At 31.3% G+C, this 55626-nt stretch carries 71 protein-coding genes, 2 tRNA genes and 1 pseudogene (1 of these 74 only partly in view); 16 read left to right on the forward strand and 58 right to left on the reverse strand.

Going from position 1 to position 55626, the window contains the following annotated elements:
- Positions 1 to 1210 (forward strand): hypothetical protein (locus L8X30_RS04305; protein ID WP_263679207.1); only part of this gene is annotated, 1210 nt, incomplete at its 5' end.
- A 2-nt stretch (positions 1211 to 1212) separates the two neighbouring features.
- A complete protein-coding gene (locus L8X30_RS04310; RefSeq protein WP_263679208.1) occupies positions 1213 to 1470 on the forward strand; it encodes a hypothetical protein in 258 nt (85 codons plus the stop codon).
- A 21-nt stretch (positions 1471 to 1491) separates the two neighbouring features.
- Here L8X30_RS04310 and L8X30_RS04315 read toward each other — a convergent pair.
- A tRNA-Met gene (locus tag L8X30_RS04315) sits at positions 1492 to 1568 on the reverse strand.
- A gap of 116 nt (positions 1569 to 1684) precedes the next feature.
- On the opposite strand from L8X30_RS04315, the gene L8X30_RS04320 reads away from it, so the two are divergent.
- Entirely contained in the window at positions 1685 to 2335 is a 651-nt protein-coding gene (locus L8X30_RS04320; protein ID WP_263679209.1) for a putative metalloprotease CJM1_0395 family protein, read from the forward strand.
- On the opposite strand, the gene L8X30_RS04325 is transcribed toward L8X30_RS04320, so the two are convergent.
- Positions 2336 to 2423, reverse strand: a tRNA-Ser gene (locus L8X30_RS04325).
- 171 nt (positions 2424 to 2594) lie between these two features.
- On the opposite strand from L8X30_RS04325, the gene L8X30_RS04330 reads away from it, so the two are divergent.
- On the forward strand, positions 2595 to 3464 hold the full coding sequence (locus L8X30_RS04330; RefSeq protein ID WP_263679210.1) for a hypothetical protein: 870 nt from the start codon (positions 2595 to 2597) through the stop codon (positions 3462 to 3464).
- Here the strand turns inward: L8X30_RS04330 and L8X30_RS04335 are convergent.
- Positions 3448 to 4305, reverse strand: coding sequence for a radical SAM/SPASM domain-containing protein (locus L8X30_RS04335; RefSeq protein WP_263679211.1), 858 nt, complete (start codon positions 4303 to 4305; stop codon positions 3448 to 3450). The genes L8X30_RS04330 and L8X30_RS04335 overlap by 17 nt on opposite strands.
- Positions 4295 to 5338, reverse strand: coding sequence for an A/G-specific adenine glycosylase (gene mutY, locus L8X30_RS04340; protein WP_263679337.1), 1044 nt, complete (start codon positions 5336 to 5338; stop codon positions 4295 to 4297). The genes L8X30_RS04335 and mutY overlap by 11 nt, the downstream gene beginning before the upstream one ends.
- 75 nt (positions 5339 to 5413) lie before the next feature.
- Between mutY and L8X30_RS04345 the strand changes: the two genes are divergently transcribed.
- The 6 genes from L8X30_RS04345 to L8X30_RS04370 all read left to right on the forward strand — a co-directional run bounded on the left by L8X30_RS04345 (position 5414) and on the right by L8X30_RS04370 (position 9634).
- A complete protein-coding gene (locus tag L8X30_RS04345; RefSeq protein ID WP_263679212.1) occupies positions 5414 to 6166 on the forward strand; it encodes an SIMPL domain-containing protein in 753 nt (250 codons plus the stop codon).
- Positions 6167 to 6228: 62 nt separating this feature from the next.
- Positions 6229 to 6645 (forward strand): DUF1104 domain-containing protein, encoded by a 417-nt coding sequence (locus L8X30_RS04350; RefSeq protein ID WP_263679213.1) that lies wholly within the window; start codon positions 6229 to 6231, stop codon positions 6643 to 6645.
- A gap of 1 nt (position 6646) precedes the next feature.
- Positions 6647 to 7333 (forward strand): response regulator transcription factor, encoded by a 687-nt coding sequence (locus L8X30_RS04355; protein ID WP_263679214.1) that lies wholly within the window; start codon positions 6647 to 6649, stop codon positions 7331 to 7333.
- Entirely contained in the window at positions 7323 to 8636 is a 1314-nt protein-coding gene (locus L8X30_RS04360; protein ID WP_263679215.1) for a sensor histidine kinase, read from the forward strand. The genes L8X30_RS04355 and L8X30_RS04360 overlap by 11 nt, the downstream gene beginning before the upstream one ends.
- 2 nt (positions 8637 to 8638) lie before the next feature.
- Positions 8639 to 9328, forward strand: coding sequence for a uracil-DNA glycosylase (gene ung, locus L8X30_RS04365; protein ID WP_263679216.1), 690 nt, complete (start codon positions 8639 to 8641; stop codon positions 9326 to 9328).
- A gap of 48 nt (positions 9329 to 9376) precedes the next feature.
- Positions 9377 to 9634: a zf-TFIIB domain-containing protein gene (locus L8X30_RS04370; RefSeq protein ID WP_263679217.1), complete on the forward strand. Its 258-nt coding sequence runs from the start codon at positions 9377 to 9379 to the stop codon at positions 9632 to 9634.
- Between the two features lie 20 nt (positions 9635 to 9654).
- Here the strand turns inward: L8X30_RS04370 and L8X30_RS04375 are convergent, their stop codons facing one another.
- Together L8X30_RS04375 and L8X30_RS04380 are read right to left on the reverse strand one after the other, a co-directional pair.
- Positions 9655 to 10491, reverse strand: a complete 837-nt coding sequence (locus L8X30_RS04375; RefSeq protein WP_263679218.1) for an ATP-binding protein — start codon at positions 10489 to 10491, stop codon at positions 9655 to 9657.
- Between the two features lie 65 nt (positions 10492 to 10556).
- Positions 10557 to 11435 (reverse strand): helix-turn-helix domain-containing protein, encoded by an 879-nt coding sequence (locus L8X30_RS04380; protein ID WP_263679219.1) that lies wholly within the window; start codon positions 11433 to 11435, stop codon positions 10557 to 10559.
- A 115-nt stretch (positions 11436 to 11550) separates the two neighbouring features.
- On the opposite strand from L8X30_RS04380, the gene L8X30_RS04385 reads away from it, so the two are divergent.
- The gene (locus tag L8X30_RS04385) at positions 11551 to 12090 is read left to right on the forward strand and encodes a superoxide dismutase family protein (protein ID WP_263679220.1); all 540 of its coding nucleotides are present in this window, start codon (positions 11551 to 11553) and stop codon (positions 12088 to 12090) included.
- A gap of 31 nt (positions 12091 to 12121) precedes the next feature.
- On the opposite strand, the gene L8X30_RS04390 is transcribed toward L8X30_RS04385, so the two are convergent.
- The 12 genes from L8X30_RS04390 to L8X30_RS04445 are packed head-to-tail and all read right to left on the reverse strand — an operon-like array spanning position 12122 to position 22126.
- Complete coding sequence (locus L8X30_RS04390; protein WP_263679221.1) at positions 12122 to 12643, reverse strand: flagellar FLiS export co-chaperone; 522 nt, start codon at positions 12641 to 12643, stop codon at positions 12122 to 12124.
- 42 nt (positions 12644 to 12685) lie between these two features.
- Entirely contained in the window at positions 12686 to 13279 is a 594-nt protein-coding gene (locus L8X30_RS04395; protein ID WP_263679222.1) for a hypothetical protein, read from the reverse strand.
- A 1-nt stretch (position 13280) separates the two neighbouring features.
- Positions 13281 to 14108, reverse strand: a complete 828-nt coding sequence (locus tag L8X30_RS04400; RefSeq protein ID WP_263679223.1) for an MlaD family protein — start codon at positions 14106 to 14108, stop codon at positions 13281 to 13283.
- Positions 14108 to 14830, reverse strand: coding sequence for an ABC transporter ATP-binding protein (locus L8X30_RS04405; RefSeq protein ID WP_263679224.1), 723 nt, complete (start codon positions 14828 to 14830; stop codon positions 14108 to 14110). The genes L8X30_RS04400 and L8X30_RS04405 overlap by 1 nt, the downstream gene beginning before the upstream one ends.
- Complete coding sequence (locus L8X30_RS04410) at positions 14827 to 15927, reverse strand: MlaE family lipid ABC transporter permease subunit (RefSeq protein ID WP_412175503.1); 1101 nt, start codon at positions 15925 to 15927, stop codon at positions 14827 to 14829. The genes L8X30_RS04405 and L8X30_RS04410 overlap by 4 nt, the downstream gene beginning before the upstream one ends.
- A 1-nt stretch (position 15928) precedes the next feature.
- Entirely contained in the window at positions 15929 to 17833 is a 1905-nt protein-coding gene (gene tkt / locus L8X30_RS04415; protein ID WP_263679226.1) for a transketolase, read from the reverse strand.
- A gap of 3 nt (positions 17834 to 17836) precedes the next feature.
- Positions 17837 to 18682 carry a polyprenyl synthetase family protein gene (locus tag L8X30_RS04420; RefSeq protein WP_263679339.1) on the reverse strand — a complete coding sequence of 282 codons (846 nt, stop codon included), beginning with the start codon at positions 18680 to 18682 and terminating at the stop codon, positions 17837 to 17839.
- On the reverse strand, positions 18682 to 19761 hold the full coding sequence (locus tag L8X30_RS04425) for a PDZ domain-containing protein (protein WP_263679227.1): 1080 nt from the start codon (positions 19759 to 19761) through the stop codon (positions 18682 to 18684). The genes L8X30_RS04420 and L8X30_RS04425 overlap by 1 nt, the downstream gene beginning before the upstream one ends.
- Positions 19758 to 20063: a YbaB/EbfC family nucleoid-associated protein gene (locus L8X30_RS04430; RefSeq protein ID WP_039667857.1), complete on the reverse strand. Its 306-nt coding sequence runs from the start codon at positions 20061 to 20063 to the stop codon at positions 19758 to 19760. Before L8X30_RS04430 ends, L8X30_RS04425 begins: the two co-directional genes overlap by 4 nt.
- On the reverse strand, positions 20064 to 21347 hold the full coding sequence (locus tag L8X30_RS04435; RefSeq protein WP_263679228.1) for a UDP-N-acetylmuramoyl-L-alanyl-D-glutamate--2,6-diaminopimelate ligase: 1284 nt from the start codon (positions 21345 to 21347) through the stop codon (positions 20064 to 20066).
- Positions 21331 to 21870 (reverse strand): histidine kinase, encoded by a 540-nt coding sequence (locus L8X30_RS04440; RefSeq protein WP_263679229.1) that lies wholly within the window; start codon positions 21868 to 21870, stop codon positions 21331 to 21333. Before L8X30_RS04440 ends, L8X30_RS04435 begins: the two co-directional genes overlap by 17 nt.
- Complete coding sequence (locus L8X30_RS04445) at positions 21857 to 22126, reverse strand: NifU family protein (RefSeq protein WP_263679340.1); 270 nt, start codon at positions 22124 to 22126, stop codon at positions 21857 to 21859. Before L8X30_RS04445 ends, L8X30_RS04440 begins: the two co-directional genes overlap by 14 nt.
- A gap of 123 nt (positions 22127 to 22249) precedes the next feature.
- Here L8X30_RS04445 and L8X30_RS04450 point away from each other — a divergent pair, with 123 nt between their 5' ends.
- Positions 22250 to 23491 (forward strand): multidrug effflux MFS transporter, encoded by a 1242-nt coding sequence (locus L8X30_RS04450; RefSeq protein WP_263679230.1) that lies wholly within the window; start codon positions 22250 to 22252, stop codon positions 23489 to 23491.
- 344 nt (positions 23492 to 23835) lie between these two features.
- Here the strand turns inward: L8X30_RS04450 and flgE are convergent, their stop codons facing one another.
- From flgE to infA, 15 genes are all read right to left on the reverse strand, one after another.
- Complete coding sequence (gene flgE / locus L8X30_RS04455) at positions 23836 to 26217, reverse strand: flagellar hook protein FlgE (RefSeq protein ID WP_263679231.1); 2382 nt, start codon at positions 26215 to 26217, stop codon at positions 23836 to 23838.
- A 224-nt stretch (positions 26218 to 26441) separates the two neighbouring features.
- Positions 26442 to 27068 carry a bifunctional phosphoribosyl-AMP cyclohydrolase/phosphoribosyl-ATP diphosphatase HisIE gene (gene hisIE, locus L8X30_RS04460; RefSeq protein ID WP_263679232.1) on the reverse strand — a complete coding sequence of 209 codons (627 nt, stop codon included), beginning with the start codon at positions 27066 to 27068 and terminating at the stop codon, positions 26442 to 26444.
- Positions 27069 to 27078: 10 nt separating this feature from the next.
- Positions 27079 to 27846, reverse strand: a complete 768-nt coding sequence (hisF, locus tag L8X30_RS04465; RefSeq protein ID WP_039625107.1) for an imidazole glycerol phosphate synthase subunit HisF — start codon at positions 27844 to 27846, stop codon at positions 27079 to 27081.
- On the reverse strand, positions 27828 to 28562 hold the full coding sequence (hisA, locus tag L8X30_RS04470; protein WP_263679233.1) for a 1-(5-phosphoribosyl)-5-[(5-phosphoribosylamino)methylideneamino]imidazole-4-carboxamide isomerase: 735 nt from the start codon (positions 28560 to 28562) through the stop codon (positions 27828 to 27830). Before hisA ends, hisF begins: the two co-directional genes overlap by 19 nt.
- 6 nt (positions 28563 to 28568) lie before the next feature.
- Positions 28569 to 29150 (reverse strand): imidazole glycerol phosphate synthase subunit HisH, encoded by a 582-nt coding sequence (gene hisH, locus L8X30_RS04475; RefSeq protein ID WP_263679234.1) that lies wholly within the window; start codon positions 29148 to 29150, stop codon positions 28569 to 28571.
- A complete protein-coding gene (hisB, locus tag L8X30_RS04480; RefSeq protein WP_263679235.1) occupies positions 29147 to 30214 on the reverse strand; it encodes a bifunctional histidinol-phosphatase/imidazoleglycerol-phosphate dehydratase HisB in 1068 nt (355 codons plus the stop codon). The genes hisH and hisB overlap by 4 nt, the downstream gene beginning before the upstream one ends.
- Entirely contained in the window at positions 30211 to 31491 is a 1281-nt protein-coding gene (hisD, locus tag L8X30_RS04485; RefSeq protein WP_263679237.1) for a histidinol dehydrogenase, read from the reverse strand. Before hisD ends, hisB begins: the two co-directional genes overlap by 4 nt.
- A gap of 9 nt (positions 31492 to 31500) precedes the next feature.
- On the reverse strand, positions 31501 to 32400 hold the full coding sequence (gene hisG / locus L8X30_RS04490; protein ID WP_263679238.1) for an ATP phosphoribosyltransferase: 900 nt from the start codon (positions 32398 to 32400) through the stop codon (positions 31501 to 31503).
- A gap of 117 nt (positions 32401 to 32517) precedes the next feature.
- Entirely contained in the window at positions 32518 to 32871 is a 354-nt protein-coding gene (gene rplQ / locus L8X30_RS04495; RefSeq protein WP_012660847.1) for a 50S ribosomal protein L17, read from the reverse strand.
- 3 nt (positions 32872 to 32874) lie between these two features.
- Positions 32875 to 33888, reverse strand: coding sequence for a DNA-directed RNA polymerase subunit alpha (locus L8X30_RS04500; RefSeq protein WP_263663730.1), 1014 nt, complete (start codon positions 33886 to 33888; stop codon positions 32875 to 32877).
- A gap of 14 nt (positions 33889 to 33902) precedes the next feature.
- A complete protein-coding gene (rpsD, locus tag L8X30_RS04505; RefSeq protein ID WP_039617184.1) occupies positions 33903 to 34529 on the reverse strand; it encodes a 30S ribosomal protein S4 in 627 nt (208 codons plus the stop codon).
- Positions 34530 to 34559: 30 nt separating this feature from the next.
- Complete coding sequence (gene rpsK, locus L8X30_RS04510; RefSeq protein ID WP_012660844.1) at positions 34560 to 34952, reverse strand: 30S ribosomal protein S11; 393 nt, start codon at positions 34950 to 34952, stop codon at positions 34560 to 34562.
- A gap of 9 nt (positions 34953 to 34961) precedes the next feature.
- Complete coding sequence (rpsM, locus tag L8X30_RS04515; protein ID WP_012660843.1) at positions 34962 to 35327, reverse strand: 30S ribosomal protein S13; 366 nt, start codon at positions 35325 to 35327, stop codon at positions 34962 to 34964.
- A 3-nt stretch (positions 35328 to 35330) separates the two neighbouring features.
- On the reverse strand, positions 35331 to 35444 hold the full coding sequence (gene rpmJ / locus L8X30_RS04520) for a 50S ribosomal protein L36 (RefSeq protein ID WP_002781429.1): 114 nt from the start codon (positions 35442 to 35444) through the stop codon (positions 35331 to 35333).
- 174 nt (positions 35445 to 35618) lie between these two features.
- On the reverse strand, positions 35619 to 35837 hold the full coding sequence (gene infA / locus L8X30_RS04525; protein ID WP_012660842.1) for a translation initiation factor IF-1: 219 nt from the start codon (positions 35835 to 35837) through the stop codon (positions 35619 to 35621).
- A 136-nt stretch (positions 35838 to 35973) separates the two neighbouring features.
- On the opposite strand from infA, the gene L8X30_RS04530 reads away from it, so the two are divergent.
- The 4 genes and pseudogenes from L8X30_RS04530 to L8X30_RS07955 all read left to right on the forward strand — a co-directional run bounded on the left by L8X30_RS04530 (position 35974) and on the right by L8X30_RS07955 (position 40026).
- Positions 35974 to 37263 carry an MFS transporter gene (locus L8X30_RS04530; protein WP_263679239.1) on the forward strand — a complete coding sequence of 430 codons (1290 nt, stop codon included), beginning with the start codon at positions 35974 to 35976 and terminating at the stop codon, positions 37261 to 37263.
- A gap of 53 nt (positions 37264 to 37316) precedes the next feature.
- Positions 37317 to 38240, forward strand: coding sequence for a cytochrome-c peroxidase (locus tag L8X30_RS04535; protein ID WP_412175504.1), 924 nt, complete (start codon positions 37317 to 37319; stop codon positions 38238 to 38240).
- Positions 38224 to 38895: pseudogene (locus L8X30_RS07950) on the forward strand (DAHL domain-containing protein); the annotation flags it as partial. The gene L8X30_RS04535 and the pseudogene L8X30_RS07950, both read left to right, overlap by 17 nt.
- A gap of 504 nt (positions 38896 to 39399) precedes the next feature.
- The gene (locus L8X30_RS07955; protein WP_412175505.1) at positions 39400 to 40026 is read left to right on the forward strand and encodes a methyl-accepting chemotaxis protein; all 627 of its coding nucleotides are present in this window, start codon (positions 39400 to 39402) and stop codon (positions 40024 to 40026) included.
- A gap of 16 nt (positions 40027 to 40042) precedes the next feature.
- Here L8X30_RS07955 and map read toward each other — a convergent pair whose 3' ends face one another.
- The 25 genes from map to rpsS form a co-directional block, all read right to left on the reverse strand.
- Positions 40043 to 40798, reverse strand: coding sequence for a type I methionyl aminopeptidase (gene map, locus L8X30_RS04545; protein WP_263679242.1), 756 nt, complete (start codon positions 40796 to 40798; stop codon positions 40043 to 40045).
- 90 nt (positions 40799 to 40888) lie between these two features.
- Positions 40889 to 42256, reverse strand: a complete 1368-nt coding sequence (locus L8X30_RS04550; RefSeq protein WP_066007744.1) for an L-serine ammonia-lyase — start codon at positions 42254 to 42256, stop codon at positions 40889 to 40891.
- An 11-nt stretch (positions 42257 to 42267) separates the two neighbouring features.
- Positions 42268 to 43551 carry an aromatic amino acid transport family protein gene (locus L8X30_RS04555; protein ID WP_412175506.1) on the reverse strand — a complete coding sequence of 428 codons (1284 nt, stop codon included), beginning with the start codon at positions 43549 to 43551 and terminating at the stop codon, positions 42268 to 42270.
- A 99-nt stretch (positions 43552 to 43650) separates the two neighbouring features.
- A complete protein-coding gene (locus tag L8X30_RS04560) occupies positions 43651 to 44679 on the reverse strand; it encodes a tRNA-dihydrouridine synthase (protein ID WP_263679244.1) in 1029 nt (342 codons plus the stop codon).
- A 225-nt stretch (positions 44680 to 44904) separates the two neighbouring features.
- Entirely contained in the window at positions 44905 to 45456 is a 552-nt protein-coding gene (locus L8X30_RS04565; protein ID WP_263679245.1) for a ribonuclease HII, read from the reverse strand.
- Entirely contained in the window at positions 45456 to 45929 is a 474-nt protein-coding gene (locus L8X30_RS04570; RefSeq protein WP_263679246.1) for a DNA-deoxyinosine glycosylase, read from the reverse strand. The genes L8X30_RS04565 and L8X30_RS04570 overlap by 1 nt, the downstream gene beginning before the upstream one ends.
- A 54-nt stretch (positions 45930 to 45983) precedes the next feature.
- The gene (locus tag L8X30_RS04575; RefSeq protein ID WP_012660833.1) at positions 45984 to 46631 is read right to left on the reverse strand and encodes a ferritin family protein; all 648 of its coding nucleotides are present in this window, start codon (positions 46629 to 46631) and stop codon (positions 45984 to 45986) included.
- 83 nt (positions 46632 to 46714) lie between these two features.
- Complete coding sequence (locus L8X30_RS04580) at positions 46715 to 47746, reverse strand: type II asparaginase (RefSeq protein ID WP_263679341.1); 1032 nt, start codon at positions 47744 to 47746, stop codon at positions 46715 to 46717.
- A gap of 115 nt (positions 47747 to 47861) precedes the next feature.
- Positions 47862 to 48602, reverse strand: a complete 741-nt coding sequence (murI, locus tag L8X30_RS04585) for a glutamate racemase (RefSeq protein ID WP_263663720.1) — start codon at positions 48600 to 48602, stop codon at positions 47862 to 47864.
- A 41-nt stretch (positions 48603 to 48643) separates the two neighbouring features.
- A complete protein-coding gene (gene secY / locus L8X30_RS04590) occupies positions 48644 to 49906 on the reverse strand; it encodes a preprotein translocase subunit SecY (protein WP_039667833.1) in 1263 nt (420 codons plus the stop codon).
- On the reverse strand, positions 49906 to 50298 hold the full coding sequence (gene rplO / locus L8X30_RS04595) for a 50S ribosomal protein L15 (protein ID WP_039617163.1): 393 nt from the start codon (positions 50296 to 50298) through the stop codon (positions 49906 to 49908). Before rplO ends, secY begins: the two co-directional genes overlap by 1 nt.
- A 3-nt stretch (positions 50299 to 50301) precedes the next feature.
- Positions 50302 to 50745: a 30S ribosomal protein S5 gene (gene rpsE, locus L8X30_RS04600; RefSeq protein ID WP_039617161.1), complete on the reverse strand. Its 444-nt coding sequence runs from the start codon at positions 50743 to 50745 to the stop codon at positions 50302 to 50304.
- Between the two features lie 16 nt (positions 50746 to 50761).
- Positions 50762 to 51118, reverse strand: coding sequence for a 50S ribosomal protein L18 (gene rplR, locus L8X30_RS04605; RefSeq protein ID WP_039617157.1), 357 nt, complete (start codon positions 51116 to 51118; stop codon positions 50762 to 50764).
- A 9-nt stretch (positions 51119 to 51127) separates the two neighbouring features.
- Positions 51128 to 51664: a 50S ribosomal protein L6 gene (gene rplF, locus L8X30_RS04610; protein ID WP_039617154.1), complete on the reverse strand. Its 537-nt coding sequence runs from the start codon at positions 51662 to 51664 to the stop codon at positions 51128 to 51130.
- A 78-nt stretch (positions 51665 to 51742) separates the two neighbouring features.
- A complete protein-coding gene (rpsH, locus tag L8X30_RS04615) occupies positions 51743 to 52138 on the reverse strand; it encodes a 30S ribosomal protein S8 (RefSeq protein ID WP_039617152.1) in 396 nt (131 codons plus the stop codon).
- A gap of 12 nt (positions 52139 to 52150) precedes the next feature.
- A complete protein-coding gene (locus tag L8X30_RS04620; protein ID WP_012660824.1) occupies positions 52151 to 52336 on the reverse strand; it encodes a type Z 30S ribosomal protein S14 in 186 nt (61 codons plus the stop codon).
- A 1-nt stretch (position 52337) separates the two neighbouring features.
- Positions 52338 to 52883 carry a 50S ribosomal protein L5 gene (gene rplE / locus L8X30_RS04625; protein ID WP_012660823.1) on the reverse strand — a complete coding sequence of 182 codons (546 nt, stop codon included), beginning with the start codon at positions 52881 to 52883 and terminating at the stop codon, positions 52338 to 52340.
- A gap of 1 nt (position 52884) precedes the next feature.
- Positions 52885 to 53112 (reverse strand): 50S ribosomal protein L24, encoded by a 228-nt coding sequence (gene rplX, locus L8X30_RS04630; RefSeq protein ID WP_012660822.1) that lies wholly within the window; start codon positions 53110 to 53112, stop codon positions 52885 to 52887.
- Positions 53112 to 53480 (reverse strand): 50S ribosomal protein L14, encoded by a 369-nt coding sequence (rplN, locus tag L8X30_RS04635; RefSeq protein ID WP_012660821.1) that lies wholly within the window; start codon positions 53478 to 53480, stop codon positions 53112 to 53114. Before rplN ends, rplX begins: the two co-directional genes overlap by 1 nt.
- Positions 53480 to 53731 (reverse strand): 30S ribosomal protein S17, encoded by a 252-nt coding sequence (gene rpsQ, locus L8X30_RS04640; RefSeq protein ID WP_039617148.1) that lies wholly within the window; start codon positions 53729 to 53731, stop codon positions 53480 to 53482. The genes rplN and rpsQ overlap by 1 nt, the downstream gene beginning before the upstream one ends.
- Before the next feature lie 9 nt (positions 53732 to 53740).
- A complete protein-coding gene (gene rpmC / locus L8X30_RS04645) occupies positions 53741 to 53926 on the reverse strand; it encodes a 50S ribosomal protein L29 (protein WP_012660819.1) in 186 nt (61 codons plus the stop codon).
- Positions 53913 to 54338, reverse strand: a complete 426-nt coding sequence (gene rplP, locus L8X30_RS04650; RefSeq protein WP_012660818.1) for a 50S ribosomal protein L16 — start codon at positions 54336 to 54338, stop codon at positions 53913 to 53915. The genes rpmC and rplP overlap by 14 nt, the downstream gene beginning before the upstream one ends.
- 2 nt (positions 54339 to 54340) lie before the next feature.
- A complete protein-coding gene (gene rpsC, locus L8X30_RS04655; RefSeq protein WP_039617145.1) occupies positions 54341 to 55042 on the reverse strand; it encodes a 30S ribosomal protein S3 in 702 nt (233 codons plus the stop codon).
- Between the two features lies 1 nt (position 55043).
- Positions 55044 to 55418 carry a 50S ribosomal protein L22 gene (gene rplV, locus L8X30_RS04660; RefSeq protein ID WP_039617143.1) on the reverse strand — a complete coding sequence of 125 codons (375 nt, stop codon included), beginning with the start codon at positions 55416 to 55418 and terminating at the stop codon, positions 55044 to 55046.
- A gap of 9 nt (positions 55419 to 55427) precedes the next feature.
- Positions 55428 to 55626, reverse strand: the 3' portion of a protein-coding gene (gene rpsS, locus L8X30_RS04665; RefSeq protein ID WP_039617142.1) for a 30S ribosomal protein S19. 83 nt of this gene lie beyond the right edge of the window; the window shows 199 of its 282 coding nt (coding positions 84-282); the start codon falls outside the window, past its right edge; its stop codon occupies positions 55428 to 55430.

Genomic DNA, 55626 nt, shown 5'->3' on the forward strand with positions numbered 1-55626 from the left:
TATGGGTAAAGATTTAAGTAAAGAATTACCTTATGAATCTAAAACTTATACTCCTAAAATAGAATATCCAAGTTTTAAAACCCAAGAAAAAACTATAGATTATATAGATAATTTTAATATTAAAGTAAGTGGTTTATTACCTAATTCAACCATTGATAAAATCAGTGGAAGTAAAGGAGTAAAAGCTAAAAAAGAAAGCTTTAATGTAAATGATAAAGGTGAAGCTACTTTAGAGTTTGAAGGTATTAGTGATTATAGTGTTAAAGAACTTACTATTAAGTTTAGTTATACCAAACAAGGTAGTGTTAAAGATGAATTTAATTTAGATAAAATTAAACTTTATCAATACAATTTACAAATACAATCAAACCGAACATGGTTTTACAATAAACTCGATGAACAATCTGAAATAAAAATTACTGGTGGACGTTTAAATTCTGAAATCACATGGAACATCCAAGGAGATGGGATAATAATCAATAAAGATAGCAAATTCAATTCTCAGGGTGAAGCTAAAGCAACTATTACTTCTAAGGCTCCGTTTGAAAATGAAATAATAATAAGTGCTTCGACATTAGGAAAAAAAATAGATCAAAAAATTTCCTATAAATGGGAAAAATTTTTCTTGCCAAAAATTATGTTTCCTTATGGTTTATTATATCCATATGAAGTTTATTATGTGAAACATTTTCCGGTAACAATAACTCATTTAAAGCCAGGATTTATTAAAGTTATACTGCCAGATGGAGTTAAAAGTGAAAAAGATCTTAGCAGATTATACACCAATGGAGAAACAACCATAAATCTATATGTTGATGACCCACATCTTAGATATTTTAGAATAGAACTTGAATGTGAATATAGAGAAAGTACAAGCGAATTAAAAAAATTTAAATCTGATGACGTTAAAGTACTGTTCCCAGAAGTTGATTTAGATAGAAAAGAGTGGAGAGTAGGATACAATCCTATGTCTCTTTTTTCACAATTTTCTTTAAAATTTAAAGATAAAGACATAAAAAATTCTCCAGATTGCAGGATAACTTCGTATGAATTAAAAAAATATATGTCCAGGGTATCAAGCGGAGGTATAGGATTTAATTTCATTACCTTTGTTAATAGTGACTCTGCAGGACACTATGATGAAGGTAAAATCAACTTCTCTTGTTTTGGCGGAGAACGAAATTTTGAATTTACTGTACAAGGAATATAAAATTGCCATTTTACAATTTTATGCAATTTCTATCTCTATTAGCTCAACTTTCAGAGGTAGAAATTAAAACTCTTATGGAATATAAAGATTTATTATTAAAAGCATTGTCATCTTTAAATGAATCAAAAACATTTGATGTAAAAGAATGTACACGACTTATTAATACTCTTGAAGAAACTTTTTTGGATAAACTACAAATAGAAGAAAGCAAAAAGAAAGCAATTTGCAAAAATATCATCAAAATACTAAAAAATCATTGAAAATGTTTTTTGAAAGCTAGATGGTGTCAAGGGGGAGACTTGAACTCCCGACCTCCGGCTTATGAGACCAGCGCTCTAGCCAGCTGAGCTACCCTGACATAAAAAGAAGTTAAAATTATACTTTATTTTGCTTAACATTTTATAAAACATTTATTTTATAAATTTTTCAACTTTTTTGTGATAAAAATATGAAATTATATTAGAAAGGATTTTTATGCAAATAAGCTCAAGTTATAACAATGCTTTTTATACACAAAATCCTTATCAAAACAAAGACAAAGAAGAAATCAAAGAAAACATTTCTGAAAAAGAAAATCCACAGCAAACAAAAGAAAATAAAAACAATCAAGAAAAAGAAGAAAAAACTCAAAAAGTCAACGGTAAAGACTTAAACGCTGAAGAGGTAAAACAAGTACAAGAACTTGAAAAAATCGACAGAGAAGTAAGAGCTCATGAAGCAGCCCACCAAGCGGCTGGTGGAGCTTTAGCTGGTGCTGCGAGCTTTGGTTATACAAGAGGTCCTGATAATAAAATGTATGCAGTCGAAGGGGAAGTGCCTATAAGAATGCAAAAAGGCAATACTCCTGAAGAAACTATAGCAAATGCCATGCAAGTAATTGCTGCAGCTATGGCACCAGCTGATCCTAGTCCACAAGATTACAAAGTAGCAGCTAATGCTATGCAAATGCAAAATGACGCACGCGCTGAACAAGCTAAGATAAAAGCAGAAGAGCTAAAAGCACAAAATGAAAAAAGCAAAAATGAGAATGAGGAAAAAACAAATTCAAATTCCAAAGCTATAAAATCATACACACAAAATGTATCACAAGATTACATAGGAAGTCAGTATAACAAAAGTGCATAGTGGCAGAGAGGAAGGGATTCGAACCCTCGGTGAGTTGCCCCACACACGCGTTCCAGGCGTGCTCCTTCAACCGCTCGGACACCTCTCTAAAATTAAAAATTATAACTTATTTTTTTAAATTTATAATAAAAATTTTATAGACTTTCTGGGTATTTAATCTTGAGTATAAAATTTGCAGTCAAGATATGATTAAACTTTATAATGTTAAAATAAAAATAAAATATTTATTTTATTATTTAAAAACAAAAAGAGAATAGTTATGATAAAAAAACTACTTATACTTTTTTTAAGTCTTATTTGTACTTATCAAGCGCAGGCTGTTTTAAACAAAGAAAGTCTTGGAGAAGGCTTTGGAAATACAAGAAGCGAAGCGATTAAAAACGCTATTAATGATGCCTTGGGAAAAACAGAAGGTTTAAAACAAGTCAAATTAAAAAAATTTGAATTTAATTTTAATGGAAATTTTAATATAGGTTATGATGAAGAACTTGACTTTGTTAGTAATGGTGTTTTTAATAGTTATGATATAAAGTCTCTAACTCAAACAAATCAAAGTGAATTTCATGCAAAAGTTTTAATCTATAAAAAACTTTATAGCGACAAAAGTCTTGAAAATAAAAGCTCTCTAATCATCATTAATAGAATCAAAACTGGACTTTCAGCCAAATTTGAACAAGAACTTTTAAGTGTTTTACTTCAGAATAAAAAATTTAAAATCTTAGACAAAACAAATCTTGATCTTTATAATCAGGAAAAATTTTTACTTTCTAAAAATTCAAGCGATGAAGAACTTGTAAAGCTTTATAAGACTTTAGAAGCTGATTTTTTACTCATTTTAAACCCAAAAATAAAACAAATACAAAATGAAAACAACACTCAATCTTATGATATTATCATTGATTATCACTTAATAGAATTTGCTACAAATGAAAGCAAATCTTCTAATACTTTAGAGTTTAAAATGAGCTCTACAAGTAGTTCAAGTAGACAAAAAGCTCTTAGAGGTATTGCTACAAAAATTACTGAAGATATTTTTAAACATTCTAAAGACAATCAAGAAGAAACAAAACAAGACTTGGATACAAATCATCAAATCAACGATAAAGATGAAGTTAATTTAGGTTTTTAGCCTCTAAAAACTCACACCTTTTACAAAGCTCAGCTTTTAAAATTCCTTGTTTAAAACCTTCTTTTAGTTCTATATATAAAGAGGAATTTAAAAGCTCATTAAAATCTTCTTCAAAGCAATTTCCAAGTTTTATATCCCCTTTAGTATCCAAACAACAAGACACTAAAGTCCCATCACTTAAAATAGCAATTTGCCCATTTAAAGCATGACAATATCCATTCTCTCTAACAATCTCATCTTTCAAAGAAGGCCATTTAAAAAGTCTAGCTTGGTGCAAGATAACATGCCTTTCTAAGCGATTTTTAGCTTTTTGCTTTTGAATTTTTCTTTTAAAAATTTGCTCTAAAAAATCATAAATTTTCTCATTTTCTAAAGGTGGATTGAAATTTTTATCTAAATTCCAAAGTCTTAAGTTGATAAAAGAATTATTTTTATTTTCCAAGTGTAAAAAAATAAGCTTCAAAATAGGTTCAAAATATTCTTTTAAACTCATTTTACTTTGAGATAAAAAAGCACCTAAGGAAATATTGATTTGTCGTACGTTTTTAGAGTCTAAAATGAGTTTTATCTTCTCATCATCAAAATAAAACCCACTTGTAGTAAGCTCTATTTGCATATTAAATTTTAAAGCTATTTTTAGATACTCCGTTAAATTTAAAATCCTTAAAGGATCTCCAAGCACGTGAAAAGTAAAAAGCTTGGCATGATTATGCACACTTTTGCAAATTTTTTCAAAATTTTCAAGGCTCATTTGTTTTCTTTGGGCTTTTTGGCTAGGACAAAAATCACATTTTAACCCACAAATATCACTTAATTCTATATAAATTTTCTCAAAATACATAATCACTCTTTTTAAAAAGCTCAAGTGTTTTTAGAGCAAGTTTTGAAAGAGCAAGATGCTCTAAGTCTTTATAAGAAAACGCTTTTGCTTTTAAATCTTTAAAATCATCATCTTTTAAAAAATACACCTTAGCATTGATTTTATATTTAGTATAAGAATGTTTAAATTCTCCTATAAATTTTGCTTTTTTTTGATTTTTATATTCTAAAAAATTATACATATTAAAATATAATTTTTCCTCACTTTTAACAAGCAAGAATTGCTCGTTTTTTTGCACTATAAGTATTTTTAAAACAATGTTTTCATATTGATTTTTTTTAGTTGGGTTGAATTTTTCATATTCATTTTTTCCACTACAAAAGTCTTTTAAAGGACAAATTTCACATTTTGCATTTTTAGGCAAGCAAACCAAAGCCCCTATATCTAACAAAGCTTGATTATGGTCAAATGCATTGTCATAGTTTAAAAATTCTTTTGCCTTTTGTGTTAAAAGTTTAGAATTTGGATTTTGCAAACTATAAAATCTACTCAAAACTCTTTTAATATTTGCATCCACAAAAGACTTAGCTTGCAAAAAGCCAAAACAAACTATAGCTCCGGCTGTATATTCTCCAATACCAGGAAGTTTTTGAAGCTCTTTAATCTCAAATGGTAATTTTGCATCAAATTCTTGCACACAAATTTTTGCACATTTATGTATATTCCTAGCTCTAGTATAATACCCAAGTCCTTGCCAAGCTTTTAAAACCTCATCTTCACTTGCCATAGAAAGTACTTTTAAAGAAGGAAATTTAGCTAAAAACTGAAAATAATAATTTTGCAAAACACTTTTTACCTGAGTTTGCTGAAGCATAATCTCACTGACATAAACAGCATAAGCGATATCAATATTTTTTAATTTTTCTAAATCATCCTCGCTACCATATTTTCTATACTCTTCGTGTAAAATACGCCAAGGAAGGCTTTTCCTGCCATTTTGTTCATACCATTTTAAAATACTTTTATGAATTTTTTGCATTAAGACTTTCTTTATTTTTAAAAAAATTATACAATCTATTCTTAAAGGCTTTATGTTAAAATTAAAAAATATTTTTAAAAAGGAGCAAAAATGAAAAGTTTTTTAAAAGGCTTAGGCTTAGGACTACTTTGTTTAGTATTATTTGTACTAGGAGTGGTTTTTAACACTGAATTTTTAGGCTTAAAAAATCACGATAAACAAAATATAGAATTTTCAAGAAGCATAGAAGTATCCAATGAAATCATGCCAAATATCTTTAATGCTACTTTAAATTTTAGTGCTAGCGAGGAACTTAGTAAAAAAACCATTGTTTCTAGTGAAGAAAAAAATCATATTGCTAAAACATTTAAAGAAATCTCAGATCGTATTGCTAAAGAAAATTATTGTAAAGGTGGAAGTTATACTTTAGAACCAAGTTATAATTACTATCAAGGAGTAAAAACATTAAATGGATATAGATTACACTCTAATTTTACTTGTCAAATCCCGCAAAACAAAAACAAAGACTATGAAAATCTTATAAAAGATATAGAAAGTATTAGCGCTACTAATACTTTAATTTTTTTTAACACCAAAGCCTTACAAGTTGGTTTTGATGAGGCTATTTTAGATGCAAACAAAGAAGATTTATATGATCTTGCATTTAAAAAAGCTTTTGAAAAGGCTCAATATTATTCTAAAACTCTAGCAAAAACTTGCATGATAAAAAATATTCATTTTGATAGTTGCAATATTAAATACAACTCCCCAAGTTTAGCAGCTAGTGCAGATAGTGTTGTATTGCCTATTATTAAAAGTGAAAAACAAAATTTAAGAGCTAATGTGCTTTTTATTTGTCAATAAATTTCATTTTGGCTTTATTTTGAGCTTTTATAATTTCTCATCATTAATTTAAAGGAGAAACAATGAAAAAAATTGTAAGTTTATTTATCGTGGGTTCTTTGGCTGCTTCATTTGCCCTAGGAGCTGATTTTTCTAAAAAAAGTAATGATGAGATTTTAAATCTTGCAAAAAGTGTAAAAGCGCAAGATCAAGCTGATTTGGTTATTGAAATGAAAAAAAGAATGAATGAAATGAAATACAAAGATGCAAAAGATTTTCATCAACAATTTAGAGCTAATTTACACGAAAACATCTCTAAACTTTCTACTCAAGAAAGAAACCAAAGAAGAGTTATCGTTCAAGAAGATATGCAAAAACTAACCGATGAAATGAGTGGCAAAGAAATAAGAGAGTTAAATTTGCACCATTACAATAACACCCATTCCCATAAAAATCATCATGGTTTAAGATCACACCATACAAATTGTCCGATGAGATAAAATGGCAGCAAAAATTCTGCTCTTAGAAGACGATTTAAGTTTAAATGAAATTATAGATGAAGCCTTAAGCGATGAGGGCTTTAAAGTCTCTTGTGTGTATGATGCACAAGAGACACTAGAAAAAGCCTATGAAGAAAATTTTGATCTTTGGATTTTTGATGTTAAAGTTCCAAAAGGCAATGGTTTTGAAGTTTTAAAAGAATTAAGAGAAAGTGGTAAAAATACTCCTGCTATATTTTTAACTTCTTTATCTATGCTTGATGATGTAAAACAAGGATTTTTATCAGGTTGTGATGATTATGTTAAAAAACCTTTTGACATAGATGAATTAATTATCCGTGTAAAAAATATCATTAAAAGAAATTTTAGCCACCAAAAAGAAGATCTAATTTTGCTTAACTCCTCAAAAAATATTTCTTTTGATCCGCTTAATAAAACTCTTTATCAAGATAAAACAATCATCAATCTTACTAACAAAGAAAAAGAGCTCTTAGCCTTGCTTTTAAAAAAACGCCCACACTTTGTAAGCATAGAAACTATTTTTGATGAAATTTGGAGTTTGGATGAAGAACCAGCAATTATGAGCCTTAGAGTTTATGTAAAAAATTTAAGAAAAATTCTTGGCAAAGACCTTATTATCAATCAAAGAAACATAGGCTATGCCATAAGGCTAGAAAATGAAAAGTGAAAATTTTAATAATACTATTTTTAAAATTCTAGCCCTTTATATCATCACAAGTGGTGTATTTCTAACGATTTTTTTTATCACTTTTTATCAAAAAGAAGCAAACTACATACGATTAAATCAAATAACACATTCATACACTCACTATAATTATATTTTGCAAAATATCATCGAAGCAAGACACGATAGAACATATTTAAATCAAGAAGATTTTTCCTATATATCCAAAAGACTCAACACTCAATTTGCCATTATCGCAAATAACCAAGTTATTTTTAGCAATTTAACTTTTGATGTTTTAAAAATATTAACACAACTTAAAAAAAATGATTTTATTTACAATGAAAACAAAAGATTATTTATAGATTTTTCAAGGATTAGAAATCTCAACACCTATATAGACACAAGTAATCTAAAAAAACCAAAACACCATTCTCATTTCTTAAGACATAAAAATATTCATATCATTATAGAAACTGATGATCTTGGTTTTAAAAAAGAACAATACCGCAAAGATAATTATAATAATCTAGACATCAATGATTTTTCCCATGAGCTTTGGAAATTAAAATTAAAAACTATTTTTTATACTCTTATATGTATTTTGCTGCTTGCTGTGGTTGCTTATATACTCATTTTGCTTGTCTTTAAAAATATCAAAGAACAATTTAAAGCACTTAATGATTTTATCAAAGATACCACGCACGAAATTAATACACCTTTAAGTGTGATTTTAGCTAGTATTAAAAAATTTGATGATACAAATTTAAATCCAAATAACATAAAAAAACTAAATCATATCAAACTAGCAAGTAAAAATTTAAACCACATCTATCAAAATCTCATAGCCTTGAATTTTTTCTTGCAAAAAGAAAATACAAAAGAAGATATCAATTTAAAAGAGCTTTTGGAACAAAGGTTAGAATACTTTGAAACTTTAATCGCCCAAAAAAATCTCATCATTGAAAAAAATCTTTTAGAGCAAAACTTTTATGCCAATAAAGAAGAAATGCAAATTTTAATCGATAATCTTTTAAGCAATGCCATAAAATACACCAATGCTCATAAAAAAATCTATATTTACTTAAAAGAAAAAACACTTAGCATTAAAGATGAAGGTCAAGGTATGAGTACTAAGGAAATAGCTCAAATTTTTACACGCTATAAACGCTTTAATCAAAACCAAGGTGGCTTTGGCATAGGTTTAAACTTAGTCAAGCAAATAGCTGATAAAAACAATATCAACATTAAAGTTTTAAGCAAAGAAAATGAGGGAAGTGAGTTTATACTTTCTTGGCAAGGATAAAAATGGATATTTGTTTAGAAAAAATAAAAATGGAACAAACTTGGAAAGAATTTTTAAAAGATGAGTTTTTAAAACCTTATTTTTTAGAGATAAAAACTAATTATATCAATGCCTTAAACGAAGGAAAAACTATATATCCACCCTCAAATTTAATCTTTAATGCATTTAACCTAGCTCCTTTACAGGATTTAAAAATCATACTTTTAGGACAAGATCCTTATCACAACCCAAATCAAGCTATGGGTTTAAGCTTTAGCGTACCAATGGGAGTTAGAATTCCTCCATCTTTGCTTAATATCTACAAAGAATTACAAGATGATTTAAACATTCCTATAGCAAGGCATGGAGATCTTAGCAAATGGGCTAAACAAGGAATTTTACTTTTAAACTCTATCTTAAGCGTAGAAGCAAACAAACCTGCTTCACATGCACATTTTGGCTGGCAAAAATTTACCGATGCAGTTATATCAAAACTTAGCAATGAAAAAGAGGGATTAATGTTTTTGCTTTGGGGAAATTATGCTAAAAATAAAAAAGTTTTAATCAACCCTCAAAAACACTTTATCCTAGAAGCAGCACATCCATCGCCTTTAGCAAGGAATGCTTTTTTAGGTTGCAAACATTTTTCAAAAAGTAATGAAATTTTATTAAAACTTGGCAAAAGTCCTATTGATTGGGATTTAAACTCATAATTTACTTTAAACCTATATACTTTAGGAAAATTTTTATAAAGGATAAATATGAATTGCCCAGTTTGTGCAAATACAGCTTTATTGATGAGTGAAAGAAATGGAGTTGAGATTGATTATTGTCCAAAATGCCGTGGTGTTTGGCTTGATCGTGGTGAACTTGATAAAATCATAGAAAGAAGTACATCTCAAAGCACGCCACAACAATCTCAACAACAAAACTATAACCAACAAGCAAACTATCATCATAACAATGGTTATAAATACAAGAAAAAAGAAAGTTGGCTTGGAGAATTATTTGACTTTTAAGCCTTTTGGCTTAAAAGTTTTTATAATTTTACTTTAATCAAGGCATTCTCTGCCATTTTTGGTACCCATAAATACTCACCATCAAAAAACATATCTGCAGGCCCTTTTATAGGGTTTAGATCTAGCTTTATCTCTTTGTTGTCTTTTAGAATATAAATATATCCTTGAAGATTTTTACCCCAGCTTGATACTAAAAGATTTTTATCTTTATCAAACACTATACCGTCAAATTGTTCTATTTTGTTACTTAATTCTTTAATTTTTTTTGTATTTAAATCAATACTAATGATTTTTCCACCTGTTTTATCGCTTGGATCATAACCTGCAACAAATAAAGTGTTTTTTTCTACCAACAATCCATTTGGACCACCATATTTTGAATCTAAATGGATGAAATTTTCATATTTTCTATCTTTTAAAAATACTTTATGGATATATCCTGTGCCTGTATCACTCACTAGCAATGCATCATTATCTAAAACTACTATATCATTTAAAAATACTGCATTTTTTATAGGGAGCTTGAAAATTTCTTTTTTACTTTTTACATCAAAACCATATAAGACATCAATATCTACAACATACAAAACATCAGCTATTTTAGACATACCCTTTGGAGCATTAAGATTTTTGATAAATTCTAGTTCTACAACTTTTCCATCTTTGTCTAACTTTGAAATAAAACCATCATTATCTTTATTTAGTGGAGCCAATTCTTTTCCTACATTAGACACATAAACCGCACTTTCATCTACATATACACTTTCAGGATGTGCAAAACCTTTAAATTCTTGCACCTCTAAAGCATTTGCACTACAAAATGCAAATAAAGCTAAAGCTAAAATACTTTTTTTCATATTGTTACCTTTCTTAATTTTTATTCAAAAATTTTAATATAATTTAAAATTAAAATCTATCACTTTTAAGACAAAAAATATAAGTTTTTTGATTTTTGCTCTTGTTTTGGTGTAATGCCATATCTTTTTTTATATCTTGCTATAAACCAAGCAGGGGAATTAAATCCAAGATCATGGCAAATTTGAGTGATATTCTTAGTGGAAAATTCTAGTAAAAATTTAGCTTTTTCAAAACGCTTATTATCAAGCCATTCTTTAGGACTTATTCCAAAACTTTGTTTAAAATTACGACTAAAGCTTGCTATATCCATTTTACTAAATTTAGCCATAGAAGCCACATTTTCAAAATCATTTTGACAATATGCAAACATCTGATAAAGATCTAATTTAAAACCACTTAAAATTGCTTTTAAAAAGGCTAAAAATTCTGCATTGTCTTCACTATACAGTAAAGATAAAAATAATTCTTCAAATTTTAATTTAAGCAAATATTCGTTATTTTTAGAACTGTTTATATAAGGTAAAAATGATTGAAAAATACTCTTAGTTACAAAATCTGATTTTAAACTAAATAAACTTTTAGAATACTCTAAAGAGTTTAATTTAGAAATTAAATCTTGATATTTAAAAACAAGCTCTATCAAAATACTCTCTTTAAAACATAAAATAACAGACTTATAAGTATTTTCACTATTTAAATAATCTCTAATAGAAAAGGAATTTTTTGTGAAAAAAATAATTTCATCTTTGTTTGCTTTAAAATGATTATCAATAGTATAAATACTTTTAGAACCTTCTAATATAAAAACCAAAGTATAGTCTTTAAACACCACTTCTTGGCTTATATTACTTGGTGATTGTTTTTGATAATGGCACAAAGAAAATAAAGAATTATGTAAAACTTTTTGACTCACTTTTTCAAAATCTTTTGGAAAAACTAACATTAAAACCTTTTTTTATAAGTTTTTTGATTATTGTATTTTATAAAAAATAACAAAAAATAATTTTTCATTAATAATATATGCTACAATAAAATAATTTTTAACAAAAGGAGAGAAAATGAGAAAAATAATTCTAGGATCTTTACTAGCATCAAGTTTTTTAATTGGGGCAAATTTGGAAAATTTTAATCCAAAAGCACAAAAAGATCATTTAGTTATCAAAATGGAAATTCTTGATAAAAATGCCAACAAAAACGCAGGTGAAGTAGTAGCAGTACAAACTCCTTATGGGGTAGCGTTTTACCCAAATCTTCAAGGTTTAGAAAGTGGAATTCATGGTTTTCATGTTCATGCAAACGCTGATTGTGGAGCAACCGATAAGGGTTTAGGTATGAAAGCTGGTGGTCACTGGGATCCTGAAAAAACTGACGCACACTCAAGCCCATGGGATGATAAAGGCCACAGAGGTGATTTACCACCACTTTATGTAGAAAAAGATGGCAAAGCAACTAATCCTGTATTAACACCAAAAATCAAAACTCTTGATGAGCTTAAAAATCACTCTTTAATGATACATTTTGGAGGAGATAATCATAGCGATCATCCTGCAGCACTTGGCGGTGGTGGCGCTAGAATGGCTTGTGGAGTTATTAAATAAAACGCATACTAAAGGCTTTTTGCCTTTAGTATTATTTAAAAAGCTTAGTAAAATCTAAATCATTCATAAAATCATGGTTTGATCCGCCAAAACTTTGACTAGGACTATAAGTAGCAATAGCCACTGCAAGATCACTAAGCATAGAAGCTATTTCTTCTCTTTTATCTATTATATAAGCTTTCATACCCTCATAATCACTAGTTTCTAAAATTTTTAAAGGGTTGTAAATTTCAAAAGCAAAAGCCTTTGAGCCTACATTTACATTATAATTATTATCAAATAAAGCATTTCCTAAAAACGAGCAATTATCTACTATTTTTAAACTTTCACTTGCGATTAATACTTTATCTTGCACATCTTCATAGTTTTTATCTTCTAAAAGTTTTGAAATTTTTTTCAACGAAGAATCTAAAATTTGCAAAGCACCAACAAAATCATTTGCATCGGTAATATCTTCGCTAAATTTTTGTGTTTGATGTTTTAAATTTGCACCATCTATATTTGAACCTACTTGTCCTAAATGCTTTTGTAAGATTTCTAATTCATCTCTCATAATACACCTTCCTTGTTATTGCTATAACAAGAAAAGCATTTTTTATTCCAAATTTTGATCTACCCAAACTCTAAAATCTTTAGCAAAAAGCAAAAAAACCTCATCATAATTTTGGATTAAAATTTGAGGGTTATTATCATTTAATTCTTTTTCATAGTAAAAATACTTACTTGCTATAAGTTTTTTAGTGTTTATTTGCACCAAATTTAAATTAATGCCTAATTTTATTTTAGAATGCACCTCATCACTAAAATCTTGCTCTAAAATATCTACTTTACTTTCTAAAACATAATCAGCACTAGCTAGACTATCTTGGTTTAAAACCGCTTTAAATACTCCTAAATCTTGTAAATGAAATTCCAAAAAAGTTTTAATCATCAAAGCAGGATTTTCTTTCCAAAAATGATAAGCATAAGCATTAACAACATGATTTTTTTTATAAAAAATTTCATTAGTATAAGATAAGCCCTTAGGTAAAGAAACCATGATGGTAGAATTTTTTACTTTATTTTGACTTTGCTCTAGCTTTTCTAAATTAATGCTAAAATATTTATTTGCAGGCAAAGTTTGATTTGGACTAATCAAAGAACAAGCACTAAAAAAAATAGCTATTAAACTAATATATAAAAATTTCATTTTATTCTCCTGGAGCATATTGAATAGCTTTATCTTTATAAATCACATCTGAAGGATTTTGCTTTAAATTTTTTAATAATTGTGTAAAATCTAAAAACAAAACTCTTAAAATATCTAAATTTTCATTTAAAAGCATTCTGCTTTTATTAAGCTCATTAAGTTGGCCATTGGCATTATTTAAAAAATTTGAAAAATCATCTGAACTTTTACCAAGTCTAGAGCTTGTTTTATTTAAATTTTCCAAAAATACTGGTGCTTTAGTATTTAAATACGCAGAAAACTCGGATGTATTTTGTAAAATACGCTCTATGTTTTTTAAATTTTTATCACTTAAGAGACTTTCTAGTTTTATTTTTGAACTGGTAATTAATTCTAATAAATTTGAAGTTTGTTTATCTATGCTTGCAAAAAAACTTTCTTTTGATTTTATAATAGGATATACATCACCATCTGCTTTTAAAACACTAGCTTCCTCACTACCCCCTGCAAGCTGAATAAACTTAAATCCTGTTATACCTTGAATTTGTAAGCTTGCATAAGTATCTGTTTTAACCGCTAAATCAGAATCAAGCTTGACTAAGATTTTCACTCTTAGTTGATTACTTGAACTATCTATGCTGATATTTTCAACACTTCCAACATCAACCCCTAAAAATTTAACCGGAGCTTTGACGCTAAGCCCTGCAACTGATTCTTCCATATAAATTTCATAATATTTAAAAGATTTTTCATCTTTTAAATTCCCATACCACACTATAAAAAACAAGCTAATAAAAAATAATATACTAACAAAAATTCCAATCAAAATATAATTTGCTTTATTTTCCATTATTGCATAAACCTCTCATAAAGTCTTGGATTTTGCTCTTGTAAAGTCTCAACATTTCCCAAAAAACCAACTTTTTTATTCTCTATAATCAAAAAGCGATTTAATACATTTTTCATACTTTCTTTATCGTGAGTAATTAAAACCACACATAATTTAAAGCTTTGTTTTAAACTCAAAAGCAACTCATCAAATTCTCTCGAACTATAAGGATCAAGCCCTGAAGTTGGCTCATCTAAAAAAAGCAATTTAGAATCAAGTGCCAAAGCTCTAGCTATAGCCACTCTTTTTTTCATACCCCCGCTTAATTCACTTGGATAAAGCTTAGCTACACTCTCATCAAGTCCCACCATTTTAAGCTTCATCATGGCTATTTCTTTGATATCGTTTTTGCTAAGTTTTGTATATTCAACTAAAGGTATACTAATGTTTTCAAGTATATTAAAAAAGCTAAATAATGCTCCATATTGAAAAACAACACCCCATTGTTTTTGTAAAAATAAAGCATCTTCATCGCTTATATTTTTTAATCTCTTGCCTAAAATTTCATACTCACCCTTGTCAAAATGCTCAAGCATTAACATTTGTCTTAAAAGTACAGATTTGCCACTACCACTACCACCTAAAATGCCAAAAATTTCATTATCTTGCACTTCAAAGCTAATATCTTCATGTACACATTTACTTCCAAAATAAGTGCTGATATTTTTAGCCTTTATAATCAAAATCCAGCCTTTGTTAAAAATACAGAAAAAATCGCATCAAAAGCTATCACCCAAAAAATAGCATTTACCACGCTTTTTGTCGTATAAACACCTATACTTTCGGTGGTTTTTTGCACAAAAAATCCTCTAAAACAAGCAATAGAAGCAATCAAAAATCCAAAAATAGGTGCCTTTATAAGTCCTATGATGATATGTTTTAACTCCACTGCTTCTTTAAAGCGACTCATAAACTCACTCGCACTAATTTCTAAACTAAACCAAGCAACTACAATTCCACCTATAATACTTAAAATATCAGCTACTATTACCACTAAAGGCATGGCAAGTGCTAAGGCCAAAACTCTAGGTAAAATGATAAATTCACTTTCTTTAAAACCCATAGTTTTCATCGCATCAATTTCATCAGTAAGTTTCATCACTCCAATTTGAGCTGTATAAGAACTTGCACTCCTACCAGCTATAACAATAGCGCTAATTAATGGCGCAAGTTCTCTAGTAGCAGAAATTCCCATTAAATCAACAATGTAAATATTAGCTCCAAATTGTGCAAGTTGATACGCAGCTTGATAAGCAAGCACCACACCCACAAGTAATGAGGTTAGCATAATAATAGGCAAAGCATTAATAGCACTATTTTCTACATGATATAAAAATGCCCTAAAACGAAGTTTTTTAGGGTTTAAAAGTGTTTTAAAACAAGTATAAATAATAAGCCCTATGAAATTTAAAAACTGCACCAAAAGTGTAAAAGATTCAACAACCTTTTTTCCTAAATTTTCAAAAAAGTCTTTGATTGTTTTTTTATTTTCATGAGTATTATGAAAACTTTTATAGTGTTTTTGACAAAGTTCAAAAAGCTTAGCATGTTCGCTTTTAAGATTTATCCTACTAAACTCAAAACCTTTTTGCTTAAGTTCATTTTCTAAAGCTAGAAAATACCTAATCCCAGCAGTATCTATAAAATCTAAATTTGCAAAATCAAAAATAATATTTTTTTGAGTAGGAAAATCTAATTTTTCCGATTTTCCTACGCTAGTTTTATCCCATATACCAAAAACACTAAAAACACATTCTTGGTTTTTAATGTCTTTGATGATTTTATTTTTCATTACATAAACTTAAAACATATGAGCTTAATTTTTCCTCACTAAATCCAAAATGCTCAAATACATCTTTATCTTTACCACTCTCACCAAAACTTTCTATGCCATAAAACTCATCACAAATTCTATAAAGCTCATTTGAATTTGCAGCTTCAACACCTATAACCTTACCTTGTAAAATTCTTTCTTTATAAGATTTTTCTTGAGCGATGAATAATTCATAACAAGGCATAGAAACTACATTAACAATCACACCTTTTTCTTTTAAAATCTTAGCTACTTTTAAACACAATGATACCTCACTACCGCTTGCTAAAAGTGTAAATTGCGCATTTGCATTTTCTTCTAATAAATAAGCCCCATTTTCCACATCTCCAAAAACAGGCTCACTTAAAGCATTTAATTTTTGGCGTGATAAAACAAAAACGCTTGGCATATTAGTTTTAAGTGCAATCTGCCATGCTTTGACATTTTCAACCCCATCAGCTACTCTAAATGTCAATGAATTTGGCATAGCTCTAAAAGTGCTAAGTTGCTCTATAGGTTGGTGTGTTGGGCCATCTTCGCCAACCCCTATACTATCGTGAGTAAAAATGAAAAAGTGTTTAGCCCTCATCAAAGCTGCTATTCTTGCAGCAGGTTTTAAATACTCACTAAATATAAAAAATGTAGCACAATAAGGCAAAAACAAACCATATCTAGCAAAAGCATTTGATATAGCAGCCATTGCATGCTCTCTTATACCATAGTGGATATTTTTTCCATTTGGAAAATCCCCCATATCTTTAAGCTCGGTTTTATTTGAAGGACCTAAATCTGCACTACCACCTAAAAACCCCGGTAAAGCTTTAGCGATAGCATTTAAAATCATACCATTGCTATCTCTAGTGGCTAGATCTTTTCCTTTAAAATCAGGAAATTGTATTTTTGAAAAATCAGGCTCTAAAAGCTCTTTTAATAAAGCTTGTTTTTCTGCATTTAAATTTTGCACTTTTTGATTCCACTTAGCTTGTGCTAAATCTCCAAGCTCTATTGCAGCATTAAAGCGAATTTTAACTTCTTCTGGGATTTCAAAAGTTTTTTGTGGATCAAAACCTAAAGCCTCTTTTGCCTTTTTAATAAGCTCTTCACCCAAAGGCGCTCCGTGAGAATGATGGCTTCCTTCAAGCTCCAAAGCTCCTTTAGCTATGGTAGTATGAGCGATGATTAAACAAGGCTTTTTACTTTCTTTAGCTGTTTTTAATGCCAAATCAATTTGCTCAAAATCATGCCCATCTATCTCAAGCACTTCAAAATTTTGCGCTCTAAAACGCTCTTTTACATTTTCATTAAAGGCAATAGCCACATCACCTTCGATTGAAATATTATTACTATCATAAATGATGATTAAATTATCAAGTTTGTGAAGTCCTGCTAAAGAACAAGCCTCATAAGAAATTCCTTCTTGTAAATCTCCATCACCACACAAACAATATACTTTGTGATTGATAATATCCTCACCCAAAAGTAAACTCGCCTTTTTAGCCGCCATAGCAAAACCAACCGCATTTGCAATGCCTTGTCCTAAAGGTCCTGTAGCAATTTCAACGCCTGGAGTGAAAATTTCAGGATGACCTGGGGTTTTAGAGTGTAATTGACGGAAATTTTTTAAATCCTCTAAACTTACATCATAACCACTCAAATGCAAAAAGCTATAAAGTAAAGCACTAGCATGACCGCCTGAAAAGACTAATCTATCGCGGTTTAACCATGTAGGATCTTTTGGATTATGCACTAAATGAGCACTTAAAACACTCATAATATCTGCTAAACCCATAGGCGCGCCTGGATGGCCTGAATTTGCCTTTTGTATCATATCTGCACATAAAAATCTTATAGTGTTAGCTTGTTTTTGTAACATTGTTTAACCTTTTAAATATTTATCAATCAAAATTTGAAGCTCATTAGCAAGCTTAGAATCTAAATTTTTTATTTTTTCTTCGCATAAAGCTATTTTATCATCTTTTGCCTTTTTAGCACCTTCTAAACCCAAAAGTTTTACAAAAGAATTTTTATGCAAATCATTATGAGTTGGTTTTCCTGCTTCTTTCGTGTCTAAAGTCGCATCGATAATATCATCTTTAATTTGAAAAACTAATCCTATCAAAAGCCCTATTTCATAAATTTGCTCGCATTCTTTTTCATCTAACTCACAAATTTCACAGCCCATTTTTAAAGCTGCTGCGATCAATCTTGCAGTTTTATGGATATGCAAAAACTCAACTTGTTCTAAATTTAAAGGTATATCTTCAAAATAACAATCAATAGCCTGACCAATGATCATACCACCAAGCCCTGCATTAAAAGCTAGAGTTTCTATGAGTTTTAATCTAACATTTTCTTTTAAATCAAGTTTAGAAAGTAGTAAAAAAGCTTCGGTATTTAAAGCATCACCTACTAAAATAGCTGTGGTTTCATCATATTTTTTATGTAAAGTTTGCTTTCCTCTGCGCAAAGAAGCATTATCCATAGCAGGCAAATCATCATGTATTAAAGAGTAAGTGTGGATAAATTCCAAAGCCAAAGCTGCATTTAAAGCCTTTTCAAACAAAGCAGGATTTTTAGCATTCACTATACCCAAAAGAAGTTGGGCTCTAAAATGCTTCCCACCAGCTTCTAACATCCATTTTAAAGCTTCATTGAAAAATGGATGAAAGCTTTGAGTTTTTGGAAAATTTTGCTCTAAATGCTGTTTGAATTTTTCTAAAATCACTTATTTAGCCTTATAAAAAAGTCAAAGTATCCTTTATTAAAATGCTCAAAATCATTATTTTTCGCTGAAGGGATATTACTTGCTTGTCTTGAAACTAAAACATCAAAAGTATTAGCTTGAGTTAATATGGCTTGAAGCTCATTGAAATTATTGATTTTTTGATTATTAATTCTTAAAATTTTATCCCCTTTTAAAAATCCAGCCATTTGCGCTTTAGAATTTGGAGTTACCTCTGTAACATTCATTTTCATATCTACGCGCAATCCTAGATTGCTATAAAAAGAAGTTGGCTTAGCTTGAACTACTTTTTTAGGTTTAGCAAATATACCCAAATCTTTATCAAAAACTGTCGTAGAAATATTTACATCTTTATTATCCCTTAGCATATTAAAATACAAAGTTGCACCACGATCAGCAAATAAAATTTTCTCATTTAATTTTCTTATATCATCATAAACTTGTCCATCTACGCTCACAAGCTCATCATTAAGTAAAAATTGTCCATTTTTACGCACATTTTTAACATAAATTTTGCCATCACGCATATCAAAATCCACACCTATATCACCCCAATAAACATCAGGATATTTTGCAAAGTGTTTTAAATAGCGATTACCTATAAGTTTGCCATCTTCTAAGCTTATACCAAGCATTTTACAACATGGTGAGTTAAGCTCTCCGATTTTAGAAGTAAAATCAAGTTGATCACGCTCTGTTAAACTTTGTCCAAAATACTTTAAATGCCCTATATAACTTTGGTTATTATCTAAAATTCCCACCCAGCTATTGCGTGTTAATTCTTCTTCATTTCCCATAGGCGCTGGGATTAAACTAAAATCAGTTTTTACTAAATATAAATTTAAAAAAGGATCATATTTAGTATAGCTATTTAATTTTGCATTTTTAGTTTTAACTACTGCTAGAGTGTTTTCATTTAAAGCAAAAGCAGGTAATCCTTCATAAATTAACATACTAGCTTTATTTTTTTCATAACAACCCAAAAAATCATTAAAAGTCGGTCTTGGCACAGCAAAAAGTACACCAGTTATACCCAAAATACAAAGTAAAATTCTCATAGCATTCCCATTCCGCTAAATAAATTACTAGCCATTGATTTTTTATTTTGTTCTACCATTTTCATTACATCATTAATCGCAGCGATTAATAAAATTTGCATAGATTCTTTATCTTCAAGCAAAGAATCATCAATATTTATATCGATGATTTCACCTTTTCCATTAGCGCTAACTTTTACTAAACCACCGCCACTTTTTGCGCTAAATTCTTTTTTTAAAGCTTCTTGCTCTAATTCATTTGCTTTTTCTTGAGCCTTAGTTAAAAGCTCACCCATTTTAGAAAAATCCATATTTTCAAACATTTATTTTCCTTCTTTTAATATCTCTAATACCACTTCTTTATCATTAAAAGGATATTTTACTCCTTTAATCTCTTGATAAGTCTCATCGCCCTTACCCAAAATCACTACAAAATCATTTTTCGTTTTAAGCTCTAATGCTTTTTTGATTGCTTCTTTTCTATCACATTCTATAAAAACACTCTCATCTTTTTCTATACCACTTAAAATATCATTAATGATATCCATAGGCTCTTCTGAGCGTGGATTATCACTTGTGATGATGAGTTTTTTAGCATAATGTTTGGCGATTTTAGCCATTAATGGACGCTTAGTTTTATCCCTATCTCCCCCCGCTCCAAAAACTACAATCAAATCGCGATATTTTAAAGCATCTAAAACTTTTTCTATACCATCGGGCGTATGAGCAAAATCCACAATCACATCTTTTGCAACCACTTGCATTCTACCCTCAATGCCGCCAAAATTACTAATGGCCTTTTCAAGTTCTTTTAAATTTGGCTTAACAAGTTCATTCACACAAGCACTTGCAGCCAAAAGATTATAAAGATTAAAAAGCCCTACCAAAGAAGAATCAATCATAAAAGTTTCTTTGCCAAAATTTACCACAGCTTCAATGCCATTTTTTAAAGCATAAGCTTTGATATGATAATAACTTGGATTTTCTACTCCATAAGTAAAAACACCTTTGACATTAAAATTTATAGCTTTTGCGTCTTTATTGATAAATTTCATACACTCATCGGTAAAAAAACTTTCTTTTGCCGCTTGATAGTTTTGAAAGCTTCCATGAAAATCTAAATGATCTTGAGTGATATTCGTAAAAATTTTAGCCTTAAACTCAAGCCCTTCAATGCGGTTTTGTACCAAAGCATGTGAGCTTACTTCCATAATTAAAAATTCACATTTTTCCTTACTTGCTAAAGATAAAAGCTCTAAGGTTTGCAAAATAGGAGCAGTGGTTAAGCCTTTTGGAGTGATATTTTTATCATTTATAAAACTACCCCTAGTTCCCATCAAGGCACATTTATAACCTAAATCAAGCAAGATAGAGTAAATAGCCCCTGCAGTAGTTGTCTTGCCATTTGTGCCTGTAATGCCTATGATTTTTATATTTTCATCTATATTTAAAAGTTTCTTGCACTCAGCTATATTTATAACTTTTGCTTGTTTTTCTAAAGCTTGATGAAGAAATTTTTCATTTTGAGCAGTTTTTAAGAAAAAACAATCTTTTTCGCATTCATTAGAATTATCACAAATGAAAGTATTTTCAATCTTTACTATCATAATTTAATTCCTTGATTTTCTCACTAAGCTTGATAAATCTATAATTAGAATAAAAATGCACCGAAACATCTTCCATATAGGCTACAAGCATATCTTTATAACCATGCTCTAAAAGTTTTTCTAAAAAATCCACAAAATCTTCTTTATCATTAATGATAAGTTTATTCGATATTATAACATTTTCTAAGGCCTGTTTAAACCCAACTTTTGCTTCGCTAAGTAAAAAATCTTGATAGCTCAAACCTTCAAAGTCTTCACTTTCTTCTTCAAACTGCACACTTTGACTAAGACTAATGAGTTTTTCAATATCTTTATCTACTTTAGTATTTTTATAATTTTGCATAAAAAACTCAAAAAACACAAAAGCTTCTTCAGGACTTTTTAAAGCTAAATCGCAAATGTTGATAAAAGTTAAAAGTCTTTTATTTTTACGCTTTTCATAAGCAAGAGAAAAATACATCTTAGCGTTTTTAAAATCTTTTTTATAAAAGCATTCTATGGCTATTTTTTTATAATTTTGCAAATTCGCTTTCCCCGCCTGCTAAATTTACTATAGTTATATCTGGGTGTATGTCGATTTTAAGCTGTTTTTCTAAACCATATTTCAAAGTCGTTCCACTTGAAGGACAGCCATGACAAGCTCCGATTAATTTCACATAAACCACGCCATTTTTAACCCCTAAAAAATCAAGTCCTCCACCATCATTTTCTAAAATATGCATAGTTTTAGCCAAACTTGCTTTTACAGGTTCGATTAATTCCTCATCACTAAAAGGCATATTCATAACTTTTCCTTGATTGTTTTTTAATTTAATTTTATCTTATTTGCCTTTAAAAAATGTAAATTATTGTTTATTTTAGACTTTTTGCTATACAATGGTAAAAATATTTTAGGATTTTGTATGCAAAAACGCACTCAAATAAAAGGTTTTGAAAAACTCAAACTCATTTTCATACTAGGCTTTTTATCTGCCATAGCACCACTTTCAACTGATATGTATTTACCTGCTTTAAATGAGGTAGAAAAAAGCTTTCAAACAAATTCTTTTTACACTCAACTTTCTCTTGCAAGTTTTTTTATAGCCTTTTCTTTGGGTCAGCTTTTTTATGGGCCATTAAGTGATGTATATGGCAGAAAAAAACCTTTATATATAGGACTTTTTCTTTTTATTTCTTCAAGTATTGCTTGTGTTTTAGTTGATTCCATTCATGCTTTTATAGCTTTGCGTTTTTTTGAAGCTTTGGGAGGTTGTGTGGGCGTAGTTGTAGCAAGAGCTATAGTAAATGATGTTTTTGAGCTTAAAGAAGCAGCAGGGGTTTATGCTTTGATGATGGTTTTTACTTCTTTGGCGCCTATGCTCTCTCCTACTTTTGGTGGGATTTTGCTTGAGTTTTTTTCTTGGCGTAGTATATTTTTGACATTATTTATCTTAGGTTTTATTTTATTTATGCTTGTTATTTTTTCCTTAAAAGAAAGCAACCTCAACACCCAAGGTAAGAAATTTAATCACAAAGAAGTTGCAAAAAGTTACAAAAAAATCTTAAAAGATCGTCGGTTTGTGGTGTATTTGCTTTGTGGGAATTTAATCTTTGCAGGTTTTTTTGCTTATTTAACCGGTTCATCTTTTGTTTTTACTCGTGTTTTTGAACTCAGCCCTCAACAATACGCAGCCCTTTTTGGAGCTCATGCTTTAAGTTTTGTTGTATGTGCTAATATAAACGCAAGAATAGTTCTTAAACTCTCGCCTTATTATGTTTTACCAAGAGCGCTTATGATGATTACTTTTTTAACCTTTTTACTCATTTTAGGAGCAACTTTTGATCTAGGTTTTTGGGCTTTTGAAATTCCTTTGTGTTTTATCATAGCAAGTTTGGGTTTTATCCTGCCAAATACCACCACTTTAGCTATGGCAAGATCAAAACAAAATGCAGGTAGTGCTTCAGCACTCTTAGGGGCAGCGCAATTTGCTATGGCGGGAGTGATGGCATTTTTAGTAAGTCTTTTAAATGCTAATACACCTATATTTTTATCGTTTATTTTAGGAACTTGTGCATTTTTATCTTTGATTTCTTATCTGAGTTTGATTAATAAAAGAAAGTTAAGTAAAATCAAAAAGAAGTTAAGCGTGATTTCTCACGCTTAATTAAGCAATATTTTTGAAAAGATTCACTGACTATATCGAACCTTTTTCAAAAAACTTTACATCAACAAATAATATTTATATTTTTCTTGATAATTTTAGCGTTTTTAATCATGATAGCAAAACAAAATATTTTAAATTTGCAATGATTAAAACTATAGTAGATAATTAAGTTTATAAATTTTTATTTTTTCTTGTCGATATGCAAATCATGCTACTCACTCCTTAAGGCAAGAAAGAAGTGAGTTAGCAATAGATTGAAGGCTTCAAGGTCATCAAGTATTACAAGGCTACCTTGATAACCTTGTAAAGCTTGATCCCAAGGTTTTAAAAACCTTGGGTTAAAATTATTGTTTTAATTGAAGCAAAGTATTTAAAAGCTGATCACTTGTGGTAATCGTTTTTGAGTTTGCTTGATAACCCCTTTGGATTACGATAAGCTCGGTTAATGCGCGACTTAAATCCACGTTTGACATTTCTATGGCTGAGCCTTTTAAGCCCCCTCTACCACCTTCACCAGCATGACCTATAGTAGGTGTTCCTGAGTTTGCTGTCGCTTTGAAAAGGTTATTACCCATTTCTTCAAGACCCATGTTATTTGGGAAAGTAGCTAGAGCAACCTTAGCTAAAGCTAGAGTTTTACCATTTGTAAATTCTCCATAGATATAACCATTCTCATCAGTTCTTAATGCATCTGGTTTTAGATTACCCCCTGTGTAGCCATCAGTTTCTTGTTTAGTAGTAGCCGAGTCTTTATCATAGCTTGTTAAACCATCAAAACCACCTGTTGTACCAAAGTCAAGTTTTATAACTTGATCAGGTTTTGAGCCATTATTTCCAGTGAAATTCAATACATTTGGTGTATAACTTTGTAAAGAGCCATCGTTACCAAATCTTAAATTTCCTACTACTATGTTTCCTGGAGCACCATCTCCACTAAAATTTATCTCTGCAGGCTCAGGTACTGAGATGATGATAGACCATTCAGCTCCACCATCTGCTGTTTTACTTTGCTTGGTAAATTGCACAGTTAGCTCATGTCTAGTTCCTAGTGAGTCAAAAATTTCTATACTAGCTGTGTGCGCTGATAAATACATATCTTGAGAGTATTTTTCATTATTACCTGCATTGAAATTTCCATCTAAGGCGCTAAACATCGCTGTAAATTTATCATTAGTAGAAATTTTATTAGCCTCATTAGAATAGCCTGTAACCTTAAAAGTCATATCTTTTGCATTTTGATCTGCAGGATTTGTGATTTTAAATCTACCATCACTTTCTACCACTACTTTTACACCAGCGTTTGCATCAGCCTGTTCTCTTGTGCCATTTCCATCATAGTCTACAGCCCATCTTGCATCTCTTTGTAAAAGCTCTCTTAAATCCTCAGTAGTATGGAAAGTTCTTCTTCCTGCCATATCAGGCCAAGTATCTATTTCATTTGGATCAGGATTAGCACCTATATCTACACTATTTGCACTATAAATATACTCATGAGCAGTTACAACACTTATAGGTCCATTTTGTCCACCTAAAATAGTATTTCCGGCCGCAGGTGGTTGCAATTGTGCTATGTCTCCAGTAGGTCTTATAGCTTGTCCTGCTGTATTTGTTGTATTATTTACACTAATATTAATATTTTTTGTTTTAGATGTAGTTCCTGTGCTATTATCATTAGTAAAAGTCATTCTACCATCTACTATAGAAGCTACTACGCCTGTTTCTGATGTCTTAGCATTGATAGCATTGATAAAAGTATCTTGTCCTACACCTGTAGCTTGAATTCTAGTTCCATTGATAGTGATATCTAAAGTAGCAGGCACTTGAGTTCCATCAGCTCTAGTAAATCCCCAAAATGTATAGTCTGTATCAGTTTGAATATCAGCAGCATTTGTTGGCAAGCTAGTATTAAATTGTTGAGTAGATTGCCACTTAGCATCCGCATAACTCACCCATATACCTTGCCCATCTCTTAGGTTTAAACCCTCACCCTGAGCATTAAATACTACGCCCATATCAATACCTTTTTCAGTTACTTGGGCTCCACTTTTTGAAGTAGTATAAAACTCGGTATGTCCTGTATCATTTTCATCTACAGCCGTTCCTGTATCTTCCCTATGACCATGAGTAGAATCTAATGCATAAATAGGTCTTTTAGCAGAAGCATTAGCACCTAGGGTATTACCACTATCTAAATTTGCTGTAAGACTTACTGAAGTACTTGGTCTAGCAGGCATACTCATACCAGGTGGGATCACTATATCGCCTACTGAGGTTGAAGAGTCAATTTGTCCTGTTTCTTGATTATAGTTCCAACCTTGAACGGTATAGCCGTTATTATCTACGAAATTTCCCACTGCATCTGTTTTAAAGTCCCCTGCACGGGTATAATACTGAGTAGTACCACCATCATTTGAAACGATGAAAAATCCATCACCATTGATAGCCATATCGGTGTTTTTATCTGTGGTTTGGATATTACCTTGAGAGTGAATTCTAGTAGTAGAATTTACACCTGCACCAAGTCCTACTTGCATAGGATTTTTACCACCTAGGTTACCATCTGGAGCTGTAGCTATCTTAGAAGTTTGACTCATAAGCGTTGAGAAATCCGCACGAGAATATTTAAAACCAAATGTATTAACATTGGCTATGTTATTACCTTCTACATCCATTGCGTATTGGTGTGCTTGGAGTCCAGAAACCCCAGCCCAAAGAGATCTCATCATAATTAAATCCTTTAAAAAATATTGCTTTGTGAATATCTCACAATCTTCTATTGCTTATGCAGATATAAAGCAATAAGTGTTCCAAAAATACAAATGAAATGAAATTAAAAAGTAGAAAATAAATCAAAAATTAGATTTTAATGTGTAAAGTTTTTTTAAAATTACTCGATATAGTTAATGAATCTTTTCAAAAATATTGCTTAATTAAGCGTGAGAAATCACGCTTAACTTTTATTTCTTTCTTTTAATTTAGCAATCACATCATTTAAACTCAAATCCGCATCAGCTAATAACACTTCTAAATGATAAAGTAAATCAGCTGCTTCATTTATCAGCTCATCTTTGTCTTTAACAGTAGCAGCCAAAGCGGTTTCAACGCCTTCTTCGCCTACTTTTTGCGCTATGCGTTTAGTGCCTTTTGAAAAAAGCTCAGCTGTGTAAGAAGAACTTGCACAGGTACTTTTACGAGAATTAATCAGCCTTTCAAGACGCGATAAAAATACAAAATCAGCCTTTTTAGAAAGTGTTTCAAAGCAAGAAGTATCGCCTGTGTGACAAGTAGCCCCGCTAGGTTTAACTAAAATCAAGATACAATCTCTATCACAATCAAGCCCCATATCTATAATATGCAAAAAATTCCCACTTTGCTCACCCTTCATCCACAAACGCTCTTTAGTACGTGAGTAAAACACAACTTTTTGGTGCTTAAAACTCTCTCTTAGAGCTTGTTCATTCATAAAACCTTGCATTAAAACTTCACAAGAATGATAATCTTGAATGATCACAGGAACAAGGTTATTAACCTTTTGCCAGTTAATGCTTTTTATAAATTCTTCTTCATTTATCTTCATAGCTTTTCCTTTAAATACGAATTTGTATGCCTTGATCTTTTAAAAATAGTTTTAATTCTTTAATATCTATAAGTTTTTTATGAAACACTGAAGCTGCTAAAGCTCCATCAACACCAAGTTTAAAAGCATCTAAAAAATGCTCTTTGGCCCCTGCACCACCGCTTGCCACTAAAGGCACAGGGCAAATCTGTCTAACTTTAGCAAGTTGATCAAGATCATAGCCCTTTCTCATGCCATCTTGATTCATCATATTTAACACGATTTCACCGGCTCCTAGCTCACATACTTGCTTTACCCATTCTAGTGTTTTTTTACCACTATGATGAGATTTACTCTCATCTCCGGTGTATTTATAGACTAAAAGCTCGTTGTTTTCGTCTTTAAAAGTATCTATACCTACGACTACGCATTGCACTCCAAAGCTTTTTGCAAGGCGTGAGATTAAATCAGGATCATTTAAAGCAGGGGAATTAATAGAAATTTTATCAGCACCATTTGCCAAAAGCTCTTTTGCGTCATCTTCGCTTTTTATGCCACCTGCAACACAAAATGGTATAGAGATGTTTTGTGCTACCTTGCTTACCCAAGTCCTATCAATGCGCTCATTTTTAGCTGAAGCGGTTATATCATAAAATACTAGCTCATCAATGCCATTTTGTGAGTAAAATTTAGCAAGCTCGATGATATCGCCCATATCTTCATGGTTTTTAAACTGCACCCCTTTAACTACTCTACCATCTTTTACATCCAAACACGCAATTATGCGTTTTGCAAGCATTCTTTAGCCTCCTTTATGTTAAATTCTTTATCAAGCAAGGCTTTACCTACGATGATACCACTTACTATGCCATTTAGCTTTTTAAAATCTTCTAAACTTGCCACACCTCCGCTTGCTTGGGTTTGTAAATGCGGAAATTTTTCATGCAAAGCTTTGTATAAAGTTATATTTGCCCCACTCATCGTGCCATCTTTAGAAATATCTGTGCATAAAATATGCTTTACATCTTTATAAAAATTTAAAAGCTCAAATAATTTTTCATCGCTTGTTTTACTCCATGCATCAACGGCCACAAAAAACTCATCTTTAACGCAAATACTATCAAGTGCTAAGACTATACTTTCTACACCAAATTCATTTAAAAGCTCTTGTGTAAAGGCTTTGTTTTTAACCGCTAAAGAGCCTATAACTACGCGTTTAACACCACTATCAAACAAAGCTTTAACCTCATCTTTAGTGCGAATTCCTCCGCCTACTTGAAGATTTACTCTAATTTTTGAAGCTAGGTTTTCTATGAGTTTTAGTTGTCTTTTACTAGGATCTTTTGCACCGCTTAAATCCACCAAGTGAAGCCAAGCAATGCCTTGAGCCTCATACTCTTGAAATTTAGCTAAAGGATCAAAGCCGTATTCTTGCTTTTTAGCATAATCACCTTTATAAAGCCTTACTACTTTGCCATCTATTAAGTCTAATGCTGGAATGATTTGAGTTTGCATTTTTACCTACATATTTATGAAATTTTTTAATAATACTTCACCCACTTCGCCACTTCTTTCAGGGTGAAACTGCACGCCATAAAAATTGTCTTTGTTTAAACTTGCACTAAATTTAGTAGAGTACTCACACTCTGCGATGGTGTATTCATTTAAGCCCACACAATAACTATGCACAAAATAAAAATAAGCTCCATCCAAGCCTTTAAAAAGTTCATGTGAGCTAAAGACTTGATTCCACCCCATATGCGGGAAAGTAAAATTTGCTTTTTCTTGGAATTTTTGCGTATCAAAAGGCATAATACCAAGTGTTTTTTGGTGTAATTCTTCTGAAAATTTACCCAAAATTTGCATACCAAGACAAATACCTAAAAGTGGTTTTGTGGTAGTTTGGATAAAATTTTCTAAATTAAGTGCTTTTAGATTAGCCATTGCTTTAGCTGCTGTACCAACCCCAGGAAGCAAAAGCTTATCTGCTTGTGAAAGTTCTTTTAAATCATGCGTGATGATACTTTTTTGTCCTAAACGCTCAATTGCAAAAGCAAGAGAAGCTAAATTCGCACAACCTGTATCTATAATAACTAGTTTCATATCACTCCTTTAGAGCTTGCTAGGTTTTCATTTTCTATTTTTATAGCCATTTTTAAAGCTCTTGCAAAGGCTTTAAAAAGTCCTTCGGCCTTGTGATGATCGTTTTTGCCTTTAACTTTTAAATGCAAACTCGCACCCATAGCATAACTTAGTGAGTAGAAAAAATGCTCTATCATTTCTGTGCTTAATTCTCCAAGCTTTTCTTTTTTAAATTTAGCCTTATAAACTAAATGCGGTCTATTACAAAAGTCAATCGCACAACTTGCCAAGCACTCATCCATAGGCAAAACAAAGCCATATCTTGCAATGCCTATTTTTTGATCAAGTGCGCTTTTGATAGCCTCTCCCAAAGCAAGCGCGACATCTTCTACGCTGTGATGTTCATCAACCTCTAAATCCCCTTTACATTTTATCTCTAAAGATATATTTGCATGCGTAGCAATTTGCTCTAACATATGATCAAAAAATGCGATATTTGTTTTTATATCAGCTTTTGCTTTTTCATTAAAAGCTATTTTAACTTGAATTTGAGTTTCTTTGGTATTACGCTCTATGCAGGCACTGCGGTAATTTTGCAAGATAAAATCAGCGATTTGCTCCCAGTTAAAATCGTTTTTATCATATTTTAAACCTTGAATTTCAAGATTTTGCGCCAAAAGCATATCGCTGTCTCTATCGCCTATGACAAAACTTTTATTTTTGTCATAAAGTTTATTTTTGATATAGTTTTCAAGCATGGCAGTTTTTGGCTTCCTACAGGCGCAATTTTCATGCTCAAAATGTGGGCATATAAAAATATCTTCAAATTCTATACCACAACTTTGAAAAACACTTAGCATTTTTTCATGAGCCTTGTCAAAATTTTCCCTAGGAAAAGAATTTGTGCCTAAACCATCTTGATTACTTACCATAACAAATTTAAAACCAAAATTTTTTAACTTTAACAGTGCATTGATAGCACCTTTTTCAAACTCAAGCTTTTCTAAAGAATCGATTTGAAAATCATCTTTTGGCTCATCAATGAGCGTGCCATCTCTATCGATAAATAAAATTTTTGCACTCATTTTAGACTTTCTAATCTTAAACTCACGGCATTTTTATGCCCATCAAGCCCTTCAGCTGCTGCTAAAATTTCCACCACAGGTCCAAGCTTTTTAAAGCCTTCTTTACTAAGTTCTTGTACAGTCATTCTTTTCATAAAATCAGCAAGCCCTAATGAAGAATAAGACTTAGTAAAACCATAAGTTGGTAATACATGATTTGTTCCACTTGCATAATCTCCCATGGATTCTGGAGAATACTCACCTAAAAATACTGAACCTGCATGTATAATATCATCAAGCAAGCTAGATGGATTTTGTGTATGAATGATCAAATGCTCTGGCGCATAGTCATTTAAAATACTTATGGCATGTTTTATATCTTTTGCAAGAATGATTTTAGAGTGTGCTAAAGATTTGGAAGCAATTTCTTTACGCGAGAGTTTTTCAAGCTGTAAAGCAACTTCACTATCTACTTCTTTGGCTAGTTTTTCACTTGTACAAACTAAAATCGCTTGAGAATCTGCTCCATGCTCAGCTTGTGAGAGTAAATCTGAAGCTATAAATTTAGCATTAGCAAACTCATCTGCTAAAACTAACACTTCAGAAGGTCCTGCTTGCATATCAATAGCTACTCCATGATTATTAACTTGCTTTTTGGCTTCAGTTACAAAAGCATTTCCTGGGCCAAAAATTTTATCCACTTTTTGCACACTTTGCGTTCCATAAGCAAGCGCTGCTATGGCTCCTGCTCCACCTATTTGATACACTGCATCAACTTCGCAAAGTTTTGCCACAAAAGCAATGGCAGGATGAAGTGGTGCTGGGGAAGCTAAGGCTATAAATTTACATTTTGCAATTTTAGCAGGGATAGCTAGCATAAGTGCGGTTGAAAAAAGTGGTGCTAAGCCTCCTGGTATATAAAGCCCTACTTTTTCAATGGCTCTTGTTAGCACCTTGCAAGTTACCCCTTCAAAGGTTTGAACCTCTATGGTTTGACTTTCTTGAGCTTTGTGGAATTTATAGATATTTTCATAAGCTATTTTAATAGCTTGTTTTAACTCATCATCAATTTGCTCTGCTAAATTACTAAGCTCTTCATCGCTTAGTTTAATGGAATTTAACTCTACTTTATCAAATTTTATAGCCATTTGTTTTAAAGCTTCATCGCCATTTATTTTGACATCTTCAATGATTTGTTCTACTATGGTTTTAACCTGCGCATTAGCACTCATAGCAGGACGCTTGAGTGCTAATTCTTGTTCGCTTTGGTTTAATTTTTCAAAATCAAGTATTTGCATTTTTATCCTTTAAGAGAGCATTTTTTCAATAGGTAAAACTAAAATCGCACTTGCGCCTTCTTTTTTCAAAGCTTCCATAGTTTCCCAAAATAAATTTTCTTGACTTACCATATGTAGCGCCACTCTAGCTTTATCATTTTCTAAAGGCAAAATCGTAGGTTTTTCAACACCTGGTAATAAAGCTGTGATTTTTTCCAGCTTTTCAATAGGAGCATGCAACATGATGTATTTTGACTCTCTTGCTTGCATAACTCCATTAATCCTAATGAGTAGTTTATCGATTAATTCTTGTTTATGTGAAGCTAAACTTTCTTTTCTTTGGATTATGCAAGCTTTTGATTTATAAATCACCATAACTTCTTTAAGCCCATTTGCTTTTAAAGTAGCACCACTTGAAACTAAATCACAAATTCCATCAGCTAAATTTGCACTTGGTGCTACTTCAACTGAGCCTGTTAGCATACAAGTTTTATAAGGAATGTTATTTTCTTCCATAAAACGCTTTAAAAGCTGTGGATAAGAAGTTGCTATGCGTAAATTTTTAAAACTTTCTATACCTTTATACTCGCTATTTTCTGGCAATGCTAAAGACAAACGGCACCCACCAAAATCAAGCTTTTTAAGCATTATAAAATCTGCATTTTCGTTTTTTGATTTTCTTTCTAGTTCATTTTCTTCTAAAACATTTTCTCCAACTATGCCAAGATCTACTACTCCATCAAAAATTAATCCTGGTATATCATCATCTCTTACTCTAAGTAAATCAATAGGTAAATTTGTAGAAAAAGCAATCAAACTTTGATCGTGTATGCGAAGTTTTACGCCTATAGATTCAAGCAAGGCCATAGAATCTTTACTTAAACGACCTGATTTTTGTATAGCTATGCGTAATCTTGAATTTTCTTGCATTTTTTTCCTTTTTTGTAGTTAAAAAGATTAATAGTAGCAAAAAATGGATAAAAATACAAAAAATAGTAAGTAAATAAATAAAAATAAGAAGTTTTTAGCCTTTAAAAAGGCTAAAAATTAAGCTACAAATTCGATGAAAGCCATTTCTGCAGCATCGCCACGGCGGATTCTTGTTTTGATAATTCTTGTATAACCACCGTTTCTATCTGCAAATTTAGGTGCGATTTCTGTTACAAGTTTATTTGTAGCTTCTTTATCTTGCAAGCTAGCAAAAACTGCTCTATGGGCATTGAAATCACCTTTTCTTGCACGAGTGATCAATCTTTCAACATAACCTCTTAATTCTTTTGCTTTAGGTAATGTTGTTTCTATTTTACCTGCTTTAATAATAGCAATGGTAAGGTTTTTTAATAAGGCTGCACGGTGAGTAGAAGTGCGACCTAACTTTCTATATCCATGTCTATGTCTCATTGATTATCCTTCATTTTGTGCTTTTAATTCTGTAATTTTTCTTTTTAGCGTTTCTTTTGCACTATCACTGAGTTTTGAATTTCCTATAGGAAAACCTATAGATTCCATCACACTTTTAATCTCATCTAAAGATTTTTTACCTAGATTTTTTAAATCTGCAAGTTCGCCTACACTCATTAAAGCAAGCTCACCGATATAAACCACATTTGCTTTTTCTAGGCAATTAAAGCTTCTTGCACTTAAATTTAACTCAGTTATATTTTGAAGTAATTTTACATGTTCTACTTCATTATTTTGTGTTTGGCTTCTTACAACGCTTTGAGCATTAGTGATTTTATCAAACACTGATAATTGTTTATACATTGCTTCTAAAGCATTTTTAAAAGCATCACTTGGTGAAATTTGACCATCAGTTGTGATTGTGAAAACAACTTTTTCATAATCTGGGTTATCTTCAAAAAGCACTTTTTCTATATCATAAACTGCATGTTTTACCGGAGTAAAGAATGCATCAAGTGCTATAAATTCAGGATCTAAGAAATTTTGCACTTCTTCAGAAGGTACATAACCTATACCTTTTTCAATGATTAAGGTAAATTCTAAATCTGCATCTTCATTGATCGTTGCAAGATAGCTATCTGCGTTCACAACCTCAACAACATCGTTATCTAAGTCTTTTCCGCAAATTTCTTTTGGTCCTTTAAAACTAAAAGTTATAACTTCTTTTTCAGAATCTGTTTTTAGTTTAAATCTTAATTTTTTTAGATTGATAATAAACAATGCTACATCTTCAAGCATACCACGCATACTATCAAATTCATGTGCTACGCCTTTGATTTTAACTCCTGTTGGAGCAAAACCTACTGTGCTTGAATAAAGCAAACGACGCAAAGGATGCGCCAAAGTAATAGCATAGCCAATTTCAAAAGGCCATGCGCTTACTTTTGCTACTGTATCACTGATATTTTCAATACTAAACTCTGTCGGTGTATAAGCAGAAGTTGTAATATGTCTCATATCAAAAACCTTTATTATTTAGAGTACAACTCAACGATATATCTTTCCTCAACTGGAATGATAACTTCTTCTCTTTCAGGTTTTCTTGTAAAAATTCCAAATCTTTTATCTTTTTCTACATCAACCCAAGCAACTATACCAGTTTGAGCAGTAAGTTCGATCGCTCTTGAAATTTGAGGATTGTTTTTGCTTTTTTCAATCACTTCAATTTTTTGACCTGCTTCTACTCTATAACTAGGAATATCCACTCTTTTACCATTTACTAAAATATGTCCATGAGTTACAAGTTGTCTAGCAAAACGACGTGTTGTAGCAAAACCCATTCTATAAACAACATTATCAAGTCTTTGTTCTAAAAGCTGGATTAAAAGCGCACCGGTGTTGCCATCTTTTCTAGCAGCTTCGCTAAATAATCTTCTAAATTGTTTTTCGCTAACTCCATACATAAACTTAGCTTTTTGTTTTTCTCTTAATTGAAGTCCGTATTCGCTGATTTTAGCTTTTCTTTGTCCATGCTGACCTGGTGCGTAAGGGCGTTTATCTAAAGCACTTTTACCTGCTAATCTTCTTTCGCCTTTCATTGCCAAGCTTACGCCAAGTCGTCTTTCTAATTTCTCTACTGGTCCTCTATATCTTGCCATTATAATTCTCCTAAATCTTATATCTTATTCTTAGACACGACGACGTTTTGGTGGTCTACAACCATTATGAGCTAATGGGGTAATATCTTTTAAGAAAGTTACTTTAATACCTTCCATAGCACCTACACTCTTAACCGCTGTCTCACGACCACTTCCTGGTCCTTGTACTTTAATACCTACTTCTTTAATACCATGTTCTTTTGCTTTATTTAAAGCATCTTCTACTGCTTGTTGTGCTGCATAAGGAGTTGATTTTTTAGAACCTTTAAATCCTAAACCACCTGCGCTACTCCAAGCGATAGCATTTCCCATTTCATCAGTTACAGTAACCATAGTATTATTAAATGTTGCACTGATATAAACTATACCTTTAGCTATATTTTTTTTAACTACTTTTTTCTTAACTACTTTTCTTTTTGCCATTTTCTATCCTTATGATTTTGCACCAACGGTTTTTCTCTTACCTTTTCTAGTTCTGGCATTTGTTTTTGTTTTTTGACCACGAACCGGTAAGCCTTTTCTATGTCTTAAGCCTCTAAAGCTTCCTAGATCCATTAATGCTTTGATATCCATAGCAACTTGTTTTCTAAGATCACCCTCAACCATATAGTTTTCTTGAATTTCTTTACGGATAGCTGCTGCTTCATCTTCACTTAGTTCATGAACTCTTTTATCGTAAGAAATTCCTGTTTTATCTAAGATTTTTCTTGAAGTATGCAAACCTATACCATAAATATAAGTCAAACCATATTCAATTCTTTTTTTCTTTGGTAAATCCACACCTGCAATACGAGCCATAAATTATCCTTGTCTTTGTTTGTGTTTTGGATTTTCGCAAATAATGCGAACTACGCCTTTACGACGAACTACTTTGCATTTGTCACACATCTTTTTAACAGATGGTCTAACTTTCATGCTTTACTCCTGTTATTGTAAATTCCACTTTTTTTACAACTGCACCAGGTTTTTAGAGCAACCAACTATTTTCAAAATAAGTGGTGATTTTGAAAATACTTCTTCATACAGTTTTATTGCAATTTCTGCAAAAGTGCTAATTATATTTTACTTTTGCTTTTAAACAACTTAGACTTATTTGTATCTAAATGTAATACGACCCTTATCAAGGCTATAAGGTGTTAGTTCCACTTTAACTCTATCGCCAGGCATAATCCTAATATAATGCATACGCATCTTACCTGCAATATGACAAAGTATCACATGTTTATTATCTAACTCAACTTTAAAAGTTGCATTAGGTAAAGCTTCGATTACATTACCATCAATTTCGATAATATCATCTTTTGCCAATGCTTTTCTCCTTTCTATAAAATACAAAACTATTATTTTATCACAATTTTTCTTGTTAAATTTTTAATATTTTTTAACAAACTATGATATTTTTTTACTATAATTATAAAATTACTACAAAAAAGAAAGTATTTAGATGCCAAAAAGTTTAAAAAGAAGTGATTATAAAACACTTTCCTTATCTTCTTTAGGTGGGGCCTTAGAATTTTATGACTTTGTGATTTTTGTCTTTTTTGCTAATTATATTTCAAGAAATTTTTTTCCAAGTGATTTAAGTGATTTTTGGAAACTTTTAAATACTTATGGAGCTTTTGCGGCAGGATATTTAGCTAGACCACTTGGTGGCATAGTTATGGCTCATTTTGGTGATAAATTTGGCCGTAAAAAAATGTTTATGTTAAGCATATTACTCATGGTACTTCCAACTTTTTCTTTAGCTTTTATACCTACTTTTGAAAGTATAGGTTATTTAGCTCCTATTTTTTTACTACTTGTTAGAATAGCTCAAGGTATAGCCATAGGCGGAGAATTACCTGGTGCTTGGGTTTTTGTAAAAGAACATGCACCCGATGGAAAAGATAGTTTTTATATTAGCGCTATTAATGCTTCTATGGCTTTTGGAATTCTTTTAGGATGTGCTGTTGCATTGGTAATTAATCATTGTTTTGATCAAGAATCAATTTATGATTATGCTTGGCGTATTCCATTTGCCATAGGTGGTATTTTTGGTATTATTTCTATCTATCTTAGAAAATTTCTAGAAGAAACACCGATTTTTCAAAAAATGCACCAAGAAAATGATTTAGAAAAATTTCCTTTAAAAGCTCTTTTTAAAGAAAAAAATATTTTTTTAGATATCATCGCTTCTATGCTTTTAACATGGATGCTTACAGCTTGTGTGATTATACTTATTTTACTTATGCCAAATTTTATACCTGAAGTTTTAGTTCTTGATAAAACAGACGCTATTTTAATACAAATGATTGCAATAGTGATTTTATCTTGCGGAACCTTGCTTGCTGGAATTTGGGTAGATAAATTTGGCTTTTTAACCACTAGTTTGATTTTTACAATAGGTTTTAGTCTTTCTTGCTTTTTTTATTTTTATTTTTTCTATGCTCAAATTTTACATTTAAGTATATATTTTTATTTTATTGCATGTTTTTTTGGTGGTATTAATGCCTTAGCACCTATTTTAATGTGTAAAATTTTTAAACCAAGTATTCGCTTTAGTGGAATTTCTTTTTCTTATAATATAGCCTATGCTATAGCGGGTGGTTTTACACCTCAGCTTGTATTTATGTTGCATTCTTTAGCTATAAGACCTGAGAATCCTTTTGTTTATGGAATTTTTATTTATATTTTATTTTTATCATTTATAACGCTTCTAACCACTGTATTTACTTATAAAAGATTAAGATTTTAGTGCTATAATTAAGAAAAATTATTAATTAAAAATTTATAAAAATAAGGAAAATGATTATGAAAACTTTTATTATTTTAATATTTTCTTTACTACCACTTTTAGCACTTGAAATGATTACCCCTTTACCTGAAAGTGTTCCTTATGATAAAGAAAAAGCTATTTTAGGTAAAAAACTTTACATGGATACAAGTTTATCAAAAGATAAAAAAGTATCTTGTAACACTTGTCATGATATTACAAAATTTGGAGTAGATAATAAAACTTTTTCAACGGGTATTAATGGCATAATAGACGAACCATTTCATACACCTACAAATTTCAATGCTGTTTTTAATCTATCTCAATTTTGGAGAGGCAATGCAAAAGACTTGCAAGATCAAGCCAAACATCCTTTATTAAATCCCAAAGAAATGGGCTTAAAAGATGAAAGTGAAGTAGTACAAATTGTAAAAGCTAACCCAATTTATGAAAAAGAGTTTAAAAAACTTTATGGAGAAATTAGCTTTGAAAACATAACACACGCTTTAGCTGAGTTTCAAAAAACCTTACTCACTCCAAATTCCCCTTTTGATCGCTACTTAAAAGGTGATAAAAATGCAATAAGCGAGCAAGCAAAAAGAGGTTATAATGCTTTTTTATCAAATGGTTGTATAGCATGTCATCAAGGTCAAAATATAGGTGGCAATATGTATCAAAAAATGGGAGTATTTGTACCTTATGATAATGGAACAAACTGGAAAGGGCGCTATGAGATTACCCAAGATCCTCATGATCAATTCGTAGTAAAAGTGCCAAGCCTTAGAAATATAGCCAAAACTGCTCCTTATTTTCATGATGGCTCCATGCCAACACTTGATGCTTGCGTGCAATTTATGGCTTATTATCAACTTGGTAAATTTTTAGAACAAGATGTGGTTGATGATATAGTTGCTTTTTTAAATTCTTTAACAGGAGAATACCATGACCCACTCAAATAAAAAATCTTTTTCTTTTTTAAAACAATTCATCACTTTGTCTATAGTGGTTTTGGTATTACTTTTAATTTTGACCTTATTTATCTTTAATACCTACAACACCACAAAGAGAAATTCACTCATCATGGGTTCTTTTCAAAAATTAGAAATTCTAGATACCAAAATAGATGAGATTTTTAAAAACAAACTTAATTTGCAAAATTATGACACTAGTGTTGCTTTAATACAAGATTTTGAAAATACTTTAGCAATTTTAAAAGCCAATAAAATAGACACTAAAAAAATACAAACGATTTTTGAGAAAAAAAATGCTCAATTACAGCATTTTAAATCAGCTAATTCTATTGCTATAAATTCAAAACTTTATCTTTATGAAATTCAACAAGAAATCATTAAACAAACAAACAAGCTAGCACTTACTACTCAAGAAGCTAGACAAATAGAATCTATCGGGGATATATTAAGCATCATAGGAACTATGGATATACTAGAGCCTTTAGCACAAAATCGTCTCCAAAGTTTAGTAGCAAATTTAAACACAAACGATCCACAGCTTCCACAAGAATTATTTGAACTTTTTAGCACACATTGTAAAATGATACTAAGTCAGATTAAAATTTTAAAAGATAATTCTCAAAGTTTTCTTGATCAAGAATTACAAAAAGAAATCATATCTCATAAAAATTTCATTGCTCAAGAAATTAATCTTAACAACAAATACAATCTTTACACCGCTATAGGAATTTTCTTATTCACCTTAGCTGTATTGATTTTCTTCATACTTTTAACATTAAAAAAAGTAATCATACCTATATCTTTACTTGAAAAACTAAGTGCAAACTTAGCTGGTGAGCATGCGAATTTAAGCGCAAGATTAGATATTGATAAAAAAAGTGAATTGGCTACAAGTGCTGGCTATATAAACTCTTTTATACAAATAGTGCAAAATTCGGTTTTAGAAGCTATACAAACTGCAAATTCAAGTCACAAAAGCTCACAAAAGCTTTCTCAAAATGCTGAAGTTTTACAGCAAAGCTCACTTTTACAACATGAGCAAATTTCTAATGTCCATGAAATAAGTTCTATCTTAGAAAGCCATATAGACTTAACACAAAATTTAGCTAAAAACACTATAAGTGATATGCATGGCATGCAAGAAGTAATGGCTAAAGTTGAGCTTACACTTAAAGAATTAGTAGAGCTTATATTGTTAAGTGGTGAAAAAGAACAAAGTGTTTTAAGTGCTATGGATATGTTAGTACAAAGTGCTGATAGCATAGTAGAAGTTACTACAACCATAAAAGACATAGCCGACCAAACCAACCTACTTGCGCTAAATGCAGCTATTGAAGCAGCACGTGCAGGCGAGCATGGACGTGGCTTTGCTGTGGTTGCTGATGAAGTTAGAAATCTAGCAGATAAAACCACAAAATCTTTAGTTGCTATAGAAACCACCGTAAGAACTATAGTGCAACAAATCAATGACAACAAAAGTTTGATGGATGGAATTCATCAATCCATGAATGATATCTCTAACAAAGCTAATATCTTACAAGGTGAGGTTGGAACTTCTATAGAAAAATTAAAAACAAGTATTTATTCTACTAAAATCATGGAAGAAAAAAGCGATGAATCAAAAGCTAAAATGAATGAGCTAGAACAAAATATAGAAAAAGTAACCGAACTTGCAAATTGTGTTAAAAACTACTCCCTTGATTTAACACAAATTTCACAAGATGTTTTAGAAAATGCTTCTAAACTTTCAGAAAAACTAAAAACATTCGAGTAAGAAAGATTAAACTTTCTTACTTAGATAAAATATCTGCCTTGCCATTTATTATGGCAACACAATGCTCATAATGAGCCGCATTTAAACCATCTTTGCTTCCTGCTTCCCAATTGCCTTTTAAATGTACCGGCGTGCCATCTTTTTGACACACCATAGGCTCTATGCAAAATACCATACCATTTTTGATTTTAGGTCCGCTTTTTGCACTAGCACCTGGTTCTAAATAATTTGGAATTTCAGGCTCACCATGGGGTTTTTTACCTATACCATGACCACAATAACCCTTCAAAGGCACAAAACCTCTTTTAGTAATAAACTCACCAAGTTCATAAGAAAGCTCTTTAAAGCGCATACCCTCTTTGATAATATCTATAGCATAATACAAAGCATCTTTAGCACAAGCAATTAATGCTTCATCAGTAGCTGAAATTTTACCTATAGGTATAGTCCTTGCTGCATCCCCATAGTATCCATCTATGCAAGTACCTACATCAAGACCTAAAATATCACCTTCTTTTAAAACACGCTCATCGCCCACACCATGAATGCAAGCTTGATTAAGCGAGATACAAATACTGCCTGGAAAACCATACAAACCTTTAAAAGATGGTTTTGCACCATGATCAAGTATAAATTCTTCCGCTTTAATATCAATTTCTTTTAAACTCATACCTGGAACTATAATACCCTCTAGATAATCAAGCGTTCTAGCTACAAGCTCATTTGCCTTGCGTAGTTTTTCTATCTCTGCTGGTTTTTTGATTTCTATCATTTACATTTTCCTTAAAATTTTTAAAAATTTAGCATTTATGCGCTTTTAAAAGCTTTAAGGAAAAAACCTTAAGTTCTAAAACTTAAGGTTTTAACATACACTTGTAAGATTGGTAGCTAAACCACCTAAGGAGGTTTCTTTGTATTTTGAGTTCATATCCTTGCCGGTTTCATACATAGTTTTTATAACCTCATCAAGACTTACTTTTGGAGTTGATTTTCTACTCATTGCCATTCTAGCAGCTGAAATAGCTTTAATCGCTCCAAAGGCATTTCTTTCTATGCAAGGAATTTGCACTAAACCACTTACTGGATCACAAGTTAATCCTAAATGGTGTTCCATCGCAATTTCAGCAGCATTACAAGCTATCTTTGCATCAAAACCCATCACAGTAGCCATAGCTCCTGCTGCCATAGAACTTGCACTACCAATTTCAGCTTGACAGCCAGCTTCAGCACCACTTATGCTTGCATTTTTCTTATAAAAAGAACCTATTAACATAGCAGTTAGCAAAAAATTAATAGCCTTTTCATCATTAAAACCAACCGTATGGTTTTTAAGATAAAGCATTACAGCAGGTACAACAGCGCAAGCTCCATTAGTTGGAGCAGTTACTACTCTAGCTCCACTTGCATTTTCCTCTGCAATAGCAATAGCATATAAAGAAATAAAATCAATAATCCCCAAAGGATCGCTTGTCATAGCCAAACGCTCATTAAGCCCTTTTGCACGGCGTTTTAAATGTAAATTTCCTGGAAGAAAATCTGAACTTGGATGAATACCATTATAATAAACTTCTTGCATTACTTCCCAAATTTCTAAACAATAAGCTCTAATTTCTTCTTTAGTATGAAATTGAAGCTCGTATTCATAAGAAAGTTTTGCTAGATCCCATGATCTTTCTTCACAAATTTTTAAAGCATCACTTGCATTGTTAACATCAAGTTCTAATTTAGTATGTTTTTGCTCGCAAGCTCCGTCTTTGTGTTTTTGAAGCTCAGCTTCACTCATAACAAAACCACCACCCACTGAATAATAAATTTCTTCAGCAATGATTTCTCCATTTTCATCATAAGCGCTTACTTTTAACCCATTTTCATGTAAAGGTAAAAAGTCTTTTTCAAAAATCAAATCTTTATCATAATCAAAATTTAATTCTTTTTGAGCATTTAAAACCAAAATTTTATCTTGTAAAATTTTATTAAACACACGATCTTGCAAAGCAGCGTTGAGTTCTTTTGCTCTTAAGCCACTCAAACCCCATATAATAGCCTTATCACTTAAATGGCCTTTACCAGTAAGTGATAAAGAGCCATAAAGTCTGATTTGAATTTTTGTAATTTGTGTGATTTTATCTTTAATCTTTTCACAAAACATATTACCCGCTAGCATTGGTCCTAAGGTATGAGAAGATGAAGGACCAACACCAACTTTAAATATACTTAAATTACTACTCATTCATTAACACCTTAAAAAGTATAGATTACAGTGATGATTGTCAAAATACCTGTGATAAATACAAATGCATCTAAAGCTTTATTTTGGAATTTTTTCATTTTAGATACAGTATAAATTGCAATCATAGGCATTAAGAATAAGATTGCAGCAATAATTGGACCACCTAAGCTTTCAATAAAACCTAAAATGCTTGGATTTACATAAGCAGTAATTAACATAACAATATACATTACTAAAGTAGAATAAACTGCGATTTTTTTCAAATCAGGGTTTTCATTACCTGCTAATTTGCAGCATTTTCTAACTATACCATAAGCACCTTCTCTAGCACCAAAATAATGACCAAAGAATGAACTAGAAATTGCTAAAAATGCGATTAATGGACCACCATAAGAAATAAATGGATTATCAAGCTTATTAGCAAAATAAGAAAGCACAGGTATGTTTTGCGCTCTAGCTTCAGCAAGTTCAGCTGGAGTCAAAGAAAGCACACAAGATACCACAAAAAACATAACAAAAGCAAGCAACATTACAGAGGTTCTAAGCAAAATTTGATTTGCTTTTTGTACCGAATTTTCAGGATATTCTCTTTTTACACTTAGAGAAAAAGTAGAAATAGCCGGTGAGTGATTAAACGAAAACACTAAAACTGGTAAAGTTAGCCACACTATAGTGATAAATTCTTTCGTACCAGGAATAGCACTAAAACTTTCAAATGACCATTGTGGAATAAGATATAAAGAAAATAAAAATAAAATAGCACATAAAGGATACACAAGCCATTCGCATACTTTAGTGATTAATTCTTCACTAAAAAGCATAATAAGCATAAAAATACTTACCAAAACAAAAGCAAAAAGCGCTCTATAAAAAGGAAGTAAATTAGCTATAGTTTTTCCTTGCTCATTAACACTTGTTTGATACATAGCACTAATTACACTTGCAAAAGAACCATTTGGATCTAAAAGTGGCAAGAATTGATTATAAATAAAACTCTCAAAAGTATTAGTTATACCTACACAATACGCTAAACAAATTGGGAAAATTGCAAAGAAATAAAGCACAGAAATAAAAATACTTACTTTTCTACCAAAATACTCTTCAGCCGCATGAGTAATGTCTTTATCATTACCATTTGCTTGGCATACAAAACGACTTAAGGCTCTATGGCTTAAATACACCATTGGAAAAATAATCAAAGCCATCACAACAACTGGCCAAAAACCACCAACACCTGCCTTAATAGGTAAAAATAAAATCCCCGCACCAACTGCAGTCCCAAAAAGAGAAAGCATCCAACGCGTATCAAAAGAATTCCACTTAAGATTATCCACATTTTCTCCTTGTAAAAAATAATAAAAAAAGCTTTTACCTAAAAAACTTTTTGTATTATTTTACAAATACGCTCTGGAGTAATTTGGCATAATTTTTTCTCTTTTATTTAAAGCAACTGCGGCTTCATTTGCAAAATTTGGATTTCTTAGTAATTTTCTACCATAACAAACCAAATCACACACCCCACCCAAAAGCAAAGCCTCACCTTCACTAGCACTATTTATAAGACCTACACAAGATATAGGAATTTTAACAACTTCTTTTAAGGCCTTAGCATAAGGAGCTTGATAAAGTGGTGCTATGTTTGGCACTAAAGAAGGTTTATTGATATTTCCTCCTGCTGAAACATCTAACATATCAATACCTAATTTTTCTAAAATCAAGGCAAGTTTTTTACTATCTTCTAAATTCCAACCACCTTCTTGCCATTCCGTGGCTGAAATTCTTACAAATAAAGCAATATCAACTTCTTTTTTTATGCGCTTAATGATATCACACAAAAGACGTATTCTATTTTCAAAGCTACCCCCATATTCATCACCTCTTTGATTTGATAAAGGCGATAAAAACGAGCTAAGCAAATATCCATGAGCACTATGAAGCTCTACTGCGTCATAACCTGCTTCTTTAGCTCTTTTAGCACTTTGAATAAATTCTTGCTCAATTTGTAAAATTTCATCTTTGCTTAAAACATGAAGTTTGGAAAATTTTTCACTAAAAGCTATATTGCTTGGGGCTTTTGATATGGCTTCTTTACACGAATTTTTACGGCCACTGTGATTTAGCTGAATGGCAATTTTAGCACCAAAATGATGACAAAGCTCAACAAGCTCTTTATGTCCTTGAATTTGAAAATCTCCCCAAAGACCAATATCATTATCAGCTATTTTTGCATTTTCATTAATCGCACAAGCTTGAACTATGATAAGCCCAACACCACCCAAAGCTCTGGCTCCATAATGTATCAGGTGAAATTGATTAATCTTACCATCTAAAACTTGTGTTTCATACATATCCATAGGGGGCATTACAATGCGATTTTTTACATAAAAATTTCCAATCTTTAGCTCGCTTAAAAGTAAAGACATAATACCCCTTGAAATATTTTTATATTACTATAATAGAAAAAAATTAATTTTTCTTAAAATACATTGTATTTTTAATTGATATTGTAAATTTTAATAATTAATTATCAAAAAAATATTTTTTGAATATATTTTTTTATCTTAATAATAATATTTCAAATGTTAATTTTTCTATTTTTTTCAAAGAAAATGAAAATTTAAAATAAAAAAGTGTAAAAACCACACATTTTAATCAAATAAGCTTTTCTCAAAACACTTTAGCATAAAGCTTTTGCGGTGCAAGGGCGAATAACCAAATGCTTTAATTTTTTCTATATGAGCTTTTGTACCATAACCTTTGTGTTTATCAAAATCATAATGATTATATAATTTAGAAAAATAACACATTTTTTGATCACGACTTACCTTGGCTAATATACTAGCTGCTGAAACTTCTTGTACTTTCATATCAGCTTTAATCATGGTTTTTATACCTAAAACCCCATAATTTAAATTTCCATCATATAAAATCTCATCTTGATTAAAGTGTTTTTTTATGATTTTTAAAGCTAGTTGCAAACACTGACTAAGCCCCAAAGTATCAATCTGCAAAGGCGAAAAAGCAAGGATTAAAAAATTTGAGCTAGAAAGAATTTGCTCGTATAATTCTTCTCTTTTTTTTGCGCTTAATTTTTTAGAATCAGCCAAACCATCAATATTTTTTAAAAGCTTGCAAGCTCCTATGTGCATATCTCCAGCCAAAGCCCCGCGTCCAGCCTCATCTACTCCAACTAAAGCCATTATCTTTCCTTTATAATGCTATATTTTTCTACTAAATTTTCTAAAGAATAATTCATATTAGCAGGAGAGCTTGAAGGGAGTTCAAAAAATTCTTGCTCAGGATAAAATTTAGCAAAATATTTACTTGCAACTTTACCTAATACACAAATTTTTTCTATATTTGCCTTATCTAAAATCATATTTATATCATTTGCTTTAGCATAAGAAATAGTTTTATCATCTGAATTTTTTATCTTACAACTTGCTATAACATCCCAAAGTGCTATATGATTTGCTTTTAAAAAAGCTTTTTGAACTTGTACTGTTTTCAACTCACACTCAAATAATATTTCAAAAATACGCCAAAAACGATTTTTGCTATGTTGATAATAAAAATTTTCTTCTCTTGATTTAATAGATGGGAAAGAACCTAGTATTAAAACTTTTGAATTTTCATCAAAAAAAGGTTTGAAAGGATGAGTTAGAATTTGCATATTAGACCTTGATAAAAATAAAATATTTTATCATTTTTATCAAGGTTTTTAAAATTATCCTAAAAATTCGCGTTTGAAGTATTCTTTTGGAGCTTTACATAAAGGACAGGCATTTGGTGCTTTTTTACCACGATGTATATGCCCACAAACTTCACAAACCCATAATTCTTCTACTTCTGAATTAAAGAAATCTTCTTCTTCAAGCATTTTTTTAAGCGCTAGATATTCTCTTTCATGCTCAATTTCTACTTTGCCTATAGCTGTAAATAATCTTGCTATATTTCTTTTGCCCTCATCTTCTGCGATTTTTGCAAAATTTGGATACATAGTAGTATGCTCATAGTTTTCGCCCTCTGCTGCGCAGATTAAATTTTTAGCAGTTTCTTCTAAAGCTTTACCATCTACTAATTCATGATAAGCTTTAAATTCAGCTCTTGCGTGCCATTTTTCATTTTCTGCAGCTTCTCTAAAATGTTTTGCAATAGCATGCCAACCTTCTTCTTGAGCAATATCTGCAAATAAATCATATTTATTTCTTGCCATAGATTCGCCAGCAAAAGCTTTCATTAAATTTACAGCTGTTAAATCTTTAGTAATACACTCCATTTCTTGACCACAGCAACTAAGCTTTCCACCACCTACATTTTGTACTTCTACTTCATTGCCACATTTTTGGCATTTATAACTTTCATATTGTTTCATTTAATATCCTTGTGATTAATTAAGTAAGATTTTTATTGAAAAATCCACCCAAATGTTATTTTAGCATTTGAGTGTTAAAGGTATTAGTATTTTAAGAAATATTCTTGGATTTTCTTAGGATCGCTTGTTTTAGTTAGAGCAAGCATTAATAATACTCTAGCTTTTTGAGGACTCATATCACCTGTATCAATAAAACCAAGTTTTGCATCAGCATCACTTACTGCAACTCTACCAGCTACTACACGTGAACTTACCGCCACATTAAGACCTTTTTTAAGCAATTCTTTTAATACATCTTTTTGATAATCATGAATACTACCAGCACCTGTTCCAGCTACAACTATACCTTTGGTTCCATTTTCAAACAAAGCTTTTGCTGCAACACCACTACCATCATTTGCATAACTATAAAGAATATCTACTTTTGGTAGTTCTTTTAGTTTGCTAACATCAAATGGAGATTTTTTGGTGTGTAATTTTGTATTAGTATTATAGAAAAATGCTTTTCCATCTACTATATAACCCATATCACCCATATCTGGTGAGCTAAATGCATTTACATTTAAACTATGAGTTTTCATAGCGCCTCTAGCACTTTGAATTCTATCATTCATAGCCACCATTACGCCTTTATTTTTTGCTTGAGGATTTGCTGCTAATGCTACAGCGTTGTAAAGATTTTTAGGACCATCTGCACTAATTGCAGTTGATGGGCGCATTGCACCAACCAAAACAACAGGCTTGTCGCTTTTTACGGTTAAATTTAGGAAATATGCAGTTTCTTCCATAGTATCAGTACCATGAGTAATTACAACTCCATCTACATCAGATTTTAAAAGTCTATTAACTTCTTTAGCAAGTTTTAGCCAAATTTCATTTGTCATATCTTTGCTATCAATATTAGCAATTTGATCTCCGCTAATTACTGCTAAATCTTGAATTTGAGGCACTGCCTTAATCAAAGCATCAACCCCCAAAACTCCAGCTGTATAACCTGTAGTAGCTACTGAACTATCAATCGAACCAGCGATAGTTCCACCTGTAGCTAAAATCGCAACTTTTGGTTTTGCTTCCAAAATTCCTGCTCCTAAACTTAGTGCCATAGCTGCACACATTAACATTTTTTTCATGTTAGTCCTTTCATTAGAAATGATAAAGATTATAATGCAACTATGTTTAAATAAAAATAAATTATAAATATAAAAAATACTTTAGTAAATAACCATTAATTTAAAGCCATAAATTTGCAATTTTTTTTAGTTTTTCTACATCACTTGAAGCATAAAATTCAATATTAGCTTCTTCTTGGATTGATGTTAAGTTAAATTCTTGCTGTAATTGCAAAGCTATAGCTTCACCTGAATGAATAAGTTTTGTGTTTTTACCAAAATACTCTTCCAAAGAATGAGCGATTAAGGGAAAATGTGTGCATGCTAAGATTAAAGCATTAGGGTGAAATTTGAGCTTATTAAAATAATACTCAAAAGCAGCTTTTAAAAAATCTCCTTGAAAAATCCCTTCTTCAACCATAGGTACAAAAAGTCCCGTTGCTTTTTCTTCCACTTTTAAAAAACCTTCTTTAATTAAAGCTTGTTTATAAGCGTGAGAATCCACGGTAGCTTGTGTTGCAATGACTAATATATTAGAGTTTTTATCTTCTAAAGAGTTTTTAACCGCTAAAACTCCTGCTTCTATAACTCCAAGAACCGGAAATGGTGCATTTGCTTTTAGAATTTCTAAAGCATGCGCACTAACTGTATTACACGCAATAATAAGCATATCTACTTTTTTTTCTTTGAAAAATTCTAAAGCTTCTAGAGAAAATTTAATGATGGTTTCTTTATCTTTAACCCCATAAGGCACTCTTGCAGTATCCCCATAGTAGATATATTCTTTAAAAAGTTTTGCTTGAAGTAAAGATTTTAAAACACTAAGCCCACCTACACCGCTATCAAAAACGCCTAGTCTCATCAAAATCCTTTAAAAAGGAAGAAAGTAGAAAATCTACTTTCTTATAAGCCTACTGCACTTAAAGTTTGGTATTTATTCATATAAATTTGGGCTTCGATTTTTCTCATTGTATCAAGTGCTACTTGAACTACAATCAAAACAGAAGTTCCACCAAAATAAAAAGGCACACCAAACAACTTCACAATAAGCCATGGTAATGTAGCTACAAGCCCTAAATAAATAGAACCTGACAAGGTAAGTCTTGACGCTACTTCATTAAGATAATTTGCAGTTCCTTCACCTGGTCTAATACCTGGTATGAAACCACCTTGTCTTTTAAGATTTTCAGCTATATCTTTTGCATTAAATACAATTGATGCATAAAAATACGCAAAGAAAATAACAAGTAAGAATGTTAAAATATGAAAGAAAAATCCATTTGGATTTAAAAAGTCATAAATTTTTAACACATATTCATTTGTACTTGTTTGTAAAATAGTACTTGGAAACATCAAAATCGCACTTGCAAAAATAGGAGGAATAACACCACTTAAGTTGATCTTAATAGGTATATAGTTCATAATGCGTTTGTTTTGATTTTGCATGATTACTTTTCTTGAGTAAGAAATAGGAATTCTTCTTTCTCCAAGTTCTACTACTATAATAGCCCAAATAGTAAGTAAAATTACAACTAAAATGGCAATGATAGTCAAGAAATTCATCTCGCCTGTATTTACCAAATTTACTGTTCCACTAATTGCACCTGGAATTGTAGAAACAATACCACCAAAGATAATTAAAGAAATACCATTTCCTATACCGCGTTGAGTGATTTGCTCACCTATCCACATCAAAAGCATGGTACCTGCAAGCATAGAAACAGCAGAAAGTGCGATAAAAGTATTCATATCAATCATAATGGCTGATTGACCTGCTTTTCCATGAAGACTTTGTAAGCCTATAGAAACGCCTATACTTTGTATCAAAGTGATAGCTATAGTAGCATAACGGATAATTTGCATATATTTTTGCATACCATCGCGTTCTTTTTTCATTTTTCCTATATTAGGAAAAGTTGCCGCTAAAAGCTCCATAATAATCGAAGCAGTAATATAAGGCATAATGCCTAGAGAGATGATGCTAAGTCTTTCAGCAGCACCTCCACTAAACATATTAAACAAGCCTAATGCATTAGATGCATTAGAATCAAAAAATTCCTTGATAACACTGACATTAACCCCCGGAACTGGAACATAAGCTAATATTCTATAAGCGAATAAAAAAGCTAATGTTATGAGAATTTTATTTGTCAATGTTTTATTCATTATTTTTGTCCGCTAAAAGTAATCTTCTCGTCTTTAATTTTACTAGCAAGATCTTTAGCGCTTGCTCCAATAAGCTTAACTTTATTTACATTTTTTGAAAGCTTATGAATGCTATTGATTGTTTCAAATGTAATTTCGCTAAGCTCTTTGATTGCTGTGATTTTTTCAACATTAATCACATAAGGTTTTTCAAATTTAGAAGTAAAGCCTACCTTTGGTAAACGTCTTTGAAGTGGTTGTTGACCCCCTTCAAAACCTCTTTTTTCATTATAACCTTTTCTAGCAGTTTGGCCTTTTCCACCTTTAGTAGAAGTTTTACCCATACCACTACCTTGACCACGGCCTATTCTTTTGGTTTTATGTGTTGAACCTGGTGCTTTTGTTAAATTCATTGATTATCCTTTAAGCATTGTAAGTGCTTTGATAGTAGCACGCACAACATTTGCTGAATTATTTGAACCTAAAGACTTAGTTAAAATGTCTTTAATACCTGCAAGTTCCACGATAGGACGTGTTGAACCACCTGCAATAACCCCTGTACCTTCGCTTGCTGGTTTAAGTAAAATTCTACTTGCGTTGTATTTTACTTCTACATCATGAGGGATAGTTGAACCTTTTGTTTTAACTTCAACAATGTTTTTAAAAGCATCATCAACTGCTTTTCTTATAGCATCTGGAACTTCTTTAGCTTTTCCATAGCCCACACCAACTAAACCTTTTCTATTTCCAACGATAACTAAAGCAGTAAATCTAAATCTTCTACCACCTTTAACAACCTTAGTAACCCTGCCGATATCGACGATTACTTCTTCAAATTCTTCTCTATTATATTTTTCCATCGATCTTCCTTTTGGGTTATAGTTTGATTCCGTTTTCTCTTAGTGCTTCAGCTAAAGCTGCAATCACACCATGGTATAAATAACCATTTCTATCAAACACTGCTTCTTCTATGTTTTTAGCTTTTAAAACTTTTGCAAATTCAGCTGCTATTTTTTTAGCACCTTCTTTATTTGCTTTAACACCAATTTTTCTTCCATCTACTGCTGCTAAAGTCACTGCTTTAACATCATCGATAGCTTGGATATATAAAGTTCTGTTTGATTTGAAAACAGAAACTCTTGGAAGAGCTTGTGTTCCTGAAATTTTTGCTCTAATTCTTTTTTTTCTTTTAATTCTTAAAGATATTTTTCTTTTTAATACATTTGCTCTCATATTCTATCCTTACTTCTTAGATGTCTTACCAGCTTTGCGGATAATACGCTCATCTGAATATTTAACACCTTTTCCTTTGTAAGGCTCAGGTGGTCTAAATTCACGAATTTGAGCAGCAACTTGACCTACCACTTGTTTATCACTACCTTTGATAATAACATTGTTTTTATCAACAGTAATTTCTATGCCTTCTGGAATAGCATAGTTGATAGGATGAGAAAAACCTAAAGCAAGTTCAAGAACTTTACCTTTTAATGCAGCTTTATAACCAACACCGTTGATTTCTAAAGTTTTGCTAAAACCATCAGTTAAGCCGATGATGATGTTTTGAGCTAAAGCTCTATAAGTTCCCCAATAAGCTCTACTTTGTCTATCTTCACCTTTAGGAGAGAAAAGAATTTGTCCTTCTTTAATCTCAACATTAACATTTGCTTTTGTATCAAGCTCTTTTGCTAAATTTCCTTTTTTGAATTTTAGCAAGTTACCTTCTAATTTTACTTCTACTCCACTTGGAATAGCAACTGGTTGTTTACCTATACGAGACATTCATTTTTCCTTTTTACTTGTCTACGATATGACTACTTTATAAGAATGGATACCGAATACCATAAAAAGTAGAAACTCTTACCAAATAGTACATAAAACTTCGCCGCCAACGCCTGCTTTGTAAGCTTCGTCGTTAGCTAAAACACCTTTTGAAGTGCTTACTACGATAGTACCATAACCGTTTTTAAATCTTTTGATCTCATCTTTGCCTTTATAAACACGACGACCAGGTTTAGAAATACGCTTAACTTCGTTAATTACGCTTTTACCTTTTTCATCGTATTTTAAAACTACATTGATGAATTTCTTTTTATCCTCTTCAATAACATTAAAGCTTTCAATATAGCCTTTAGCTTGGAAAATTCCAAGTAAAGCTTCGATAACTTTAGAATGCAAAAGTTGAGTAGTTTCTAATCTTCTCATCCCTGCATTTCTAATTCTTGTTAGTGAATCTGAAATTAAATCATTTATCATGGTTCTTTCCTCTTACCAACTTGCTTTTTTAAGACCAGGAATTAAACCTTCATTTGCCATTTTTCTTAAGCAAACTCTACAAATTCCAAAATCTCTATAAACTGAATGTGGTCTTCCACAAATTTGGCATCTAGTATACCCTCTAACGCTAAATTTAGGTTTGCGGGCAGCTTTTGCAATCATTGATTTTTTAGCCATATTACTTTCCTTTTGCAAATGGCACGCCAAATAATTCTAATAATTTTTGTGCCTCTTTATCTGATTTTGCTGTTGTAACGATAGAAATGTTCATACCATGAGTTCTTAAGATTTTATCATATTCAACTTCTGGGAACATTAACTGCTCATCTAAACCAAAGTTATAGTTTCCTCTTCCATCAAAACCATCTCTTGGAAGACCTCTAAAGTCTTTAACACGAGGAAGAGCTATAGTAATAAGCTTATCTAAGAAAGCATACATATTGTCTTTTCTTAATGTTACCATTACACCTACTGGGAAGCCTTCTCTCACTTTAAAACCAGCAACTGATTTTTTAGCTTTTGTGATAACTGCTTTTTGTCCAGCAATCAATGAAATAGTATCTGCAACATTTTGTAATACTTTTTGATCTTTTGCTAATTCCCCAGCACCTACGCTGATTACAACTTTTTCAATAAAAGGAATAAGCATAGGATTTTTGATATCAAATTCTTTTACTAAAGCAGGTTTGATATTTTGAGTATATTTTTCTTTTAATCTCATCATCTTATTCTCCTGCCTTTGCTACATTTGAAATATCCATTGGCATTTCTTTATTGATAAAACCGCCGTTTGGATTTTTATCACTTGGCTTAACAGCTTTTTTAGCGATTTTGCAACCCTCAACAATTACTTTATTTGTTTTAGGAAATACTGCTAAAACTTTACCTGTTTTGCCTTTGTCATCGCCTGCGATAACTTTTACCATATCATTCTTTTTAATTTTTAATTTCATTACAACACCTCCGGTGCTAGTGAAACAATTTTCATAAAGCCACCATATCTTACTTCACGACCTACTGGTCCAAAAATACGTGTTCCGATAGGCTCTCTTTTAGCATCAAGAATAACTGCTGCATTTTCATCAAAACGAATTAAAGAACCATTGTCTCTATGAATTTCTTTTTTAGTTCTAACGATAACTGCTTTTACAACTTGACCTTTTTTAACTTTACCATTTGGTAGAGCTTTTTTTACAGATGCAACGATTACATCACCAACGGTAGCGTATCTTCTTTTACTACCACCTAAAACCTTAATACACATTAATTCTTTTGCACCGCTATTATCAGCAACTGCAAGCCTAGTAAAACTTTGAATCATTACTCAACTCCTGCTGATACTATAGTTTTTAAGCGAAATGATTTTCTCTTAGAAAGTGGTCTACATTCAATAGCAACTACAGTATTTCCCACTTTAAGTTCATTTCTTTCATCATGAATTAAATATTTTTTAAAGCGTTTTACGATTTTTCTGTATTTTGGGTGAACCACTTTTCTTTCAACCAAAATTGTTGCTGTTTTATCTCCAGCAATTTGAACAACAACGCCTTGAATTTCTCTTTTAAATGCCATTTTCTATCCTTATTTTAAAGCGCTAATTGCAGTATTGATTCTAGCGATGTCTTTTTTAACTTCGCTAATCTCTTTAGGATTAGTTAGCTGCATTGTTTTTAGCTTTTGTCTTAAAGTAAATAAAAGCACCTTTTTTTCTTTTAGCATTGTTGCAAGCTCACCTGCTGTTTTATCTTTAATCTCAGTATATTTCATTTTGGCTCTCTCTTGTAACAAACTTAGTTTTAAATGGCAACTTGTGCATCGCTAAAGTTAAAGCTTGTCTTGCCATTTCTTCATTAACCCCTGCCATTTCATAAATGATACGACCTGGTTTAATGTTCATTACCCATTCCTCAACTGCACCTTTACCTTTACCCATACGAGTTTCTAAAGGTTTTTTAGTTAGAGGTTTATCTGGGAAAACTCTAATCCAAGTTTTACCTTGTCTTTTTACAAAACGAGTTAAAGCAATACGAGCTGCTTCGATTTGACGTGAATTAATACGGCCAGCTTCAGTTGCTTTTAGGGCAAAATCACCAAAAGTAAATTCAGTCCCTCTGTTGGCATAACCTCTGTTACGCCCTTTCATCATTTTACGATATTTTGTTCTTTTTGGCATTAACATGATTATTTACCTCTTCTTGCTCTTCTAGTTTTTTTAGCTGGAGCGTTTTCTTCGGTTTTTTCAGGTTGAACACCCTTTTGTAAAACTTCACCTTTGAAGATCCATACTTTAATACCTATGTTTCCATAAGTAGTATGTGCTTCTGCAAAACCATAATCGATTTTTGCTCTTAAAGTGTGAAGTGGAACACGACCTTCTAAGTACCATTCAGTTCTTGCCATTTCAGCACCACCTAAACGGCCTGAAACTGAAACTTTAATCCCTTTAGCACCTGCTTTTTGCGCTCCTTGAATTACTTTTTTCATTGCTCTTCTAAAAGCAATTCTTTTTTCAAGTTGAGTAGCAACACTTTCAGCTGCAAGCTGAGCTGAAGCACCTGCTTTTCTTTCTTCTTTGATATTGATATTAACTTCTTTTTTGATTAAATCTTGAAGTTCTTTTCTTAAAATATCAACATCACTACCTTTTTTACCAATAATAATCCCTGGTCTTGCAGCTACAACAGTTACTCTTAATTTTTTCGCTGTTCTTTCTACAAGAATTTGGCTAATTCCTGCATAATAAAGTTTTCTTTTTAAGAAAGTTCTGATTTTATAATCTTCACCAATATTTTCTGCTAAATTAGCTTTTGTAGGAAACCATCTTGATTCCCAATTTCTATTAATTCCTAGTCTTAAACCAATCGGATTTACTTTTTGTCCCATATTAGCTTTCCTTTTTCACTGATGCTTTTTTAGCTTTTGTAGTTTTTTCAGCACTTGCTTCTACTTTACTAACTTCTACCAAAATGTGTGAAGTTGGCTTTCTAATACGACTAGCACTTCCTCTAGCTCTTGGTCTAAATCTTTTTAAAACCGCACCAGCATCAACACGACAACTTGAAACAACAACTTCATTTGCTTCAAATCCGCCATTTGCTACAGCACTTGAAATAGCATTTGCTATAAATTTAGCACCTTTATTTGGCATAAATTTCAAACTAGCTAATGCAAGCTCTGCATTCATACCTTGAACTTCTCTAGCAATCAATCTCGCTTTAGTTGGAGATAATCTTATGAATTTAATTAACGCTCTACTCATAAATCTCCCTTACTTACCTATTTTTTTCTGAACAGAGCCTTTGTGACCCTTGAATGTTCTAGTAGGTGCAAATTCACCTAATTTGTAACCGATATGATTTTCAGTAACATATACTGGGATAAAGCTTTTTCCATTATGAACATTAAAAGTTAAACCTATCATATCAGGTATAATAGTGCTGCGTCTTGACCAAGTTTTAATTGGCTTA

It is taken from the genome of Campylobacter sp. CNRCH_2015_0338h (assembly GCF_025772785.1).
Classification (GTDB): Bacteria; Campylobacterota; Campylobacteria; order Campylobacterales; family Campylobacteraceae; genus Campylobacter_D.

Bases quoted from the DNA above. Each gene is read 5' to 3' on its own strand.
- rpsH (WP_039617152.1), bottom strand. From the start codon at position 52,138: ATGATAAATGATTTAATTTCAGATTCACTAACAAGAATTAGAAATGCA.
- L8X30_RS04350 (WP_263679213.1), top strand. From the start codon at position 6,229: ATGAAAAAAATTGTAAGTTTATTTATCGTGGGTTCTTTGGCTGCTTCA.
- L8X30_RS04555 (WP_412175506.1), bottom strand. From the start codon at position 43,551: ATGCTTTCTCTTTTTGGGACTGCAGTTGGTGCGGGGATTTTATTTTTA.
- hisB (WP_263679235.1), bottom strand. From the start codon at position 30,214: ATGAGTGCAAAAATTTTATTTATCGATAGAGATGGCACGCTCATTGAT.
- flgE (WP_263679231.1), bottom strand. From the start codon at position 26,217: ATGATGAGATCTCTTTGGGCTGGGGTTTCTGGACTCCAAGCACACCAA.
- rpsQ (WP_039617148.1), bottom strand. From the start codon at position 53,731: ATGGCATTTAAAAGAGAAATTCAAGGCGTTGTTGTTCAAATTGCTGGA.
- L8X30_RS04370 (WP_263679217.1), top strand. From the start codon at position 9,377: ATGAATTGCCCAGTTTGTGCAAATACAGCTTTATTGATGAGTGAAAGA.
- hisF (WP_039625107.1), bottom strand. From the start codon at position 27,846: ATGCTTGCAAAACGCATAATTGCGTGTTTGGATGTAAAAGATGGTAGA.
- L8X30_RS04335 (WP_263679211.1), bottom strand. From the start codon at position 4,305: ATGTATTTTGAGAAAATTTATATAGAATTAAGTGATATTTGTGGGTTA.
- L8X30_RS04560 (WP_263679244.1), bottom strand. From the start codon at position 44,679: ATGTCTTTACTTTTAAGCGAGCTAAAGATTGGAAATTTTTATGTAAAA.
- rpsC (WP_039617145.1), bottom strand. From the start codon at position 55,042: ATGGGACAAAAAGTAAATCCGATTGGTTTAAGACTAGGAATTAATAGA.
- hisA (WP_263679233.1), bottom strand. From the start codon at position 28,562: ATGCAAACTCAAATCATTCCAGCATTAGACTTAATAGATGGCAAAGTA.
- L8X30_RS04575 (WP_012660833.1), bottom strand. From the start codon at position 46,631: ATGAAACAATATGAAAGTTATAAATGCCAAAAATGTGGCAATGAAGTA.
- L8X30_RS07955 (WP_412175505.1), top strand. From the start codon at position 39,400: ATGGCTAAAGTTGAGCTTACACTTAAAGAATTAGTAGAGCTTATATTG.
- L8X30_RS04385 (WP_263679220.1), top strand. From the start codon at position 11,551: ATGAGAAAAATAATTCTAGGATCTTTACTAGCATCAAGTTTTTTAATT.
- rpsE (WP_039617161.1), bottom strand. From the start codon at position 50,745: ATGGAAAAATATAATAGAGAAGAATTTGAAGAAGTAATCGTCGATATC.
- L8X30_RS04435 (WP_263679228.1), bottom strand. From the start codon at position 21,347: ATGATAGTAAAGATTGAAAATACTTTCATTTGTGATAATTCTAATGAA.
- L8X30_RS04450 (WP_263679230.1), top strand. From the start codon at position 22,250: ATGCAAAAACGCACTCAAATAAAAGGTTTTGAAAAACTCAAACTCATT.
- L8X30_RS04375 (WP_263679218.1), bottom strand. From the start codon at position 10,491: ATGAAAAAAAGTATTTTAGCTTTAGCTTTATTTGCATTTTGTAGTGCA.
- hisD (WP_263679237.1), bottom strand. From the start codon at position 31,491: ATGCAAATACTTGATTTTGAAAAATTAAACCAAAGCGAACAAGAATTA.
- rplQ (WP_012660847.1), bottom strand. From the start codon at position 32,871: ATGAGACATAGACATGGATATAGAAAGTTAGGTCGCACTTCTACTCAC.
- hisG (WP_263679238.1), bottom strand. From the start codon at position 32,400: ATGCAAGAAAATTCAAGATTACGCATAGCTATACAAAAATCAGGTCGT.
- L8X30_RS04430 (WP_039667857.1), bottom strand. From the start codon at position 20,063: ATGTTTGAAAATATGGATTTTTCTAAAATGGGTGAGCTTTTAACTAAG.
- L8X30_RS04530 (WP_263679239.1), top strand. From the start codon at position 35,974: ATGCCAAAAAGTTTAAAAAGAAGTGATTATAAAACACTTTCCTTATCT.
- tkt (WP_263679226.1), bottom strand. From the start codon at position 17,833: ATGTTACAAAAACAAGCTAACACTATAAGATTTTTATGTGCAGATATG.
- L8X30_RS04565 (WP_263679245.1), bottom strand. From the start codon at position 45,456: ATGGCTTTAGTTGGAGTAGATGAGGCTGGACGCGGGGCTTTGGCTGGA.
- L8X30_RS04390 (WP_263679221.1), bottom strand. From the start codon at position 12,643: ATGAGAGATGAATTAGAAATCTTACAAAAGCATTTAGGACAAGTAGGT.
- rplR (WP_039617157.1), bottom strand. From the start codon at position 51,118: ATGAGAGCAAATGTATTAAAAAGAAAAATATCTTTAAGAATTAAAAGA.
- rpmJ (WP_002781429.1), bottom strand. From the start codon at position 35,444: ATGAAAGTTAGACCATCTGTTAAAAAGATGTGTGACAAATGCAAAGTA.
- rplN (WP_012660821.1), bottom strand. From the start codon at position 53,480: ATGATTCAAAGTTTTACTAGGCTTGCAGTTGCTGATAATAGCGGTGCA.
- rpsD (WP_039617184.1), bottom strand. From the start codon at position 34,529: ATGGCAAGATATAGAGGACCAGTAGAGAAATTAGAAAGACGACTTGGC.
- rplP (WP_012660818.1), bottom strand. From the start codon at position 54,338: ATGTTAATGCCAAAAAGAACAAAATATCGTAAAATGATGAAAGGGCGT.
- L8X30_RS04580 (WP_263679341.1), bottom strand. From the start codon at position 47,746: ATGTGTGCAGCTATGGCACTAAGTTTAGGAGCAGGAATTTTGGAAGCA.
- rplE (WP_012660823.1), bottom strand. From the start codon at position 52,883: ATGATGAGATTAAAAGAAAAATATACTCAAAATATCAAACCTGCTTTA.
- hisIE (WP_263679232.1), bottom strand. From the start codon at position 27,068: ATGAAGATAAATGAAGAAGAATTTATAAAAAGCATTAACTGGCAAAAG.
- L8X30_RS04445 (WP_263679340.1), bottom strand. From the start codon at position 22,126: ATGCCTTTTAGTGATGAGGAATTAATCGAACCTGTAAAAGCAAGTTTG.
- L8X30_RS04550 (WP_066007744.1), bottom strand. From the start codon at position 42,256: ATGAGTAGTAATTTAAGTATATTTAAAGTTGGTGTTGGTCCTTCATCT.
- L8X30_RS04320 (WP_263679209.1), top strand. From the start codon at position 1,685: ATGCAAATAAGCTCAAGTTATAACAATGCTTTTTATACACAAAATCCT.
- hisH (WP_263679234.1), bottom strand. From the start codon at position 29,150: ATGAAACTAGTTATTATAGATACAGGTTGTGCGAATTTAGCTTCTCTT.
- L8X30_RS04395 (WP_263679222.1), bottom strand. From the start codon at position 13,279: ATGAAATTTTTATATATTAGTTTAATAGCTATTTTTTTTAGTGCTTGT.
- L8X30_RS04345 (WP_263679212.1), top strand. From the start codon at position 5,414: ATGAAAAGTTTTTTAAAAGGCTTAGGCTTAGGACTACTTTGTTTAGTA.
- secY (WP_039667833.1), bottom strand. From the start codon at position 49,906: ATGAATAAAACATTGACAAATAAAATTCTCATAACATTAGCTTTTTTA.
- L8X30_RS04620 (WP_012660824.1), bottom strand. From the start codon at position 52,336: ATGGCTAAAAAATCAATGATTGCAAAAGCTGCCCGCAAACCTAAATTT.
- rplF (WP_039617154.1), bottom strand. From the start codon at position 51,664: ATGTCTCGTATAGGTAAACAACCAGTTGCTATTCCAAGTGGAGTAGAA.
- rpmC (WP_012660819.1), bottom strand. From the start codon at position 53,926: ATGAAATATACTGAGATTAAAGATAAAACAGCAGGTGAGCTTGCAACA.
- map (WP_263679242.1), bottom strand. From the start codon at position 40,798: ATGATAGAAATCAAAAAACCAGCAGAGATAGAAAAACTACGCAAGGCA.
- L8X30_RS04355 (WP_263679214.1), top strand. From the start codon at position 6,647: ATGGCAGCAAAAATTCTGCTCTTAGAAGACGATTTAAGTTTAAATGAA.
- L8X30_RS04500 (WP_263663730.1), bottom strand. From the start codon at position 33,888: ATGAGACATATTACAACTTCTGCTTATACACCGACAGAGTTTAGTATT.
- L8X30_RS04360 (WP_263679215.1), top strand. From the start codon at position 7,323: ATGAAAAGTGAAAATTTTAATAATACTATTTTTAAAATTCTAGCCCTT.
- rplO (WP_039617163.1), bottom strand. From the start codon at position 50,298: ATGAATTTAACAAAAGCACCAGGTTCAACACATAAAACCAAAAGAATA.
- L8X30_RS04380 (WP_263679219.1), bottom strand. From the start codon at position 11,435: ATGTTAGTTTTTCCAAAAGATTTTGAAAAAGTGAGTCAAAAAGTTTTA.
- L8X30_RS04570 (WP_263679246.1), bottom strand. From the start codon at position 45,929: ATGCAAATTCTAACTCATCCTTTCAAACCTTTTTTTGATGAAAATTCA.
- murI (WP_263663720.1), bottom strand. From the start codon at position 48,602: ATGAGACTAGGCGTTTTTGATAGCGGTGTAGGTGGGCTTAGTGTTTTA.
- rplV (WP_039617143.1), bottom strand. From the start codon at position 55,418: ATGAGTAGAGCGTTAATTAAATTCATAAGATTATCTCCAACTAAAGCG.
- rpsM (WP_012660843.1), bottom strand. From the start codon at position 35,327: ATGGCTCGTATTGCAGGTGTGGATTTACCAAAGAAAAAAAGAATTGAA.
- rpsK (WP_012660844.1), bottom strand. From the start codon at position 34,952: ATGGCAAAAAGAAAAGTAGTTAAGAAAAAAGTAGTTAAAAAAAATATA.
- rplX (WP_012660822.1), bottom strand. From the start codon at position 53,112: ATGAAATTAAAAATTAAAAAGAATGATATGGTAAAAGTTATCGCAGGC.
- ung (WP_263679216.1), top strand. From the start codon at position 8,639: ATGGATATTTGTTTAGAAAAAATAAAAATGGAACAAACTTGGAAAGAA.
- L8X30_RS04330 (WP_263679210.1), top strand. From the start codon at position 2,595: ATGATAAAAAAACTACTTATACTTTTTTTAAGTCTTATTTGTACTTAT.
- L8X30_RS04425 (WP_263679227.1), bottom strand. From the start codon at position 19,761: ATGAGAATTTTACTTTGTATTTTGGGTATAACTGGTGTACTTTTTGCT.
- L8X30_RS04400 (WP_263679223.1), bottom strand. From the start codon at position 14,108: ATGGAAAATAAAGCAAATTATATTTTGATTGGAATTTTTGTTAGTATA.